We start from the raw sequence: 57,671 nt of genomic DNA, 5'->3' as shown, positions 1-57,671 counted from the left end.
ATTTGTGGTTTCTTGTTCCTAGGCCCGTACAGCATGTGGCATTATTTGACAGAATTTTCCCCGTAAAACTTTCTTATTTTAAAAAAGGAGTAAATACATCATTATCCATTAACGGGTTGGGAGAAATGATTCTTGATCCGGAAATAATAAATACCGTAACCTGCGTAGACAATGAGTTACGTGAAAAGGCCTACGATCAATCCATGTTGGTAAGAGTAAAAATTGAAGGAATAGAAATATTTGAACCGACAGCGCGAAAAAACAATGTGTGGGCTGCGATATTGAATTTTTTCATGGAAACTTTGTTTCCGTTTCACAACCCGTCACGCGGGGTGCTCGAATATAAAATTGCGAGTTGATCCTTTTCTGCTTGCTTCGCCACATCCCTTTTTCAATATCCTACCTTATTCAATTTCCAGTAATTGTCTCGCATAATTTATTGAAGACCACCTTAATAAAGTGAGCATTCTGGTTATTCCAAAGTATTAATACGAGGCAGAATCCGCACGATGCCTCGCAAACAAAATAGTCCAACAAAATTAATTGAAAGTAAATGTCTCGAAAGGCTGTCGATTTACTTTCTGCATAAAATACAATGGTGATTTTCAGAAGTGGAAATTGCCATTTTTCATTTATCGATATCGATAGTTAAATCTGCTACTTAGAGACATTTGTTGTAGGATCAATAAAAGGCATTTTGAACTTCTTTTTATCTGTTCTATTAAGGCTGAATGATAAAAAACATGACATTAGCACTAAAAAGCAGATGACGTGGTAAAGTAATTGTAGTAACATCTTTCAAGTTGGTTGACGAGTTAAAATTAGGGGTAGGTTTTTCGCGTTCGCAGGAAAGGTGGATTTAAAAAAGAGAACCAGGTTGCTTCATTTTTTTAAACTGAAATTACCTGCTGTTCATCTCCTTTAAAGTTGCAAAAAAATAAGAATAATTTCATACGATGTTAGTAACTTTTCGAAATTCTTAACATTAGCCTAAACATCTGATAAACAACGGGTTCAGATATGCGCTTTAAAAAACTTGATTTGAATCATCACTAGCACACATAATAGCAACTTTTGTAAAAGGTAAATATTGAGTAAGAACCGGTCGAAAGTGGCTTTACTTCTGAAATAGAACTGAATACAATATATTTGCTCATTGACAAGTACCTACCAATAACGCTGACCGGACTAATTCATCCGGCTGGTATTTTATCACAAAAAATTTAATGGTTTCTTTAAGTAAGTAGGAAGTATTTGGCCATCAGGTAATAATGATATAGCAAGGCAAATATACCCAGCTTATTTGAGAAGTACATATTTTTTAAATAATCATTGGTTATAATGAAACACCACTTCGCGAGTAATCTGCGGTACTTAAGAAAACGCAAAGGCGTTACGCAAACTGAAATCGCCATCCTGGTTGAAAAAGCGCACACTACAATAGGGAATTGGGAAAAACGAATAGCTCAACCAAATATTGAAGAGTTAGTAATAATCAGCGACTTTTTTCAAATCAGCCTCGACCGCCTGATCGTCGATGATCTCGCTCTTACGAGTTATAATTTTGAACATAGCCAGGCTGTGAAAGAAGAACAGGAGGCTTATTTAGCAAACACGGGCAAACTGATTGATAGCCTTCAATTGAATGTGGACACCCTGAAGCAATTAATGGATGTAAAAGACAAACAAATCGCCGAATTAATGACGGAGAATATGTTTTTGAAGCAGGGATTGGAGGAGAAGTAAGAGACTGAATAACCGAATAACTGAGTAACTGACTAACTGAAGGTTGAATAATTGAATTATTTGATGAAAGATCAACTTTCGAATTCAGTTATTCAATTATTCAATTATTCAGTTATTCAATTATTTCTATTTCAATTCCTCTTTCAGGAACTTCCCGGTGTGGCTCTCTTTTACTTTTATAAGATCTTCAGGTAATCCTTCAAACAATATCTTACCACCGCCATCACCGCCTTCGGGACCAAGATCAATGATGTGATCTGCGACTTTTATAACATCGAGGTTGTGCTCAATTATAAGCACAGTATTGCCACGATCAACCAGCTTGTTCAGCACATCCAGGAGATGTTGAATATCCTGGAAGTGAAGCCCTGTTGTGGGCTCGTCGAGAATGTAGAAAGTTTTGCCAGTATCTTTTTTAGAAAGCTCTGTCGCGAGCTTTACACGTTGCGCTTCACCTCCACTAAGCGTTACGGCACTTTGTCCAAGTGTAACATAACCCAAACCTACTTCCTGCAACACTTTTATTTTGCGATAGAGATATGGCACATTCTGGAAAAACTCAACGGCTTCATCGACTGTCATATCAAGAACGTCGCTGATAGATTTTCCTTTATAACGTATTTCAAGTGTTTCCCTGTTGTACCGTTTTCCATTGCATTTTTCGCAATGCACATATACATCCGGAAGAAAGTTCATTTCGATTACACGCATGCCTCCGCCCTCGCACATATCGCAACGTCCGCCTTTCACGTTGAACGAAAACCTTCCCGCATTATAGCCGCGAATTTTCGCTTCGGGCACGGCAGAGAACAGCGTTCTTATCTCCGTAAAAAATCCACAATAAGTGGCTGGATTACTTCTTGGCGTTCTTCCAATTGGTGACTGATCAATTTCAATTACCTTATCAATGTTCTCCAATCCCTTTATGGAATCATATTCCAGCGGGTACATTTTAGAATCGTAGCAATATTTGGAAAGAATCGGATACAGCGTTTCGTTGATCAACGTCGATTTACCACCACCGCTTACACCCGTTACAACAATCAATTTTCCGAGAGGAAATGTTGCACTCACATTTTTCAGGTTATTTCCTTTCGCACCTTTCAACACCATTGACTTGCCGTTTCCTTTTCTCCTTTCTTTGGGAACAGCAATTCCTTTTTTGCCGTTCAGATATTGGGAGGTTTCGCTCTGGCTCTTTAACACTTCATCAGGAGTGCCTTGTGCCACTATGCTTCCGCCATGCTTGCCTGCTTTAGGCCCAATATCAACAAGATAGTCAGAGGCCATCATGATATCCTTATCATGCTCAACAACTAAAACGCTATTGCCAATGTCGCGAAGATTTTTCAATGCGTCAATCAGTCTGTGGTTATCACGCTGGTGCAAACCAATGCTTGGCTCATCAAGAATATATGTGATACCCTGCAGTTGAGATCCTATTTGCGTAGCGAGACGAATACGCTGCGATTCGCCCCCACTCAATGTTTTGGATGATCTGTTAATTGTGAGATAAGTAAGACCCACGTCCAGCAAAAACTGTAAACGCTCACGAATCTCTTTTAAAATATCCTTAGCAATAGTGTTTTGTTTTGAAGACAATCTTTTTTCAATGCCGGTAAACCAAACCATTAATTTGTCAAGATTCAGTTCGCTTATTTCGGCAATATTTTTTTCATCTACTTTAAACCAAAGACTTTCTTTGCGCAGTCTTGCACCTTTACAGGACGGACATGTTTTCAGATCCATGAATTTTTCTGCCCAATCGCGTATTGCGTCTGAGTTGCTTGCCGCAAACCATCTTTTCAATTGCGGTACAATGCCTTCAAACTCTTCGGTGTACACAGTTCCTTCCGAGGAAACATTTTCAAAATCCATTACCGCTTCATCTTCACCCTCCTCATTACCATACAGCAATAGATTCAGTGATCTTTGCGGAAGATCTTTTACTGGTTTCTTAAGGTCGATCTTATATCTTCTCGCCATCTGCTGCACCTGCTTAAATACAAATGCCTCACGTTCCTCTCCTAGCGGAGCAATGGCACCATCACTTATGCTGATGGTATTGTCGGGAATTATTTTGTCCATGCTCACTTGGTACACTGTTCCCAAGCCTTTACAAACGGGACACGCACCATATGGAGAGTTAAAGGAAAATGAATTGGGAGATGGCTCTTCGTAACTAATACCCGTGTCTTCACACATCAACTGCTTTGAGTAAGATGCTTCTTTGGATGCTGTGTTTTTTGCAGCTTCACTAAGATCAAGAAACATAAGCCCCTTACCGAGATTCAATGCCTGTTGCACACTCTGGCTTATGCGCACGCGAAACTCTTCTTCTACTTTCAATCTGTCGATCACCAATTCTATATCGTGAATCTTATAACGATCCACCTGCATCTTTGGAACAAGATCTTTTATCTCACCATCTACACGCACTTTCACAAAACCCTTTTTGCGAAGGTCCTCAAACAATTCCCTATAATGTCCCTTACGACCACGTACAACCGGGGCAAGGATACTCACCTTCTGATGAAGAAATTTCTTAAAAATATTTTCTACAATTTCTTCTTCACTAAACTTCGTCATTTTCTTTCCAGTGTTGTAGCTGTAGGCTTCACCTATTCTTGCATACAACAATCGCAGAAAGTCATATACCTCTGTAATAGTTCCAACAGTTGATCGTGGATTTTTATTCGTAGTTTTTTGTTCGATAGAAATTACCGGAGAAAGCCCTGTGATCTTATCCACTTCCGGTCTTTCCATATTACCAATAAACTGTCTTGCATATGCACTGAAACTTTCCATGTAGCGGCGCTGACCCTCGTTATAAATTGTATCAAAAGCGAGGGAAGATTTTCCGCTGCCACTAACCCCTGTGAATACAACCAGTTTATTTTTTGGAATGGAGATGTCAATGTTCTTCAGATTGTGCTCCTTCGCACCAAAAACTTCTATTGCACCGTCGTCACTTACAAACCCGTTATTGTTCTTTGCCATACCTTGTTTCCTTATAAGAATAGAAAAGTAAATTTAAGATAAAGTAGTGACATGATAAAACGCTTATCCGGCGTGAATTACACGAATTTCCTACCATCTTACAAGACTATTGGGGCAAAATCTCCTGATTCGTAAAACAGTGTCTTTCGCGTCTACTTAGCAAGCGCCTGCAAAACGCCGAAACCTTTGTATTCGTTAATGTTTTCATAACACAGGCTTCTCAGTTTAAAGGTGCATAACATACAGCAAATCAATGAAAGCCACAGTATCATTGAGTTTCGACAAAAAAGCATTTCCTAAAAAAACGGAGTTATCCACATTTTTATAGAATTGGCACAGTTTTTCTATACTACTAGTCAGAAAACAAATTGATAAAAACAAACCTTTAGTTATGAAAGCACCGAAATTACTTCTGGGAGGCCTGATATTACTGTCAACACAGGGTTTCAGCCAAACTGATACTACAAAAACACCAAAGGATACAACTACGAAAAAAGACATTTCTTTTGTATCTATTCTGGATACAGTTCCCGGAAAAAGAGACACAACCACTAAGAGAGACACATCTAAGTGGATTGCTTATAACGTACTAGATACAGTACCTAAGAAAGACACTTCTGATAAAAAGAAAGATCTCTCTTTTAATTATGTAGCAAAAGGACCTTTTGTAGTAGAAGATGCATACATTGTGTTAGACACTATACCAGGTGATACAGCTAAAAAAACTTCCGCATGGGGTTCTTTAGCTCCAATTCCACAAGCACAGCCATTGTCAGAATTTAAATCTTCTGCGCCGGCTCCGAATGCAGGTAAATATTATGTTGCAGTGCTTGGAACTTATCAACCGGAAAATACAACTACAACAGCGAACGAAACACAGCCATCTGCAACAACTACAACAACAGCTGGCAGCAATGTTACAATAACTGTTGATGAACAAAACCCTGGTAAGATCTGGGTGTCCGGTATAGGTGATGATAAATTTTACGCTTACCTGAAAAGTGATGCAAACATTTATAAAATTCCCGCCCAAAAAGTAAGCGATAAAAAATCAATTTCAGAAGGTATCGTATCTTATAATGAAACTTCAAAAGAAGTGCATATCCGTATCGGCAGCGGCTTTAATGATGCAGATCCTACTGCTTCTTTAAACGGTACACAAGCAACAGCCAGCGCTGAAATGCCTGCTGAGAAACCAATGAAAAAAGGTAAAACTTCTCATGCAGTTGCAAAGGCTCCTGTGAAAAAAGTGATCAGCTTTGATGGTATTAAAACCGATGCAGGTACTGCATCTCTATAATAAAATCCAATTACCATTAAGCCATCCAAAATTCTGATATTCGACCAATATAAAGTCCGGGCAAATTGCCCGGTTTTTTTTGTTTATAGGACTTTTACTCATCCATTGTTTACATGAATTATTTACATTTGCGGCCTCAAACAAAATCCAGCCTATGATCCAATATACAAGTCGCAATTCATTATACGCAACCCAACAACGGGTTAATTCATCTCTTTTACATCGGTATTCTTTTCCCAAATACTTATAGCTGAGGAACAATTTTTTTAACTATTTAGAAATAAAATTTTATTGTAATAAAACCCAAAGTGTATGAAAAAAGTAAAAAGTCTTCTATTTGGTAGCATGGCTCTTTTGATTTTGGCATCAGGATGTAGCACGGTTAACAAAATGAACAAAACAGAAAAAGGTGCAGTGATAGGAACTGCAGGTGGTGCCGCTGCAGGTGCAGTAATTGGCAAAATAGCTGGCAATGCGGGTCTCGGCGCTATCATCGGAGCCGTTGTAGGTGGCGCAGGTGGTGCGATCATTGGCCGCAACATGGATAAACAGGCTGAGCAAATTAAACAAACCATACCTGACGCAAAAGTAGAAAGAGTAGGCGAAGGTATTATGGTCGAGTTCAACAGTGCAGTACTGTTCAAGGTAAATAAATTTGATCTTTCTGATCAATCAAAAGAAAGCCTCAACAAATTGATCACTGTCCTTAATACATATCCAGATACAGATATCGAAGTACAAGGTCACACGGATAGTACGGGAACAAAAGCATACAACCAAACATTGTCCGTAAACCGTGCGATTGCAGTAGCAAACTATTTGCTTGATCATAATATCAACTCATCTCGCGTTACAACAAAAGGTTATGGCCCGGATGTTCCAAAATATCCTAATGCCACACCGGAAGGGCGTACACAAAACCGTCGCGTGGAATTTATAATTTCTGCTAACGAAAAAATGCAGCAGGAAGCCAAAAAACAAGCAGGTCAACAATAGAGCCGCAAAGTACAAGCACGCAGATTATCACGACTATTATGATTAATGATGATTTAATATTTAGAATTTGAATTAGGCATTGCATTAAATCTCAAATGAAAAATCATCATTAATCATAATGATCTTGAAAATCTGCGTTCTTTCTCATTAATCTGCGCTCTTTGTTTATTTAAACAGCCCTTCTAATCCCGGCAATACTTCCTCATCCCAGGAGTGCTTAACCTGCGAATAGCGATTGTAGTTTGCCCCGAAATTATTTATCGTTGCTACCAGCTTTGTACTGTGATCTTCTTCTTCCAGCTTATAAGAAACATGCACATAATTACGAAGTTCATCTTCACTTTCATAGTAGGGGTCGAACAAGGAATATTTCAATTCCTTACAGGGAACAAATTTGATCACCAATCCCTTTTGAAATGCTTCGTAACCTGCATATTTTCCTACCCAAAGCACCATACTTCCCTCCTGCCAATCAGTGATCACCTCGCAATTGAACATGTACTGCCTTGTAAAATCCGGATCTATCAATGCCTGCCAAACATGGTCTTTCGTTGCGGGCAATGACAAAGAACGCTCTATGCTTAATGCGGTTTCCATAAATGGCGTTTGAATTATTTAATGCCGACCAGCACTTCGGTTAAATTGTTTTCCTGTTCTTCAAAATCAACATTCACATACATTTCCCTGCACTCAAGATCGTTTGCCATTTGCATGCCCTGCGAAAACAACCACGGAATTATTTTACCGTAGGTAAGATGCAATTGATCCCAACCACCTTCATGAGTGGCAGCAACGCATTTGAAAGGTGATAAGTGTTTGAATTGATAAGCGCTTGATTGATTAACGTCGCCTTTGATAGGAAGTGCAACCTCAAGAGTAAATTCCGTATCCGGTTTGCCATCGGCGCCAAAATAAAACCAGTATTGAGGCCCGGAAATAAAAAGTTGCAGGCGATTTGCTTCATTTTGCAGCTCTTGCGGAACCTTGCCGATAATATCTTCTAATCCGGCAAAAGTTGTTCTCGTAGTGTAATAAAGAACGGTCATCGGTGGCATTGTTTTGACTTGCATGGTGTGTTAATTTTACACAAAACAACAATGCGGTAGTGACAGCCTTATGTCAGGAAGTTTTTTTGAAAAGAGAAAAAACCTTCGCTTTTGAAGTTTACCACTAAGGTACTAAGGACACAAGATTCACTAAGAGCTTTATAAAATTCAGGCAATTCTTAGTGGTAATTTTTTGATGGTCGACAGTGTTGACTCACACATGATGCCTGTATAACTTCTCGCACATCTCTTTAACCTGGGCTTTAAAGTCAGCTGGAGATTCAATGGTGAGCCCATCAGTGAACATCAGAATCCAGCGGGCAAACATATCGGGATAAGAAGTTAGGAACGTTAGCCTTACGTCGTCTTCACATATTTCTTCAGACACAAATCCGTAATAATATTTTTGCCCGCCGATGTACCTGGCAACATCTTTTCTTATCCTGATGATGATCTCAGAAAGCTGCTTTTCTCTCGCCGTCATCTTGCTGAGATATTCGCTTATGGATGGATGTGAGGAATTATCAAAAACTGTGTCTGTTACGTAAAGCTTTACAATACGGCTCATTTTAAAATCCCTGTAATCTTTTCGCAGCCTGCACCAGGCAATGCAATGCCATGCGTTTCCATAGTAGCACAAGCCGATTGGTTCTACATCACGAGCTTCAACAGTGGTGTCATACGCCTTGCAATATTCCATGTGCACCACTCTTTTTGTGACCATCGCTCTTTGTAGCTCGCTTAAATATTGAGCATTTGCATCTTTGCTCGTATTGTAAGATGACGGGATAACGATGACATTTTCTTCGAGCGTTTCGATTTGCTCTTTGTCTGTGTAACGCAGTACAGATTTGATTTTAAACAATGCGTTTTCAAAATGCTTTTTCACAGCGGGATCAGTAGAAATCTCCGCTAGTTTTCCCGCAAGTAACAGCGAACTGGCTTCTTCATTAGTAAACATTACGGGCGGTAAACGGTAACCTTCCATTACGGAATAACCGATGCCCGATTCACCGATGATCGGCACACCACTCTCCTGCAGGGCTTTTACATCACGATATACGCTTCGCAAACTAATCTCGAAACGCTCAGCAATTTCCTGTGCCGTTACACGTCGCTTGCTTTGCAGATGAATCAAAATGGCACTTAGCCTGTCTATCCGGTTCAATTGTTGTTGTTTGTTGGAGTGACAAAAATACAAGTTGTCGGTTGTTAGTTGATGGTTGTTAGTGTTGCCGCACAAAAAATTTCAAACTTTTTTGTCAACATCTAAATACTTGATAACCAATTAACCCAAAAGCAAAATCATTTTAAATTTTCAACTTTCAATTTTCAATTCCCCAAATTCCATTTGGAAATTTGAAATATGTAACCTTATCTTTGCGCCAGTTCTTTATAGATCACTTATCAAGAAAGGCTGAGGGACATGGCCCTTTGAAGCCTTGGCAACCTGCAATTCGATTCAACTCGAAGAAGTAAGGTGCCAATTCCACCCCGATGGATTTTATTCGGGACAGATAAGTCAGATAATGCTTTACAATTTCTACTTACAATATTTAAAGCGCTTCTGATTTATCGGGAGCGCTTTTTTGTTTTATACACTTGTTGCCAACCTGGTGAAGTATCAAACAAAACAGCATTTCCGGTAATCCTTCTTGCATAAGTTTTCAGACAAAACAATGTTTAATCAATTATCAATCGTTTCGCACAGCGAAGCACAAAAACTGTTTAACAATGCAAGCAACAACAAAACTCATTCACAGCATTCCGGTAGATGAATTAACAGGCGCAATCGCAGTTCCTATTTATCAAACATCCACTTTCGAGCAGGAAGCACCAGGCGTTAACAAAGGATTTGATTACTCCCGCAGCAACAATCCTACACGCAAAACACTGGAAAACTTAGTCGCAGAACTTGAGCACGGTGAGTTTGGTCTTGCCTTCGCCAGTGGCCTTGCAGCTATCGACGCAGTAGTAAAGCTCCTTGAAAGCGGTGATGAAATTGTAGCTGTGGATGACATCTACGGCGGTGCTTTTCGTCTGTTTGAAAAAGTGTATAAGAAGTTTGGCATCAGCGTTACTTATGTTGATACCACAAAAGTGGAGGAAGTTTTCAACGCCATTACTCCAAAAACAAAATTGATCTGGCTTGAAACGCCTACTAATCCTACGCTTAAGATCTCTGATATTACAGCAATAGCAAAGCTTGCTAAGCAACAAAACATCCTGCTTTGCGTAGACAATACGTTTGCAACACCTGTATTGCAGAACCCGCTTGACCTTGGTGCGGATATCGTAGTACACAGTGCTACAAAATATCTGGGTGGTCACAGCGATGTAATAGCCGGTGTTGTAGTAACAAAAACAAAAGAACTGGGTGAACAAATAAAATTCTATCAAAACGCCTGCGGTAATATTCTTGGACCGTTTGATAGCTTCCTTTTGATCAGAGGTATTGAAACTTTGCATTTGCGTGTAAAAGAACATAGCCGCAATGCCTTGGCTGTAGCCACTTTCCTTGAATCGCATCCAGCAGTGGATAAAGTTTTTTATCCTGGATTAAAGAGCCATCCGCAACATGAATTGGCAGCAACACAGCAGAAGGCATTTGGTGGCGTGGTATCATTTACTTTGAAAAATGACACTGAAGAAGCAGCCGCAGCTTTTGTAACTTCTACCAGTTTGTTCAAATTGGCAGAAAGCCTTGGCGGTGTAAAAAGCCTGCTTTGCCACCCTGCACAAATGACCCACAAATCCATCCCTGCAGATAAACGCAGAGCAAACGGTGTGAATGACAGCCTGATAAGATTGAGCGTTGGTTTGGAAGACGCGAATGATTTGATCAATGATTTGAAACAAACATTTGATTCTATTGAAAACAAAAATGTAATCGGTTCGCAAGTATTACAAGCTTGTTAAAAACAATCAAACCCCTTCAAATACAACTTAGATGAGCGCTATAAAAACGTATAAAGATATTGACAGGAATTTACTCGTTGCTATTCCAAACCCTACAAACCAGGCGTATGAAATAAAAACAAAAATTCCCGAGTTCACTTTTCTCGGAGTAAAGGAGCAGCCTGACTTTGCAGTGATCTATCTTACCTTTTATCCGGGCAAAAGCATTATCGAACTCAAGTCCCTGAAGCACTATGTTTTCCAGCTAAGGAACATCGTAGTGAGTTATGAAAGACTGATCAATATTATTTACGAGGATCTTATGGCCGTTTATCAACCTTCAAGGCTAAGGATTGTTATGATTTGTAATCCGCGTGGTGGCATCAGCTCAAAACTGACCATTGATTCCGACTGGAAAATTCGCGGAGGCACAGAAACATTTAACGACTGGAAAATTATAGAAGATGAATGGGAAGTAACGATGTGACAACAAATTCAACAGTAAAAATTCAAAAGTAAAAAATGAGAGAGCGCTTTTGACTTTTGAATTTCTACTTTTTACTTTTAAATTAAAAACAGACTAAGCATAAACAATGGAAACACATAAGCAATTAACGATCGGTCTTTTTGGTTTTGGTGTAGTAGGTGAAGGTTTATATAAGGTTTTACAACAAACTCCGTCTTTAAAAGCCAGTATCAAAAAAGTGTGTATTAAAGATGCGCACAAAAAAAGAAATGCTCCGGCAAGTTTATTTACAACAGACAAGGACGTATTACTGAACGATCCCGAGATCAATGTGATTGTAGAGGTAATCAACGAAGCGGATGCCGCATTTGAAATTGTAAGCACCGCTTTGACCAACGGAAAATCTGTGGTAAGTGCCAGCAAAAAAATGATCGCTGAACACTTGCCGGCTATTTTAAAATTACAACAGACTACAGGACAGTCGTTTCTTTGCGAAGCTGCGGCATGTGCATCGATCCCTGTTATCCGTAACCTGGAAGAATACTATGACAACGACTTGCTGCATTCCATAAAAGCAATCGTAAACGGTTCTACAAACTTTATCCTTACGAAAATGTTTGAGGATAAACTCGATTTCCAGCAAGCACTTATCCTTGCACAGCAACTTGGCTTCGCCGAGTCTGATCCAACTCTTGATGTAGAAGGACATGATGCAGTAAGCAAATGGGCATTCCTGCTCACGCATGCTTACGGTATCCTGATTCACCCCGACGCCATCGTGTTCAATGGCATTCAAAATATTGATGCAACGGACGCAAATGCTGCAAAAGAAAAAAATCTCCAGATAAAACTGGTAGCGCAAGCAAAGAAGTTGAAGAACGGAAAAGTAGCGGCGTTTGTATTGCCACAATTTGTTTCGGCTGACGACCATTTATCATTTGTAAAAAATGAATACAATGGAGTGGTAATCGAAAGTGGTTTTGCCGACAAGCAATTCTTTTACGGAAAAGGTGCCGGAAGCTTCCCTACTGCTTCTGCGGTGCTGAGTGATATCTCATCGCTTCGTTACGATTACAAATACGAGTATAAGAAATTGTATCATCACACGCCGCATGAGCTAAGCGATGATTTTTACATAAGAGTGTACATAAGCTTTACAGATCTGAAAAACATTCCTAAAGAGAAATTCAATTGGATCGAAGAATGGCACTCCTCTGAAAGCAGAAGCTACCTTGTAGGCGTACTCCCTTTTGCGGAGCTTAAAAACGGCAAATGGTGGAAAGAAAACGGCACATCACTTATCGTTGCGCCGGATTCAATTATTGAAGACGTTGAAATAAGAAACATCAAGAAAAAAAGCCTGGAACTCGCAGGCATATTCTAATCAGCTCTCTCATTTTTCATTGTTATAGTTTTTGTCTGGGCCGCACGAGAGTGCGGCTTTTTTTGTGATTAAGTCCCTTCAAGATCGAATAATTGAATGGTTGGGATTAGTTGCTAAAAGAAAAAAATACTCGTTTCGTTTATTTCGTTTATGTACATTTGAGTACCAAATACTTTTTATGCAAACAGTAACCTTCAAACCAACAAAACATGAACAAAAAATAGCAATGGAAGCAATGAACGAAATTCAAAAACTACAGCGACAGTCTAAAAAAAAGAAAGCTGCCACGACAATTGTGACCGTTGGCAAAAACGGAACGGCAATGAGTGTGCCAACTCAGGCATTAAGCCATCTTTATAGCATAGTTGGCAAGATGGCGGAAGGAAAATCCATTACTATTCTCTCATCTGATGAATTAATCTCAACCCAGCAAGCAGCTGACATACTGAATTTTTCCCGACCCTACGTTGTAAAGCTACTGGAAGAAGGAAAAATTCCTTACCAAAAAGTAGGTTCCCATAGGCGTATAAAACTTGCGGATGTGATTGCTTATGAGAAAGAATTTAGAAAACAAAGAAAACGAGCTCTTGATTGGATGACCAGACAGGCGCAGGAACTTAATCTGTGGCATTCATGAATAATCTGAAGACAATTGTGTTGCTTGACGCCAATGCAATCTATTCTGCTCCTTTAAGAGACTTTTTACTTCGATTAGCTGATGCCGATTTGTACGAACCAAAATGGACGAACAAAATTCTCAGCGAATGGATAGAGAATCTGGCGAAAAACAGACCAGATCTAACAATTACAAAGTTGGACAGAACAAAAACTCTAATGGACGACTATTTTCCAGATGCGAAAGTTACCGAATACGAAAAACTGATTGCATTGTTGTCGCTACCCGATAGTAATGACAGACATGTTCTTGCTGCCGCCATCAAAGGTGGCGCGTCTTTGATCTTAACCAATAATCTTAAAGACTTTCCTAAGTCTAAACTGAAGGAGCAAAATATCGAAGCCATTTCTCCAGATGACTTTGTCTTAAGGCTTGTAAGTGAGAACAAAAAAGTAGTCTTGCAAACCTTGGACAAATTGGTTGATTCCTTGAAAAAACCACCTCAAACCAAAAAGCAGGTGTTAAACACTTTAGAAAAATGCGGCTTAGAAAAGTCAGTTTACCTTCTAAGATAACCATACAAATACTTACCTATTTTTCATCCTGCTATCCATTCACTACATCAACAATTTCCTCAATCCCTATGGAAAAGCAATAAAACGCCATCTATTGGGTTATAGTAAAATACTGTCCTACCCCGAAGAAAAACCTCTTCTTTTTTGTTCAAAGCCCTGTAAAACGACCTAAAACCCTGACAATCCCTTCTGATTCGTTAAATGTGATCGGGATTTTCATTTTTTAACTAACTTAAGGTGGATTAGAGGCACAAAACCCTTTTATATGAAAATTAAACCTGGCTTACCGTTTGCACTTATTTGCGCTATTTTTTTCGTAAACCCTTCGTATGCCCAGAAGAAAAAGACAATAACCACAACAAAAACAGCGGTTACATCTGCACCTTCCCGGCCTCAAAAAAAATATTCTAGCCTGCTTTGGGAAATCACGGGTAAAGACATGAAAAAACCTTCTTACCTGTTTGGAACAATGCATGTGAGCAATAAATTAGTTTTCAATCTCAGTGATTCATTTTACAACGCCATAAAAAATGTTGAGGTCGTTGCCCTCGAACAAAATCCCGAAGTGTGGCAACAGGAATGGGCCGACGGCAAAAGCATGAATCCTTATGGCAACAATTATTACAACTCATTTTCAGAAGCAAACGACAGACTTACACAGCAAACTTTTGCAATAGGCAATTACGAATCCAAAATAAAACTGGCTTTATCGTCAGAGGCACGCATGGTCAACGGCATGTTATATCGCAACAATGTGGGCATGGAGGATTTTGAGGAGGAAACCTACCTGGACATGTACATCTACCGCATGGGTCGCAAGCTTAACAAAATTGTGACGGGCGTAGAGGATTATAAAGAATCTAACCGCATTGTAAAAGAAGCTTACGCGGCAATGTACAAAGACAAGAACCGCAAGCAACGCTATGACTATGATAGCTATGGCGGTAGAAAGAGAATGGAAGATGCCTACAGGCGTGGCGATCTGGATGTGCTGGATTCACTGGAAGTCGCAAGTGTTACCTCTGATGCCTTTCAGGAAAAATTTCTGTACAAAAGGAATGAAATACAGGCCAACTCCATTGATACAATCATTCAAAAACACTCTTTGTTTGTTGGCGTTGGCGCAGCTCACCTTCCGGGCGAACGAGGCGTGATTGAAATGCTCCGCAAAAAAGGATATAAACTTCGTCCTGTTTATACTGGTCAACGCGACGGCGAGGAAAAAGAAAAGATTGAAAAAATTAGAGTACCGCTGACCTTCAACACGCAATACTCAGAAGATAGTGTTTTCAAAGTAGATATTCCCGGACCCAAACTCTACAGGTACAATACACTTGGACATATGAATATGCTGCAATATGCAGACATGAGCAACGGCAGCTACTACATGGCAACACGTGTTAAAACCAACGCTTCTTTACTTGGGAATTCTATCGAAACTGTTACCAGAAAAACCGATAGTCTTTTGTATGAAAATATTCCGGGCAAAATACTATCCAAGAAAGCGATCACGCGAAACGGCTACAATGGATTTGATATTGTAAACAAAACCAGGAAAGGCGATGTGCAGCGTTACAACATTTTCATTTTTCCGGATGAGGTTTTGATTTTCAAAATCAGCGGAATTGCTGATTACATTACTGAAGGCAAAGAAGCTGACCAATTTTTTTCATCAATAAATTTCCCTGCAAAAAATACGCAGGCCACTTTGTATCAACCGCCGTACGGTGGTTTTAAAGTTAGTTTTCCTTCCGAGCCGTTTTACATTGCAAATGAAAGAAACGACCGTGACAGAAGCGAATGGTTAAGTAAAGATGCAAACAACAGCGCCTATTTCATTTTCAAAACCACTGTTCAGCAGTATGAGTACATTGAAAAAGACAGTTTCGAACTTCGCTTAATGGAGGAAAGTTTTACCAGCTCCAAAATATTGAAACAAACTGCTGGTGGCAAGCTGGGCAACGTGAACAGATATCCCGTTATTAATGCTAAGTACCAACATGCTGACGGTTCTACGGTAAAAGTTCGTTACCTTATCCAAGGTAATAACTATTACGTGATCGGTGCGAAATACAAACAAAACGAAGCCAAGGCCGACAACTTTATCAACTCATTTGAGATAACTCCTTTTGTGTACAAAGAGAGCAAACTACGCACCGACACTGCGGTTGGCTATACTGTAAACAGTCCCCTTTTCTATAAAACAGAAATTGATAGTTCCGACAATCCATCTCTTGACATATATGCCAATACTGATGACGATAATAAATCTGCGTTGCAGGATGCGTTGAGCAGCTTCTTCATCAAAAATATTGGCAATGACACCACCGGCGAGCATATAAGCGTCACTTCGATTCGTTTTCCGCAATACGTTTATATAAAAGATTCTGCGGCTTTTTTTTCTGACAAGAAATTAATGATGCGCAGTGATTTTAAATACCAGGTTCGTAAAAAACAAGCATATACCGCACCGGGCAACTGGCAATGCAGCTATGTGGAATATGGCGATTCAGGAAGCAGCAGGATACTGATCATGAAGTCGCTGTACCACAATGGCACTACGTTCAACCTCATGTCGCAGGGCGATACCATTTCTGCCAAAAGCGATTTTATCAAAAATGTATTTGAAACGTTTACACCTTCCGACAGCATCAAAAGCTTCAACCCGTTTGTTAAAAAATCGAATAAACTTTTTGAAGATTATTTTAGCAAAGACAGCGCCGTTTCAGCAAAAGCTTTGAGAGCAGTGAGTCCGTCTTTATTTGACTCAACAGATCTTCCTAATGTTATAAAGGCGATTGAGCGCCTTTCATGGAAAGACAAAAATTACCTTGTCGTTAAAAGAAAATGGATAAGCATTGCCGGCAATTTCAGAGACACCGCTACCGTGAACTACTTGTCGAAGTTGTACAAACAGGTAACAGACACTTCTGATTTGCAGAATGAAGTATTGGATGCATTGCTCGACATCAAGACGACTTATTCTTTCAATGCGTTTAAAACCCTTGTAATCGTTGAACCGCCCGCATTGACCAGCACTTCTAATGCCAACAATAATACTTACAATATCCAGGCGCTTGTTGATAATGTAGTTGTATCACGATCATCTGGCAAAAGACTCAAGGCGTATAGTTATTACAGCAATTACAGTTCAAAATGGCAGCCGCTGTTTGATTCGTTGCAATTGTCTGCGCCGCTGCTTCCGGAACTCATGGACCTAATGGTTTTGGAAGATTACAAACCAACCATTACGTCCTTACTGGAAAACGCTATTGACAGCGGTTATGTTAAGCCCGACCAATACAAACAGTATTATAACAAGTTCTTGCTGGAGGCAAAACAGGCGATCAAAAAACAAGCAGCTTATGACAGGAAAAAGGAAATGAGCAAGCTGAATGATAAGGATAAAGACAGCGACAACGACAATTATGATTACAATGACTATAGTTCAAACGACATAAGCAGTTACTCCACTTTATTGATTCCATTTTGGGATCATTCGTCAGAAGTGCCGGCACTGTTTAATAAACTACTGGCGCTGAAAGATAAAAGGACACTGTTTAATACTGCTGTTGTTATGATACGAAATAGCAAACCCGTTCCCGATAGCATCATTACAAAACTCGCTGGGGACGACAAATACAGAGCAGACCTTTACAGCGCCCTGGTTGATTGTAAAAAAGAAAACCTGTTTCCGGAAAAATATAAGACGCAGGACCTGATGGCGAAAAGTATTCTCATTTCTTCCGGTTACACTTCCGGAAATCTTGATTCGCTGATTTTGATTAATAAGCTACAGGTAAACCAACCAAAGTACAAAGGCTGGGTTTATTTCTATGGTTACAAGAAAAATAAAGATGACGATGAATACAAGATCGCCATGTGTGGTTTGCAGCCGCTCGATCTTTCCAAAGTAAACAGCAGCGATGATGGCGATAACGACGACGATGATGACGACAATGAAGATGACGGCAACACGAGGGGTTTTACAAAACTTACACAGGAAACTTACAGGCCTGGTAAAAAAGATGTAGCACCAACCTTGCAAAAATTATTAAAAGAAACTTTGTACGACCTGAGACCAAGCTCATCAAGATTCTTCGGAAACTCATCAGGCGATGATGATGACGATAGCTATATAAACGATGCAGCGAAGTCTTCGAGGTATGAATAACTGATTAACTGAATAACTGAGTGGTTCATATTGAAAACTCCTCGCATCATCAGCAACACTCAGTTATTCAGTCATTCAATTATTAAAAATAAGCTGCTTGAAATTCAAGCGGTTTATTTTTTTTATTCTACCCATGCATGTTTTACTTGCAGCGCAACACGGCTCTTCTTGAAAAAACGGACGCGTTTGCGGCGGGTGATTCTATGAAGTAATTTATCAACGATATAATAAACACAAGGCACTACCACCAACGTTAACAATAACGAACTGGTAAGACCACCGATAATAACCCATGCCATACCATTCTTAACTTCTGCACCGGCACCTGATGCCAATGCAATTGGCAACATACCTACGATCATCGCAATTGTTGTCATAAGGATTGGTCGGAAACGCTCGCGACCAGCATCTATCAATGCTTCTACAAGCGAGGCTCCTTCTGCCTTCCGGTGATTGGTAAAGTCTACGAGTAAGATACCGTTCTTTGCCACAAGCCCCATTAGCATGATGATACCTACCATGGTAAAGATGCTCATGTCCTGCATAGTTAATGCCAGTGCAAGGAATGCTCCGATCATCGCAAGCGGCAATGCGAACAAAACCACCAGTGGATAGATCGCATTTTCATACAACGCCACCATGATCAGGTACACCAGCAAAATTCCAAGACCCAGTGCCCCAAGCAAACTACCAAATGATTTTGACTGATTCTCAAGGTTACCAATGAACTGCCATGTAACTCCTGTTGGCAATTGCATTTTATCGACCTGTGCTTTTATTTCGTTACCAACCGTTCCCGGAGAACGTCCAACAACAGATGCATTGATAGCTACAGAAGGCAATCTGTCCATACGTTCCATTACAGTCTCACCCATTGTTTCAGTGATCTCTGCAAATTGCGACAACTGAAACTGCTTTCCCTGGGAATTTGTAAACTGCAAACGACGAACATCATCAATATTTGTTTTGTCAAATTTATCGTTCTTCACCATGATGTCGTACTCATTACCGTTTGATTTGAATTTAGCATTGTCATTTCCGCTGAATGCATTCGCAATAGCAGTACCAACATCAGATGCATTCAGACCATAAGCGGCAATCTTTTCACGATCAAGTTCGACATCAACCTCAGGTTTTGGATCATCCACAGTGTATTTCACATATTGTGTTCCCGGCGTTTTCGCCACTACATTTTTTATCAGAGCAGCAGTTTTACGCATGTCCGCGCGGTTTGCACCTTTCACGGCCAACTGAACATCCACTTGAGTGTTACCTGTGATGCTCACCGGGCTCACTGTAACTTTCACGCCGGGTATTTGCCCGATCATATTTTTCATGCGGATACCAAACTCATCATCCGATACTTTTCTTTTTTCTTTGTCTACCAGCACAACAGTCAATTCACTCACATTGCTGTTTCCACCGTTTGTAGCGGTAAAACCGGCTGTACTGCTGAAGCCAACATTGGAGAAAACACTAACCACTTCCGGTTGTGCAAACAGCATTTTTTCTGCCTGTTGAACGATCTGGTTATTTTGATAGACAGCTGTTTGCGGCGCCATTTCCAGTTTCATATTCAATTCTCCTCTGTCACTTTTGCTCACAAATGAAAAACCAATGAAGCCTTTTGTTAGCAACATGAAAGAAGCTATAAATATCACGAACGTACCACCTAAAATCCAGCGTTTATGTTTAAGCGCCCAAGTCAAAATACTCGTATAGCCATCTCTCAAATTCGTAATGCGATCTTCGAACCAGATGTTCATTTTACCCCACCATGATTTTGGATTCAAATGAACGATCTTTCCGTAACGCGCCGCCAGCAAAGGTGTAAGCGTAAAACACACCAGCAAGCTCATCAATGTAGAACTAACTACCACCAATGCAAACTCGCGGAGGATATTACCAATAATACCACCGGCCAATGCAACAGGCACGAACACTACAACGTCCACCAATGTAATGGCAATCGCTGTAAAACCAATTTCAGAACGACCGTCAACTGTTGCTTTCACCTTGTTCTTACCCATCTCCATGTGTCGCATGACGTTCTCCAGGATTACAATCGAGTCATCCACCAGAATACCAACGACCAATGAGAGTCCCATCAAGGTCATCAGGTTGAGCGACATGCCAAATACATTCATGAAGATGAACACCGGAATCATGGATGCAGGCAATGCCACCAACACGAACAATGAACTTCTCAAACTGTGCAGGAACAACAACATCACCACTGCCACGATAAACACCGCAAGAATCAGGTCATGAATAACGGCATCTGAAGAAGCCAATGTATAAGTTGACTGATCCGATGCAATGTCAAATTTCAGATCGATGTTTTTGTATTGTGTAGTAAGTTTATCCAAACGTTGCCTTACCAATTCACTTACTTCCACTGCATTCGCATCACTTTGTTTCATTACCTGAACACCCAAAGACGGAACACCGTTAAAGTGGTTAATGGTTGTAACATCTGTTTGCGCATCTACTACTTCAGCTACATCTCTCAGGTATACTTTACCACCATTGGCGCTTTGTTTAATTACCATATTGCGCATGTCTTCCGGATCGGTAAACTTTGCATCAAACTTAATGGAGAACTGATTCTTCGGTGTTTCCACAGTACCCGCAGGAGATGAAAGGCTCGCTGCATTCACCATTTGCGCAACTTGTGTGATGGTTAGTCCATACGCATCAAGTTTATCCTTATCCACGTTTACATTGATCTGGCGCTCATTTCCTCCAATCAAACTAACCTGACCAACACCTTCAATATTTGCAATTTGCGGCTTGATCTGTTTATCAACCAAATCATATAAAGCAGCAGGACTCATCTTTGCCGTAGTTGCCAAACGCAATACAGGAATATCATCAGATGAGAATTTATTCAAAATAGGTTGATCAATACCGTTTGGTAACGCAGCGATGATCTGGTTCACTTTTCTCTGCGCATCATTCAACGCGTAGTTCACATCGGCTCCATCTTTTAACTGAATGGTTACCGTAGAAACGCCTTCACGTGAAGACGAAGTAATCCTGTCTACACCTTCCATCGAAGACACCGCGTCCTCAATATTTCTTGTTACCGCATTTTCAATTTCCTCCGCAGATGCACCGCGATAAGTGGTGATCACAGTCACAACGTTTGCATCAAACTTTGGAAGCAAATTATAATTAAGTTGTTTGAAACTTATTAATCCAAACAATATCAACGCCACGAAAGCTACTACTATCAGTAAGGGACGCTTTATGGCGAGTTCTGTCAGTTTCTTCATTTTAATATGTTTTGAGTAGAGACAAGGCACTGCCTTGTCTTTGTATAACAGGCATCATGCTGTGTTAAAGAAAGACGAGGCACTGCCTTGTCTCTACGTCATTTTTAATCAATCATTTTTACACTAGCGCCTTCGCTCAGGTTGATTTGTCCGTTCACTACTACCTCTTCTCCTACATTAATACCTTCTACTACTTCTACATTGTTACCAATCTCTCTGCCCGGAATAATTTTTCTTACAACTGCTTTTCCATTTTCAACAACATATACATATGGGTTCTTGAAGCTTTCAACCAATGCAGTACGTGGTATCAACAATAAAGGAGCATTGCTTTTGCGTGCAAAATCAACGTATACATAAGTACCAGCTTTTAACGGATGCGCAGATGTGTTGGGTAATTTCACCTGTATTTGATAGTTGTGTGTCGCGTCGCCTTTCTGACTGATGAATGAAATAGTGCCTTTGAATTTCTCACTTGGATATACCTCAGTAGTCACTGTTACAGGCTGACCAACTTTTAAAGTATACGCATCTTTTTCAGTAATCATCACATCGACTTTCAGTGTGCTGATGTCAACGATAGAACCAAGCACAGCACCGGCGCTTACATAAGTACCGGCTTCTAATTTCTTAACAACGATCTGTCCGCTGATTGGCGCTTTGATATTGTTATCAGCTATTTGCTGTTGCAATTGACTGATCTGATTAACTGTGTTATCGTAGTTATATTTTATGTCCTGTACATTTTGTTCTGTGGTCGCATCACCTTCCAAAAGCGTCTTGTTACGTTTGTAGTCGCTTTCATATTTTGATTTCGCCAATTCAGATGCCTCTGTTTTTAATTGCAGCATTTTGTTATCGATTTGAGCAATGGTTGCGCCTTTCGATACGTAGCTGCCCAATTCAAAATTTACAGCCACCAGCTTACCGCCCGCTGTCGCCATAATATCAGACTCGAGGCTAGGAACAAGTGTTCCTGTTTTTATCAACTGATCGTTTACGTCTGCCTTCGCGACTTTGATCACGTTCACCGGGATCACGACATTGCCCGATGCAACTGGCTTTTTCTTTTCATCAATGTGTTGCTTATTGCTTGCGAGTCTCCATCCTATTAATCCAAGCACGCCGAGCACTACAACTATGGGGATTATTCTTTTCATTTCTTTTGGTTTTATTATTTTCTTAGTTGGTTGTTATTGCGAGTTAAAGTTTATTGTAAAAATCTTCCAGCGATCCTTGCGCATTTGCCAAATCAAGTGCTGCAACATAATAGTTGATCATAGATTGCAGGTAGTTGTTTTGTGCTGAGCTCCATGAGCTTTCTGCGTTCAACAGATCACTGAGAGAAGCTGTACCGCCTTTGTACTGCAGGTTTACGTTATCGTACAGATCCTGCGACATTTCCATATTTCTTTTATCACTTAATAATGTTGTACGAGCCTGTTCACGTTTGTTGGTCGCATTTTGAAAAACCATGTTTGAATTGGATTGATTCAGTTTCAGATTTTCCTTTGCAGTACTTATGGCAATCTTTGCCTGTTTGTACTGTGCGTCTTTTTTGAATCCATCAAGTAAAGGAATGGTAAACTTTAAGCCGATGGTGGAGTAGTCAAACTGATTGGAGAAAACATCTCCAGCTGATTTACCAATGCCATTCAATCCATAGCGGCCAAACATAGACACTGTAGGAATGTAACCTGCACGAATGGATTTCGCACTGATCTCATTCAATTCAATTTGCTTTTCCTGTATTTTATAAGCAGTGGTACTTACATAATCGAAAGTACCTGTTGCCGGCGCAGTTGTTACGTTTTGCACCCATCGGGCAGTATCAGTTAAAACAACGTTTGCAGATATATCCATTCCCATCGCATTTTTCAATCTGTTCAATGCGATAGTGTAGTTACTTTCTGCATTGGCAATTTGAGAATTGATATTATTCAAATTCACTTCTATCTGTCTGGCATTGATCTTTTTACCGGTTCCTTGTTGTGCTTGCAAGTTTGTTACGTTGTACAATTTCTCTGTGCGAGCCTTGTTATCTTTCAGCAGTTGAATTTGCTTTTGAATAACCAGCACCTGGAAATAGGAACCCGATACATTATATATGATCTGCTCGTTGGTTTGTTCTCTATTAAGTTTTGAAAGTTCCATATTTGGCTCATTCGCTTTAATACCTAAAAGCAGCGATTGATTGAACAACGGTTGATCCAATTGAGCAGTAACCGTAGAACTATATGGAGACCCCATAGATATTTTGTTCCCGTTAATTTGCATTGTCTGCACCTTCATGTTGTAATCATACTCGCCATTAATATTCATTTGCGGTAAATACGCAGCGAGGGCTTCCCTTCCCTGTTCCTTTGACTTGGCGATATTATTTTCGGCCACTTTTATGGAGCTATGGTTTTGCAGGCCATAGGATATGCATTCTTTAAGAGACAGGTTTTCCTGGGCGAAAATGGCTCCAAAGGGTAATAAAAAAAGGAGCGTTAGAACGTTTCTCATAATACTTAACATTTGGTTGATATATCAATAGTTGATATATCAACATTATATACAAAAAAATTTTATTTGTTTTTTCCTTCCAGTTTATCAGCTATGTCAATAAGTGCGGCAAGAATCGTTTCTTTCTCTTCGACAGAGAAAGCTTTAAGCGCCTCGGCTTCAGCTTCTTTTGCAATATTCTTTAGTTTCACGGTTAAGGCATTACCGTTTTTGGTTGGGATAACATTGTTTCTGCGTTTATCATTCACATCTTGTGAAACGGTTACAAGTCCTTTCTTCACCATGGTTGTGATCGTTCGCATAACAGATGATTTGTCCCGTCCCAGTATATCTGCAACGTCCTGCTGCGAAAGCTCTTTTTTAGCACAAATCACCATCAGTACCGGCAATTGTTCCATTTGTAATGGAACATCCAATTTCTGCATCAGGTGGTTACCATTGCGAAACATAGCCTTTTGAATACGATGGAGCTGAAAATGTAAAGTCCCACGTAAATCGTCGAAAAGAGGACTATCCGATATGTCTTTTGGCATTTTCATAAGGCAAAGTTACAATAGTTGATATGTCAACCAAAATTTATTTTAAAGATTTATTTAGCACACAGATGACACGGATTAGACTGATTTACACCGCTGATTGCCGATGCCTTTTACCGCAAAGAATGCTAAGGTTGCGCAAAGGAAGCAAAGATGAACATTCCTCTTCGCTCTGCGTTTTTACCGAATCAGTTAATTTGAGTGATGCTACTCCGCGATCTTTACTGTAAATAAAATGCCTATCACCGAAAAAAATCCGTGTAAATCTGTCTAATCTGTGTCATCTGTGTGCCAATAAAAAGTTAAGGTGCACCTAGTGAAAGACGCACCTGTTTATGAACATCAGGCTTTAATTATTTTCTTTCTGAGATATTTTCTAATTGGCTCATCAATAAACCTAAGTACCAGGTAGGCAAATGCAAGCAGCAAAATTGTGCCTACAATTATAACGGGTGTCATCTCCTTTATATCAGGTTTTGTTTTCTGCACCCAGCTAAAAAATATCCAAATAAATGGATAGTGCACCATATAAAGTGGATAGGAAATCTCGCCAGAGAATTTACATATTTTTTTAACGCCATTTCTTAAATATGCGCCTGCACCAAGAGACACCATCAATGGCAGATAAATGATAACAATAATAGGATCAACGCTCCACGCATTCTTATCATTGAAAGGAAATAAAAATGCCATCAAAGTCAACACTGCAACAGGAATGAATCCAAGTTTTGACTTGATGATCCAGCCGAAACGATATATTAGCATTCCCATCAAAAATGAAAAGCTAACTCTGGCTGGGCCGCCAATATAATTGTCATCCAATGTTCCCCAGCCTACTGATAAAAGTTTGAATTTATGCGACACATAAACCAACACTGCAGCGGACACAATGGTAAGAATAAGAAGCACTTTTTTACTTAGCTTAACCAATACAAATGCATACACCACATTTATCACATACTCCCAAAACAGCGACCAGGTTGGAGGATTTAAGTGAAACAAGTTTAAATAACGCTCAGGCACTACTGCATAAGGAATCATTAAACAAGAAGTAACAAACATGATGACCATCTTACCCGAATACGAAAGCCACAGATTACTGAATGGATCAAATATAAAACTCAGCAATCCAATAATTGAACCGATGACTACGAGTGGATGTAATCGAATCATTCTCAGTTTAAGGAAAGCAGAGGTTCCTATTTTTTCAAGCCTGTTGTCATAGGCATACGCAATCACAAAACCAGATAAACAGAAAAAGAAATCCACGGCGAGGTATGCGTGGGCTATGAAACACTTATTGTAATCTGGCACAGCAATTTCCATGAAATGAAAGACCACAACTGCAATTGCAGCTACGCCACGCAGGCCATCAAGGATTTCAAAATGTTGTTTTGTTTTAAGAAGATTGATTGAGCTTTTGCTCTCAAGGGTTAATTCCTGCTGCGTCATTGGCTTAGCAATTTTTTAGAAAGGCTCAAATATACTGTAGCAATAATTAATCTTCAGCCTGAATAAGCAAAGACATGCACCATCCGGTAAATCCTACCTGTAAACTGTAAATACAAACCCGTGGTAAGGCCAAATTCTTTCAGGTAGCTGCAACGTTTTGTTATATTTAAGTCTCAATTAAGTCTCAACCTTAAAAAAATGAAAAGAATTATCCCCTCTATCGCAATATTGCTGTTAACCGGCTATACCCTTACTGCTCAAAAAGTCTCTTACGGGTTCAGAGCTGCAGCCAATTTTTCAAAGGTGACCAATGCAGCTTTTTGGGCCGAACAAGAACACAGTGTTATTTCTAATGAATTCCCGACAGTTATAGAAGCCAGCAAAAGCCAGATTCTTCCGGGCTTTCATGGTGGCGCATTTTTCAACATCGAACTTTCGTCACAATTTTCGATTCAACCAGAGGCGAACTTTAATATGTACGGCTCTAAAACTTACTTAAAGTGGCCCGGAACAGGTAATGAGACCACAGAGGAACAAAGATTAAATTACTTTTCTGTTCCTGTTTTATTACAATACCGGCTTTCTAAAGATTTTTTTCTGGAAGCAGGTTTTCAGCTGGATTTTCTGCTGTCGGCTAAACGCTCATATAGAAGCACCAACAGCTCACATGAGACTTTCACTGGTGAAACTACCAATACCGATAGTTACAAAAAGCAAGGTTTTGATATTAATTTTGGTGCAGGCTATCAAATTCCCAAACTACCTGTCGGAGTATTTTTCAGGTATAATTTAGGTGTAACGAATCTGCCAACGATGACATGGGATAAAAAACTGGAAAACAGAACTGCGCAGCTGGGTGTGTTTTTCAAGGTTCCGAATAAAAAGTAGAAAGCGTCTTTATCTGTAAAATCTTATACATAAAAAAAGGAACTGTCAACTAACAGTTCCTTTTTCTTGTCAATCAAAAATTTCTCTCCTACACTACAAAACCCACGCCCACAGTATTGTTGCTGTATTCATCGATTAAAATGAAAGAACCGTTTTGCTTGTTCTCAGCATATTTATCGGCAAATACAGGCTGCGCAGTTTTAATAGAAATAAAACCAATCTCGTTCAAGCCAAGCTTGCTAACATCTTCCACATGATTGAAATCCTGCACGTTGATGCTACTGAACAGGTTGCCTACTTTTGCTTTCACGCGGTTGATGCCATGTTGCAGCAAATAGTTTTTGCCAGGAACCAATGCTTCATGATCTAGCCAGCAAACCTGGGCTGATAATTCTTTTGTAGAATGAAACTGTTGATTTTGCAGCACCAGCATGTCGCCGCGGCTCAGGTCGATTTCATCTTCCAAAGTAATTACAACGCTATCACCTGCTTCCGCATGATCAACAGAAACATCGTAGCGGAAAATATCTTTAATGTTAGATTCTCTCAAAGAAGGGAGAGCAACAACTCTATCGCCTTTTTTCAAAACACCACTTGCCAGCTTTCCGGAGAAACCTCTAAAATCATGATGCTCATTAGATTTCGGACGGATCACATACTGAACGGGGAACCTTGCCGGCAATTCATTTTCTTCTGTGTGCCACTCAAGAGTTTCAAGGTGCTCAAGCAATGCCGGACCTTGATACCATGACATATTTGAAGATATTGAAGCAATATTATCACCAAATAAAGAAGCGATTGGAATGAACTGCAAATGCTGTTGTTTGAAGTTTCCTTTTCCAGACAATGCTTTGAATTCATCTTTGATCTTCTCGAATTGCTCTTGCGAATAATTTACCAGATCCATTTTGTTCACGCACACCACTACATTGGAAATGTGTAAGAGGTTGGTAATATAGAAGTGACGATATGTTTGCTCTGCAATACCATTTCTTGCGTCTACAAGAATGATTGCTACCTGCGCGTTGCTTGCACCGGTAATCATATTTCTTGTGTACTCCACGTGACCCGGCGTATCTGCAATAATGTATTTTCTTTTGGGTGTAGAGAAATAAATGTGCGCTACATCAATCGTGATACCTTGTTCACGCTCTGCAATGAGGCCATCTGTTAAAAGGCTAAGATCAAGATAATCCACACCTCTTCTTTTGCTGGCTTTTTCAATTGCCTCGAGTTTATCTGTTGTAATGCTATTGGTTTCATACAACAATCTTCCGATCAATGTACTTTTACCATCATCTACACTACCTGCTGTTGCAATTCTAAGTACTTCCATAGTTTTACTGTTCGTTAAGAGTTTTAGTGTGTGTACGATGTGGGATGTACCATGTACGAAATTCATTCGTGTGTTATATTCTGAACAATTTCGTACACCGTACATCGTACTTCGTACAACTATCCACCGTTATTATTTTAAAAATTCCAAGGCTGCCATCCACAATATTCTCAAGCTCGATAAACTTACCAAACCGCCTACTGCGAAGAGCATATATTTCATTGGTATTTTACCAACTAATCTCGCTGCTATTGGCGCTGCTATCAAACCACCAATGATAAGACCGGCAATATCTGTCAAAGGCAAACTTTTCAAAAGAATGAAAAAAGTGAGTGTACTTGACAGCACCACAAAAAATTCTGTCAAACAAACTGATCCAACGACGTAACGTGGATTTTTTGCTTTTGATAATAATGTACTCGTTACCAATGAGCCCCAGCCGCCGCCTGCAAAGGCATCCATGAAACCACCTGCGGAAGCGAGCCATCCGGCATGTTTTATCTTACCTTCTTTTCTCCTTTTTGCAAATGCCTTTGTTATGATACGGATGCCCAGGTACAAAGTGTACACTGAAAGTATTGGCCTTACTATGTGTGCAGATTCCTTCGCATATACAGCCAGTACCGCTCCCCCGATCGCTCCAATACACCCCGGTACTACCAATGCCTTGAATAGCTTTTTATTTACATTACCAAACTTACGGTGGCTATATCCTGACACTGCGCTCGAGAACACACGTGCAGAGTGCACTCGGCTACTCACAATAGCCGGATTTACCCCAACAGAAAGCAAAATGCTCGTTGAAATAACGCCATAACCCATACCCAACGCACCATCTACAAACTGAGCCAGAAAGCCCGTTAACAGCATGAGTAAAAACCAACCGTGGTCGATATTTCCAAGCGCTGTTTTACCAAAGTCAGCTATTTCTTTAAATGGTATATAAGAAAGAATGGCATGCCCGATAACCATGAACACAAAAGCAAAAATGCACCAGGTTACAATGCGTTTCCATTTTTTATCGCTTACCATTGGTGGCTGGTCAACTGTAAGCGGCGTTTCAACCGGTGTTTGATTATCTACCAACACTTTGGTGATGTTGTTCAGCTGCTGCACTTTGTTGTGAAAATCACCGTTAAGGCTTTGTCTTATGTGCTGCATGTTGTCCAATACCTGTTCCAATTCATCAGGAAGCATTTCATTGAACACTTCTTTCAATCTTTTTGCAACGGTAGGTGATTTGCCATTTGTGCTTACGGCGATTTTTAAGTGCCCTTTGTTTACAATGCTACTCAAATAAAAATCACATAAATCAGGCGTGTCGGCAACATTGGCAAGTATACCTCTTTCTGCTGCTTCAGCTTTAACTTCTGCATTTAAAGATCTGTCTGCTGTAGCTGCGAAAACAAGGTCCTTACCATCAAGATCAGATGCTTCGAAAGGTTTTTCCAGCAACACGACGTTGTCATTGCCAATTACCATGTTTCTTATATCCGCGCTGATTTCCCTTGCCACGACTGTAACTCTTGCATCCGGAGAGCAGTTCATTACAGAAGTCATTTTCTCTGTACCGACAAAACCTCCACCCACTATCAGTAGGTGAAGGTTCTCCAGTTTCAGAAAAACAGGATATAAATTATTTTCTGTCGTTCGTGTTTCTTGCATAATTAATTCATTGGGTTTATGCGATAAACCCCTACTTGTCTCCCTGGAACAAGCCGTCCACTATGATCGTTGCGTAATACAATCCACCAATTGTCGGGCCGCCTGCATATTGATAATATCTATTGTTAAACAGATCCGCTGCTCCTACTTTAACCGTGCTTCTCAATTTTGGCAAACTGTATGTTACCTGCGCATCAATTGTATTGAATGCATTTACTTTACCGGTTACCAAAGGACTTTCCCAAAGGAACGAATCCTGCCATTTCCACACAATATTAAAGCCAACATTTTCTATTACTTCACGATTACCAAATGATACGTTCGTCGTCCATTTTGGCGTATTAAACCCTGTTACAAAAACGTCGTTCGTAGCATTGGTTTTAATATCGTTATAGCTTACGTTACCAGAGATTGTAAATTTCTTATAAAAATTATAAGTAACCGCCAAAGCTGACCCGTAACTGTGATATTTATTTTTTGCGTTCGTATACACACGATAGCGATCCTGACCCTTGCTCGCTGAGTTGCCACCACTTGCGGTTGTTGCATCGCGGTTGCGGTCAAGCATTGCGATTACTGCAGCATCAGAACCCACTGTTTCTCCCTTAGGTACATATACTTGCACCTGGCCGAGAAAACCTGTGTAAACATTTGAGTATGCGTCGATATCTACGATCACTTTATTTTCAAACAATACTGTTTTGTAACCAACTTCAAATGAGTTGATCTTTTCAGGTGTAGCATTTGGAAGATTTGCCCAAACAAGTAAATTCCTGTTTGCCAATGCCGCTGCATCGGTATTGCCCTGCGCCTTCACTGCTGCGTTAAAGTTGATAACAGATTGTTGTGTATAGCTATTATTCAAATACCCAAGTCCTTCGTTGATATAAGGAAGGCTACCCACACGTTTCACTCGACCATTGTTTACGTAAGACAATGCTTCAAACAATGCCGGGAAACGATAACCCTGTTGATAAGTGAAACGGAAATTATGAATTTTGTTAGCCGTATATACTGCGGCTATGCGCGGTGTGAATTTTCCGGTAAACTCAGGGTTATAATCATATCTTAAAGAACCGAATAATTTCAGTTTCTCGTCGAAGAATGTTTTAGTAACCTGTGCAAAGCCACCGAATTTCTTGTAGTATACATTTGCACCAAAGTTGCTGGAATCGGGCACTTTGCCGTCAACCATTACAGGCTTGTTACGCTGATCGATTGGTCTGCTGAAATCTACGAAGTTGTTGCCGTCAGGAATAATTTCATAGATACGCGTATCTGCACCAATCAAAAGGTTGAAATACTTTACGTGACGTGAAAGATCCCACTGACCTTCTGCATGATACATGCGGCTTTTCTGAATCAAAGCTGCACCGCCCGTTACAGGCGCATCAGGAATAGCAGACGATTTAATATCCCAGTTATTGATGTGGCGAATGGTATTTACCAGATCATTGAATTCTTTTGTGCCCGGCTCTACGCGTCCTGCATCTGCTGCCTGACGAGCGAAGATGGTTGCCTCTGCAAGATTACTGGAGTTCAATGCTCCGCCATGACTGGTACCGTATTGTTGTAAAGCCGTTTTATATTTTGCACTCCACGCAGTCGCGCTTCCACCGCTGTACAGATCAAGGTTGTCTGCAAGAGGTTTCACGTTGTACGAGTCTCCTGTATTTTCAAGAGACACATAAGTGCGTACTAAAAAGTCTTGTCCTTTCAATTCCAACTTGTGATTTTGCACACGCACGTTATCAAGCTGCACTTTGTTACCACGTTGGAAAACACCATCCATTTTACCGAAACGGTAGCTATAGGAGATTTCTGTTTTTGGTGTAAAACGATAGTAAACAGATCCGTCCAATTTCAGGTTGTCAACGGTCGGACTCACCAGGTCTTTTTCCCAATAACCCGTACGAGCCACTGTCAGTGTTTGGTTTGCCTGTCCGTTGATATTTAAACCAGTGATGGAAACCGTGTTACTACCTGCAAGGGCATCATCGCCGTACTTGTTCCAACCATCAAACGCTGCATTTGCATTGTTCAATTCAGGGAACTGAGGGTTAGCAGATTTTAAGTTGTTTGGATTCTGGTCGCTATGATTGTCAGAACGCCAGTCGGTACCACGCAAATAATCTACGTTTAATTTGAAAGCGAATTTATTGTTGAAAGCTTTTGCATAACGCAAAGCTGATTCTGTCAATAAGGAAGGAGAATGATCAATACCATCAACATGATTAAAACCTGTTCTTTGATAGATGCTCAAGCCCTGGTATTGAAAAGGATTTTTTGTAATGAGGTTAGCCATCCCGTTGATCGCGTTCATGCCGTACAATGCAGAAGCTGCACCGGGAGTAATTTCCACTGTTTGGATGTCCAACTCAGTTGGCCCGATCGCATTCCCCAACGGCACACCCAATGTAGCGGCTTGCATATCCACGCCGTCTACTAGCTGCATGAAGCGGAAGTTGTTTGGAATGTTGAAGCCTCTTGTGTTAGGTACTTTAAATGTGAGAGAAGAAGTGGTAAGCTGAACACCTTTTACGTTACCCAATGCATCGTAGAAAGACGGCGCCGGAGTTTCCTTTAATGCGCGGATATCAAGTTTCTCAATTGCAACCGGAGAACGCATTATCTTTTCAGACTGACGGCTCGCAGTTACTACTACTTCGTTTGCATAAAAGGTTTGTGTGAAAAGTTGGACCCTGATTTTATCGCTTAATGATTTTACGTTTACTTCTTTTGGTGCAAAGCCAACGCCTGTGAGCACTAAAACGAATGGAGGTTGTTTTGCTGTAACCAATTTGAAATTACCGAGGCTATCACTTACAGTTCCTGTGTTGGTTCCTTTAATCTGTATAGAAATACCATCCAATGCCAATTGACGGTCGTCGGTTACTTTGCCCGACACCTCAATGGCGCCATTCAACTGGGCCTTCGCATTGGTAAATATTAATGTAGAGACTAAAATGACTATAACAATTTTAATGTTATTGATAAATGACTTTTTCATTGAAGAAAGCGGTTAATTTTTGGAAAATTTTCTATGTAGAATCTTATTACTATGTCTTATCGATGATGTCCGCAGGATGCCGGACGCGGTGGTTTACAAATATTGCCCACAAGGGCAGCATCTCTTAGCTGATAAGATCATATATGTAACATTTTGTTTTTTCATAATTCTACTAAATAGGTAGAGTATTGATGACACAAAAATAAGAGTCTTATTTTATTATCCTACTAATTTAGTAGAATTTATTTTTTATTTTCCAAAACCGCCTTTTCAAAGAACTGGGTAATTAATAATTAATAAAGAATAATTAATAGGGTAAACCGCCGATTTGAAGAGAGCTTCACTGTTTTTCAACCATTTAGCAACTTCGAATTAATCTTGATGATCACCCTATTAATTCTTAATTATTAATTATTAATTTAAAAATACCCGTCTTTCTTCCTCTGCTCCATCGCTGCTTCACTGCGCTGATCGTCCATGCGGGCGCCGCGTTCAGAGATTTTTGCTGCAAGAATTTCGGTAATGATATCGTCGATATTATCTGCTGTAGATGCTACTGCAGCTGTACAGGTCATATCACCTACTGTGCGGAATCGAACTGTATGATTGAACGGAACTTCCTGTTCAGTTGTGTTCAAATATTCAGATTTTGGCCACAACATGCCATCTCTTGTGATCACGCTTCTTTCGTGTGAATAATAGATGGAAGGAATTTGAAGATTTTCTTCTTTTATGTAGGTCCACACATCAAGCTCTGTCCAGTTGCTGATTGGGAACACACGTACGTTTTCTCCACGGTTAATCTTTCCGTTTAGCAAACCAAATAATTCCGGTCTTTGTTTTTTAGGATCCCACTGACCGAAATCATTTCTCACAGAGAAGATTCTTTCTTTTGCACGCGCCTTTTCTTCATCTCTTCTCGCACCACCTATACAAGCATCAAATTTGAATTCTTCAATGGTATCTAACAAGGTAACAGTCTGCAAAGCGTTACGGCTTGCATATTTACCTGTTTCTTCTTTTACTTTTCCTGCATCAATGCTATCCTGTACATAACGCACGATCAGTTCTGCACCGGTTTCTTTCACGAGCCAGTCACGAAAAGCGATTGTTTCAGGAAAGTTGTGACCAGTATCAACATGCACCAATGGAAAAGGAATTTTTCCAGGCCAAAAAGCTTTTTGTGCCAATCTAACGAGTGTAATTGAGTCTTTACCTCCACTAAACAACAACGCAGGACGTTCAAACTGCGCAGCCACTTCCCTTAGTATATAGATGCTTTCATCCTCAAGGCTGCGTGGAAAAGACGGAATACTTTTACTTGACATTCTATTTGGTTTAAGTTAACCAAGCTGACGAAAATCATGAATTGTCGGCTTGGTTTATGATTTTATTTCATTTAAAAAATTCTGTTCGTCAACGGTCAATGTGAAACGTGAATAATAAGCGCCCATTCACGACCGCACTTTCTCTGCTACATTCACGCCATGCAATCCGCACTCTTTTTGAGAGGTTTCCCACCACCATCTTCCGGCTCTGATGTCCTCTCCCGGCTCGATTGCTCTTGTGCAAGGCTGACATCCGATGCTCAAAAATCCTTTGTCGTGCAGTGGATTGTAAGGAATGTTGTTAGCCGCAAGATATTGTAATAACTGTTCAAAAGTCCAGTCAATTAGTGGGTTGATTTTAATCAGGTTTCTCGCTGCATCGTACTCTGCTACCTTCACTTCGTTTCTGTTTGCCGACTGGTCCGCCCGCAAACCGGTGATCCAGATTTTTGCCCCTTGCAATGCTCTGTTCAACGGTTCTACCTTTCTAATGAAGCAACATTCTTTGCGGTTTTCAACAGACTCGTAGAAACTGTTTGTGCCTTTCGCATTTACCATTTCCTCTACACGTGCCGCATTAGGGAAATACACTTTAACAGGCACTTTGTAACGGGCGATCGTTTTATCGATCAACTCATATGTTTCCTGAAAAAGTCTTCCTGTATCCAGCGTGAATATTCCTATCGGAAGTTTTTGCTTTGCAATCATATAAGAGATCGCTTGATCTTCCTGTCCTAAAGATGTTGAGAAAACAACGCCTTCATTATACAAGGAAACTATTTTCTGCAAGCGCTCTTCAGCTGTTAACGGCTCGAGAGCATCGATGATATCCTGCAAAGTCTTTGAAATATTTTCACTCATAGTTTTTAATTTGAGATTTGCCACAGAAGTACAGAGGAACAGAGATTTTATTTTCAGAAACACAATTACTTTAAATTCCTTTTTCCTCCAACTTCCTTTCAGTGCTTCTGTGTCTCTGTGGCAAAAAAGATGCGAAGCATCAACTAAAAAAGTCCGTCGATAGACAAATATCTTTCTCCTGTATCATAGTTAAACGTTAACACTGTGCTGCCTTCCGGAATTTCACCCAATTTTTTCGCTACTGCTGCTAATGCTGCGCCGCTTGAAATACCGATGAACAGACCTTCTTCTTTTGCTGCACGTTGTGCGTAGTCGAAAGATTCTTCTTTACCTACTTCTATAACACCGTCCAATATTTTTGTATCCAAAATTGAAGGAATAAAACCTGCTCCTAAACCTTGCAATGGGTGAGGCCCCGGGCTACCACCGCTTAATACTGGTGACAATTCCGGCTCTACCGCAAATACTTTTGTTTTAGGGAATTTCGCTTTCAACACTTCCGCCACACCTGTGATGTGACCACCTGTACCAACACCTGTAATGATGTAATCAACACCGTTTGGAAAATCTTTCAAAATTTCCTGAGCAGTTGTTTGACGATGCACTTCTGTGTTTGCAGGGTTATCGAATTGTTGCGGCATCCATGCATGTGGAGTTGCTTCAACAAGTTCTTTTGCTTTTTCAATAGCGCCTTTCATACCTTTCTCTCTTGGAGTCAGTTCGAAAGAAGCACCGTACAAACTCATCAATCTTCTGCGTTCGATGCTCATGCTTTCGGGCATTACCAAAATGATTTTGTAACCTTTTACTGCTGCTACCATTGCAAGGCCGATACCAGTGTTACCAGATGTTGGTTCTATGATAACGCTGTCTTTGTGCAACAAGCCTTTCTTCTCTGCATCTTCGATCATTGCCAATGCAATACGATCTTTAATGCTGGCGCCAGGATTGGCTCGCTCCAGTTTTACGTACACTTTATGTTTATCACCAAACAGTCTGTTGATCTTTACGTGGGGTGTATTACCAATTGTTTCTAGAATGTTGTTAGCGATCATTGTTTTTCGTTTTTATTTTTTGGTTGGAGTTAAAGTCAAAAACTCAAAAAGCAAAAGTCAAAATAGCGTGACTATCTGGTTTTGTTTTTCATCTTTCGGAAATATCCATTTTTGACTTTTTACTTTTTAATTTTTATATTTTAAATCACCCAATTCAACGGTTCGTTATAATCTCTCTTATCTTTTACAGTTACCACGGGTTGGTGATAAGCGATGCTGTGCGCCGGAATGCTGTAGGTGACAAAACAGTTTCCTCCTACAATTGAGTCGCGGCCTATCACAGTTTCGCCGCCAAGGATTGTGCTGTTGGCATAAATGATCACGCCATCTTCAATAGTTGGGTGACGCTGACCAGTTGTTTCTTTTTTTACCGCCAATGCGCCCAACGTAACGCCCTGGTATAGTTTCACGTTCTTTCCGATCACCGTTGTTTCTCCAATTACCACACCTGTTCCATGATCAATAATAAAAGGCACTCCAATAGTTGCACCGGGATGAATGTCAATGCCTGTTACTGAATGCGCCCATTCCGTAATGATGCGTGGCACTATCGGCAATTTCAAACTGCAGAGTTTGTTCGCAATTCTGTACGCCGCTACTGCAAGAAATCCGGGATAAGTAATGATCACTTCATCAATGCTTTTTGCAGCCGGATCGAATTCCAACAATGCATTTGCATCAATCACCAACTCTTCTTTTATCTCGTTCAAAGATGAAAAAAACGGATCGCAAATATTTGCTTCATAGTATTTGCTCTTTTCATCAAATGAGTATAGAATATCAAGCAAGCCGTTTTTCAAAGCCTCTGCTTTGCGTTGGTGCTTGTTAAGAAATGCCTGTTCATTTTCCACAATTGGGAAAAGATAATTGATCACATCCTGTGCAAACTTTATTACCGCCTCTTTCTGAGGAATGTTTTTGCTGAGTATATATCCGGGATATTGATTCGCCATATTCGTTTATTAGTTGTTTAGGGTGGACAGATGTTGTTCTATACTGTTTGACACAATTGTCTTTGCCAGTGCATCGCCATTTGCCGCAAACGATTCTGTTATGTTTGTAAAACCTGCTTTCTTCAAAGCTGCTGTTGTGCTCGGGCCAATGGAGAACACCACATTTGCTTTATCAAAATCAAGTTTGTTTTCTGCTAGTAATTTTTCAACTGCATCTACTGCTGATGGACTTGCAAAAGTGATCGCATCGAATTTTGATTGCAATTGCTTCAGTTCGCCTTCATCAAAATCAGGTTCTGTATTTTCATAAGCTGTTACTTGCGTAACAGTTGCTCCAAGTTGGCGCAAGTCTTCTATCCAACCTGTCAAGGCTTTGTTGCTTGTTGGATGCAGCAAATGCAATTCGTAAGGCTGCGGACATTGATGTAACAGATAAAGCGCCATTTGTTGTCCTGTGAAAATATTTGGCGTTACATCGCTGTCAATGCCATAGTGCTTCAATACTGTTCTGGTTTCTTTGCCTACAGTCGCCACTTTGCAATTGTGCAGATAGCGTGCGTCTTTTCCTGCTTTGGCCAGGTGTTTGAAAAAAGCGTGCACACCGGCAACAGATGTAAACGCCAGCCAGTTGTATTGATGCAGATTTGCAATTTCGTTTTGCAATGCTTCGTTCTCTTCTGCAATTTCTATGTCGATCAAAGGAACATGTGTAACCATAGCGCCTTCTGCAACAAGATCAGCATACAAATTTTTCAAAGAGTTGCTGGCATGTGTCAGCAAAATATGTTTGTGTGTGAGCGGCTTGCTTTCGAACCACTCTAAAGGTTTGTGATATTTTACCACTTCACCTACAACGATCAGCGCTGGCATGCCGATTTGTTTTTCAGCTGCAAGGCTTTCAATGTTGTCAAGTGTGCCGGTTACTGTTCTTTGCAGTGGCGTAGTTCCATGCTCGATGATTGCGATGGGTGTATCTGTAGATTTACCGTGAGCAGATAGGTTTTGTACTACCTGCGGTAAATTTTTCACGCCCATGTAAAACACTATCGTTCCGTCGAACGCTGCGAGCAAAGGCCAGTTGATGATTTGTTTATCGGCAGTTTCTTTTTGATGTGCCGTTACAAACAACACTCCTGTCGATGCTTCACGATGTGTGACCGGTATACCCGCATAAGCAGGAACCGCAATACCGGCCGTTACACCGGGAATTATTTCAAAATCAATTCCGTGTTTTATCAAATAATCCGCTTCTTCCGCGCCTCGGCCATATACGAATGGATCACCACCTTTGAGACGAACGACGATATTGCCATCTACAGCGTACTCCAGCAGTTTTTCATGAATGGCGTCTTGCCTGTTTGCACATGCAAAAGGCAATTTGCCTACATAAATCTTGTTTGCTTCCGGTTTGCAAAAGTCAAGCAAGCGACGGTTTACAAGGTTGTCGTACAAAACAACATCGGCTTTTTGTAATACTTCTTTTGCCTTCAACGTCAGCAAGCCTTCATCGCCAGGACCGGCTCCCGTGATGTACACTTTAGATCGTATTTTCTTTGGCGTATTCATATTACAAAAGTCCTATTTTTTTAACTCATTTTCTAATCGAGAGAAACCGTGTACGATGTACGAAGTACGGTGTTCGAAATCCATTTGGATGTACCACTGTGAAGAAATTCGTACATCGTACTCCGTACATCGTACATTATTGCTCACTCTCCATGAAAATCTGTGGTCAAATTCTTATGTTCAATTACTTTTTTTCTTACCAGGAAGTCTCCGAAATGCTCGTCTTTCCCTTTTTCCGCGGCAAACTGGCCGATCAGCGGATCGAGCGTGTTCAAGATCTCTTCTTCGCTTAATGATTCTTTGTAAAGAACGTTCATCCTGTCACCTTCGAAAGATGCACCGAGGTAAAGGTTGTATTTTCCAGGAGCTCTTCCTACAAAGCCAATTTCACCTAAGTAGGGACGACCGCAACCGTTAGGGCAACCGGTCATACGAATGGTGATCGGCTCGTTTTGGAGTTTATGTTTTCCAAGCAAACCTTCGATTTTGTCTACCAGTTCTGGGAGGTATCTTTCACCTTCGGCATTTGCCAGCGGACAAACATTCAGCGCTACGCAAGCCATAGAATGCAGTCTCAAAGGCGTTTTATCCTGCTCAGGTAAAATATTGTACTGCTTTAAAAGCTTGTCGATCTCTGGTTTCTTCCTATCGCTGATGTTTCCAAGCACTACGTTTTGGTTACCAGTGAGGCGGAAATCACCATCGCTGATTTTTGCGATCTCACGAAGACCGGTACGAAGCGGATATTTCTCCGTGTCTTTTACGCGGCCGCCTTCTACAAACAGCGTGATGAACCATTTACCATTGGCGCCTTTCACCCAACCATAACTATCGCCGTTAGTAGTGAATTTGAATGGTCTTGCCGGTTCGATATCGTAGCCTAATCTTTTATTGAGTTCCACTGTAAAGAAGTCCAAACCAATTCTTTCAATGGTATATTTCATTCTCGATAAACGACGATTTTCCCTGTTGCCGTAGTCGCGTTGAATGGTCAATATTTTTTCGCACACGTCAACAACCTTGTCGGTTGGTGCAAAACCAATTACATTGCCAAGACGAGGATGCGTTGTGTTGTCACCGAAAGTCATTCCCATACCGCCACCAACGCTGATATTGAAGCCGAGCAGTTTTTTGTCTTTTTCTATTGCGATCAAACCAAGGTCATGCGCAAAAACGTCTGTATCGTTGTACGGAGGAATTGCGAGTGTGATCTTGAATTTTCTTGGCAGATATACTTTTCCGTAGATCGGTTCTTCTATTTCTTCTGTTAAACCATTGCCCGCAACCACTTCATCATTCAACCATATTTTATAGTAAGAAGAAGTTCTTGGGTTCAGGTGATCGCTGATTTGTCTTGCAACATCCTGCACATCATCGTGAATGTAGCTGGTGTTTGGATTCACTGTGTTCATCACGTTTCTGTTCACATCACCGCAGGCTGCGATGGTGCTCAACAATGAATCATTGATCTCTTTGATCGTATTTTTCAGGTTATGCTTTAGAATGCTGTGCAACTCGAAAGCCTGTCTTGTTGTGAGTTTCAGCGTAGGCATGCCGTATTTATCAGCAATATTGTCGAGGTCGATCCATTGTTTTGGCGTAGCCACACCACCCGGTACACGCACACGGATCATGAACGAATACAAGGGCTCCAGCTTTTGCGCCTTGCGCTCTTTGTCTAACTCACGGTCGCTCTGTACATATGAACCGTGAAATTTTATGAGTTGCTGATCCTGCGCAAACAAGTTACCAGACACCTGGTCGTCCAGGCTCTCAGGCAATGTACCACGCAGGTATTGACTTCTCTCTTTTATATGCTCTACTTCGGAAAGTTTGCTTTTATCTTCGTTCATAACAAGTTGATGGTTAGAAAGGAACGCTGATTTTCATGATTCTCAAGATTTATCAAGATTTAAAATCAGCTTCCTGTTAAGATTACTTTTAGATTTCTTGTTTAAAAGATCAGCGCAAATCATGACAATCTGCGTCATCTGTGTTCCTTTTCTTAGTAGACGTCTTCTTGTAAGCGTCCAGCCTTAATCAATTCTTTCACAAAATGCACGGCTTCTTCGTGGCTGATGGCTGCTTGTTTTTCTACGATGTCGATCAATGTGTTTCGCACGTCCCTCGCCATTTGTTTGGCGTCACCGCAGATGTAGAAGTGAGCGCCTTCTTTCAGCCATTTATATATTTCCACCGCATTTTGTTGCAAGCGATGTTGTACATAAATTTTTTTATCGGTGTCGCGGGAGAACGCTGTATTCATTTGCGTAAGCGCTCCGCTTTTCAGGTGACGCTGCCATTCAAGCTGGTAAAGGAAGTCGGTGGTGAAATTGCGATCACCAAAGAACAACCAGTTTTTTCCCTTTGCTCCTGTCGCCGCTCTTTCTTCAACGAAAGCTCTGAAAGGCGCGATACCAGTGCCAGGGCCAACCATAATCACCGGCGTATTTTCATTTTCCGGTAAACGGAAAGATTCGTTTTTTTCTATGAAAACATCTACAGAATCGCCAACATTCAACAACTCCGCAATGTGGTTCGAGCAAACACCTTTGCGTGCCCTTCCGCAGGTTTCAAACAATACCTGCCCGATGGTTAAATGCACTTCCTCTTCATGCTCTTTGATGGAAGATGCGATAGAATACAGTCTCGCTTGTAATGGCAATGCAAGGTTGATGAACTCTTCTGCAGTGATGCCGTGGGCATAATCAAGAACGATGTCAAGCACATCTTTTCCGTAAAGAAAAGCAACCAATTCTTTTTTGTTGTCGAGAATGGTTTTTAATGCCGCCGCATCTTTTTCATTTTTCTTTTGCTCCGCATAGTGCAACAATTTCTCCAGCAATACACCGGAAACTGTTGTTAACTCTACATGACTTGTAAGAATTTCTTCGAGAGAAAGTAAGTGATCTTTGTAAACGAGTGTAGAAGCGCCATCCCATTTGGTTTGTGCCAACACTTCGCTTACCAGTGTGGAATTATTTTTTGCAAAAATACCAACAGTGTCACCTGGCAAATATGTCAAGCCGCTGCCTTCGAGTGACAGCTCCAAATGATATGTTTTCTTTTGCGAACCGCGACCGTTCAATTGCACTTTCTCAAGAACGGTTGCTGCAAAAGGATTTTTTCTATTGTAAACAACTTTCTTCACTGCAGGCGCTGCTACTGTTGCTACAGTTGATTTTGCCACAACGGAAGTACCGTTTGTATGATTAAGCTGTGCTAGTAATTTGGTAGTAACATTTTCGATCCATTGTTCAGCGGCTTCTTCAAAGTCCACATCAGCATCTACCCTGTCGGCAATTCTATCGCCGCCCAGTTCTGCCAAACGTTTGTCAAAGTCTTTCCCAGTCTGGCAGAAGTTAACATAACTCTGATCGCCCAGTGCAAGTACTGCATATTTTGCGCCACCAAGTTTAGGTGCTTTACGGTTGTGGATAAACGCATGTAGATCTTCAGCTGCCGGAGGAGGATCTCCTTCACCGTGGGTACTAACGATAACGAGCAGGTATTTTTCGTCTTTCAACTTTGTGGCATTGTACTGGTTCATGTCCTGAAGGGAAACAGATAAACCCCTTGCCACCAATTTTTCATGTAAAGATTTCGCTACACTCTTGCTGTTGCCGGATTTGGAACCAAACAAAACGGTCACTGGTGTGGCCGAAACATTTGCAACCTCAGCCGGCGCGACCGTCTCCTGCACGTTAGGGAACTGGTTTAGAAGGTCAAGTATTTGCTTGTTTGCCTGGTTCAATCCGGTTAAATATCCGGCAAGCCATTGCAGTTGCTGCGGTTCAAAACTCTTTAATAATTGTTGCACCTGCTGCTTCTCGTTAGCAGTAAATAATGGTGATGTTATCGTGAACTGTTCGTTACTCATGGCTGATTTTTAATAAAAAGCCCTCCGTTAAGAAGGGCAATGTAAAAACGTACATAAATGTTCGGCCCCCCGGCAAGCTACCGTGAACAACAACATTTAATATGTGACATGTTTAATACCATATTCGATTAGTGGTACGAAAATAAAGAGTATTCCCTATATCTCCTATAATTTTTATAGGAATTATTAGAAAATTTTTTATCCAATTGATTATCAAATAGAAAAATCAGATGGAAAATTTACATCTTTATTTATTAGATCGCGTAATGACTTCCCACCCAGTACTTTTAAGGTTACATCGCGCACCTCTAAAAAGGCACCTCTGATGGGACATTTCGGCTCCGGGTAGGGACAAATGCGACAAGGCTCATAAAATACTTTACTCACACACGGCAGGAGTGCCACTGGACCGTCCATTGCCCGCATGATCTGCACCAGCATGATTTCTTCTGGTGCTTTGGTTAGATAATAGCCGCCGCCCTTTCCGGTGCGACTTCCCAAAATGCCAGCTTTTCTCAATTCCAATAAAATGGCCTCAAGAAACTTATAGGGAATCTTCCTTTCTTCCGCGATTTGATTGATCGGTATATATCCTTGCTGATATCGCTCACCCAAATACGTTAATGCATGGATGGCGTACTGCGCTTTGTTTGATAGCATAGGTGGTAAAATTAACTTTTTTGGTGAAACGAGGAAGTTCAATTAAGAATTAAGAATTGGAGGTCACCGTAAGTGTTGCCAATGTCGATAGTGAAAGACCGCTTGTCATTACGAGGAACGAGGGATGGCAAGAAAGCGGCTTTTTATTTCTCGAACAGTCAATCAATTCTTAATTCTTTTCTAAATGTCACAAGCGGTATTATGAAACTTTAGCTATTTCATATCTTACTCACTACACCATAAAACCCTCCAACCATGAAAGCACTGATTGCTATTATTATTCTATTATCCACGAACATTTTCATTGCCTGTAGCAATGACCGCACATCTCCGCCTTCAACAAGGACAAAATCAAAAGTCAGGATGAAGTTATAAATCAATTAGGAAATGGATCGCCGTGAGCGTTGTGGCCACAAATAATGAATGACAAGCAACACAAAGGCTCCAGTAATTTACATTGTAGCATCGAGCTGCTATCCAAATTATAAGAGCCTTCGTCTGCCGGATTCCTAATTCTTAATAAGGTGAAAAAGCCACCCGGGTTTAGGAGGGGCGGCTTTAGGGTTAAACCGATTTTTTCGTTTTAACTACGATTACAATTGAGAAAGCTCAAAATTATTGTCAACCTTACAATTTATCAATAAGCCCTTCTACTCCATTATAAAATTGGGTAGTTACACCTATATTTTCAATGCAAGTTTATATCGTACTTTATCATATGTAAGGCTCTCCTGTAAAGACAATTAACCATTACTAATGTAGATGACAAACCTGTTTTGCAGGCTCAGGAAGAAATGCTTCTCCTCGTGCCAAAATATTTTTCTTTTACTGTTCATTTTTTTCGCGTTTTGTACAACTTCAGCGCAAGCAAATGGAGATGAAAATTTCGAGAACATTGGCGAAAACGATACAACTGCCATTCTTTCATTGATACACAAAGGAGAGGATCTTTCTGTACCTTCAACAGCCTTTCAGAATCTTTCAACCGCTCTCGATGAGAGTTATAAACTTCACTACAGCAAAGGGATTGCTTTTGCGCTTGCCGGACTCGGCAACTGGTATTTTGGCAACGATATCAACAGAGCCGTTTATTATGGCAACCTCGCCCAAAACATTTACGACAAATACAATTTAAACGACGTAAAACTTAAAGCGAAAATCCATTTACTGCTTGGCACTTCATTGCAGGAAAAAGGCATTCGCGATTCCGCAGGATATTATTTTTTCTTTCTGGCAGATGATATAAAAAACCCTGAGATCAATGATCCGGTGTTCGAGATCAATGCTTATGTAAAACTTACTGCCTTTCTGATAGATATCAATTACAACGCCACACATCTTCAGCGGATAGGAAAAGAATATATTGACAAGGCCCGTTCTGCAATATATCGTACGAAAGATACAGCCGAGGCGCGTCTTAAACTTTGCTTTCTGGAAGGCATGTATTACCATGGCATCAAGCAATACGATTCTGCGCGATACTATTATTTACAAATACTTGACAAAAAGAGTTTAAAGAACATCAACACTGCCAGAGTAATCGCCATCTACCTCAATCTTTCGTCCATATATCTCCAGGAAAAGAATGCAGACAAGGCAATGATGTATGTGCAGAAGATCATCGACATCAGCAAACAACCCGGCAACCAGCAATACCTCTTGTACTACATGTCTATCACAAACATCATGCACGCAAGGGTGTTGTTCCTTCAAAAAGAATATGAGCAGGCGCTTTCCTTGATTAACTATACGCTGGATAAACTCAGGAAAAATGACAATGTGCTGAATAACGAAATTATTATCGGGTACGAAACCGCGGCAGAATGTTATGAGGCTCTTGGGAAATTTAATGAAGCGCTGGCGTATAAAGACAAGTACACAAAACTGCACGACAGCCTGATGCAGAAAGATAAGCTGGACATGATCAGCCAGCTTGAGATGCGCTACAGCATTTCTGAAAAAGACAAGGAGATTGCTAAACAACAACTTACCAAAACTGAAACGGAAAGCAGGATTCGGAAGAAGAATTTTTGGATCGGCGTTATTGTGCTGATCACAATTGGCCTCATGATTATTTTCCTGTTATGGCAGCGCAACAATCTTCACAAACAAAAATTACAACAGGAAAAAATTAACAGCTTCAACAAACAGATTGAAATTGAAAAACTGAATGCGGCCATTAGTGGAGAAGAAAGAGAACGAACGCGTATTGCGCGTGACCTTCACGATGGCATTGGGGGAATGCTGGCTGTTTCCAAAATGAATTTTGAGATCTCAAGGCAAAATGTAGAAGCTCAACATAGAGAGGATTTTCAGGATGGTATTAAACTACTGGAGCAGGCAGCCTCTGAACTAAGAAAAACCGCCCATAACATGATGCCCCAGATCCTTCTGGAGGAAGGCCTTGTGGATGCAGTGAAATACTTCTGTGATGGTGTAGCCAAATCCAACGCGCCGGACATCAGCTTTCAGATTTTCGGAACACCAAAAAAATTCGCTCCGGAATTTGAGCTGGCCATTTACCGTATCGTTCAGGAACTTATACATAACGTTATTAGACACGCCGACGCAAAAAACGCCATTGTGCAATTCAATTTCCATGAAACCAGCTTTACAGTTACAGTTGAGGACGATGGCATTGGGATGTCAACTGAAGAAGGCATTAAAGGAATGGGAATGCGAAGCATACAAGATAGAATCACAACAAACCACGGAACAATTAGCATTGAAAGCAGGAAAAATGAGGGAACTAGTGTATATTTAGAATTCGAATCACAACCCGAAACTATACAACTGATATGATAAATGTGGCAATAGCGGATGACCATTCTATTGTATTAAATGGCTTGCAAAAAATCCTCGCTTTACACCCTGATATAAACGTGACCGACGTCTACCTTAATGGCGACAGTCTTCTCGAAGGCTTGGAAGTCAAACAACCTGATGTTTTATTACTTGATATTCAAATGCCCGGTAAAAATGGTATCGAAGTCGCCGGTATCATCAGCAAGAAATTTCCTGATGTAAAAATGATCGCTCTCACTAATGTTGATATACTTATCCAGGTAAAAAAAATGTTGCAAAAAGGCTGTCTGGGTTATCTGTTAAAAGATGCCAGCCCGGAGATATTGGTGGAGGCGATAAAGACCGTACATACGGGTGAACAATTTTTATATGAGCCGCTTTCAAGGCAACTTGTCAATAATTTCTTCTCACAAAATTCCAAACAGCTTACCCGCCGCGAAAAAGAAATCCTGCAACTTATTACTGAAGAACACACAAACCAGGAAATTGCAGATAAACTTTTCCTTAGCCTTCGCACTGTAGAGAACCACCGCAATAATCTTTTACAAAAATTAGATGTAAAGAATACTGCAGGATTAGTGAAGATTGCGATACAGGAAGGATTGGTGAAATAGTTAGGAGTTAGAAATCAGGAATTCAATGTCGTTTAGTTAAGCAACTTTTCAATTACTTGGTTGCTATATCCAGGAACGAAAGGCCGCTTGTCATCCCGACGAAGGAGGGATCTGCGTGATTGTTTACGCATAGTATTCGTTAGTGTTAGCCCCAGATCCCTCGTTCCTCGGGATGACAAGCGAGATGCTTTTGTTTTTTCAAACAGCTTAACTAAACGACATTGAATCAGGAATTAGAAAATAGAATCTGGTGAGCTCGTTCGCTTTGTAGTTTGGACCGTTATAAAAAAAACCAGACCCGAACTCTGTTAAAAAGCCGGATCTGGTTGATTGGTTTTCCTATTTATCTTTATTTCAACCTAATTGAAATACACTTCTACCCTTCTGTTCACCCACTGCTGCTCTTTGCTTAGATTGCCAATAATATATTTAGTTTTACCAAAAGCCTCTGTTTTAATTCGGTTTGGATCTATGCTATGTGATATCAAGTAATCTCTACATATTTCAGCTCTGGCTGTTGATAACTTCATGTTATAATCATTACTTCCCCTCAAGTCAGTAAATCCGCTCAATGTCACATTCACCTTAGGGTCAGCCTTCATCGTATTCGCTATCTGATCAAGTTTGGTATAAGACTCTCCTTCTAAATAAGAGTGATCGAAACTGAAATAAATAATATACTTATCATACTTAATCATGTTGTTAAAGTCGTTGTCTACATCAGTATTTCCCTGACCGTTTCCACCTCTACCAGCGTTCGCTCTACTTACGTCATCCAATTTCCTAGTTATCAGGTCAAGCTTGTTTTGAACATCCTGTATGGCCAAATTTTCACCGGTACCTTGTTGCTCACCATTATCAGCCGACGTTGACGATGAATTCTGTTTATTTCCGCCATTCTTCGTAGCCATCGAGTTTTCACTTTTACTATTTTTCGAACTGTAATAGTAGTTGTAATAATAGTTGTTAATAGTGCTGCCGCTGTGGGAAGTCGAAGATTTATGGTTTTTGCCCAACGCAAAATTCAATGAAAGCATAATGGAACTGTAGCGGTCATTTTTGTTAGGGTTAGCAGCTTTGCTGAAACCATCAAGATAATCGGTAAAAGTAATACGATTGATCCATTCAAGTTTCAGTGCAACCTTGTCAGATACATCATATTTCAACCCTACACCCACAGGAAGAATAGGAGCAAAGAAGGAGTGGCTTTTAGCAGAATCCTCTGACGCACGTTGCTGGAGGTTTTCGCCAGCAAAATAATTGAAATCGGATTTGCTCCAATCATTTTTAACCTTCAGGTAACTAACTCCCGCACCACCTAATAAATAAGGATTTAAACGCCAGTTGGCTTTTGCAAAAGGCGTCCATTGAGCCATTGCAGTAAGTTCTGCAAATGACGTCGTAAAATTATACTTGCGGTAGTCACGGTAAGCTTCTTTGTAAGAAGACTTTGTATCATCGGCAGTGAACTTTCCAACAGCCCCACCTATACGTAGAGCAAAAGATGGTGAAAATATCCTTGTTATATTGGCTTGCAAACCCGGTGAAATACAACGATATGCGCCCCAAACAGTCGGAGCCAAATCTCCCTGGTAAACAACTATCCCTCCGCCAATGCCAAATTCATATTTTTTAGTTTTAGGTTCTTCTGACACTGAGTCTGTAACAGCCTTTTTACTGGAAAACGTCATGTTTTGTGTGTCCTGACAGTTGGCTGTCGCTGCAAAAAACAGCCCCGATGCCAAAAGAATACTGATCTTTTTGTTAAACTTTTTCATAGTAATTTAATAAGGGCCGGTTTATCAAACAGCACATGAGTTTGTTTTTCCGGGACTGCAAAAATTCAACTAATCGCTAAGAAGCTCTATCGAAAAGAGCCAAAGAAATTGTCTGTTATGCCAAATTTTAGCACAAACAACCTTGTCCAATTATTATTCAACCAGTCGTTCGCAAAACAATTTGATCTGGTGAAGCGAAGTTTTAATTGACAGAAGCGAACCTAAAAGCTGCGCACGAAGCAAGAAGTGAACTTAAGTAACTGATATTTTGTATATATATCTGCAATAAACACCGCTTATGAATATACTGGCCAAACTCACAACGGCACTTTTATTACTAAGTGCATTGCCTTCTTTCTCGCAAAAAATAAAAATTACGGGTAAAGTCACCGACGCTTCTACTAATGAAATTATGCAGGGAGTTTCGGTGAGAGCAAAATCCTCTGGTGCCGGTACTTCCACTAATGCACAGGGTGTTTATTCAATTGATGCCGCCAGCAATGATGTACTTGAATTTACATATACAGGTTATGCCCCTGAAGCTGTTTCTGTTAAGGGAAAGTCTACAATAAACGTTTCCATGAAAACAGCCGTTACCGATCTTAACCAGGTCGTAGTGGTGGGCTCACGCAGTGGGGGTCGCATCCGGACGGAAACGCCGGTTCCGGTTGATGTGATCAGTGTAAACAACGCGACACAGGTTTCCGCAAAAACTGATCTTACTTCTCTTTTAAATGTTCTCGCCCCTTCTTTCAACTATAACAAACAAAGTGGTAGCGACGGTGCAGACGCTATTGATCTTGCAACTTTGCGCGGCCTTGGACCCGATCAAACCTTGGTACTTATAAACGGTAAGCGAAGACACCAGACAGCTTTTGTGGCATTGTTTGGCACAAGGGGCCGCGGCAATTCCGGTACCGATCTAAATGCTATTCCGGAAGCGGCTATCGACCGTGTCGAGATCCTGCGCGACGGAGCATCTGCCCAGTATGGCTCTGATGCCATAGCGGGTGTAATTAATATCATTCTGAAAAAAGACGTCAAACATCTTAATGTGAGCGCAGGCTGGGCAGGGTATGATGATCACAAATACAATTCGTTGAATGTTATTACGCCTAATGAATATGTAACCGGCCACCAAATTGACGGCGGTGCATTTAAACTTGGGCTTGATTACGGCATACCCATAGGAAAGAACAATGGCTATCTGGACCTGGGCGCTAATTTCCTTACGCAGGGCAAAACATTCAGACAAGTGCCTGACACGAATGTTACCACAAACGACAAAGCTCTTCCGGTAAATACTGGTCGCCGGGCAAATGGTGATGCTTCCGTACAAAGCGGAGGACTTCTATTGAATGCAGAAATCCCAATCGCTCATACCAAAACGACCGCTTATTTTTTTGGAGGATATAATTACAAAGAATCTAACGCATATGCCTACTCCAGAAACTTTTCCGCACGGCCGGACCGTTTTCCAACCGATGCGAATGGCAACCTTGCATTTGTACCGGATATTATGCACAAGGTAAATCCGGGCGACCCGAACAGTGAGATCTTTTTCAATCCATTGATCGATGTACATATTACCGACGCTTCTTTTTCCGGAGGAGTTAAAGGTATACTGGGAAAAGGCTGGGATTGGGACTTGAGTAATACCATTGGTGAAAATGATTTTCACTACTACGGTCAAAAAACATTCAATGCATCGCTAAATGCCGAAGGAAAAAACCGGAATCGTTTTAACGATGGCGGCTTTTCATTTTTGCAAAACACGTTCAATATTGACATCAGCAAACATTTCCCTTCAATACTGAATGGTTTTACATTTAGCTTCGGTGGTGAATACCGTTATGAACAATACAAGATTTATGCAGGAGAAGAAGCGTCTTATAAAAACTTCGATCCTGATAAAACGGTCATCAATGCAGACGGTGATGAGTTTACTGTTGCCGCCGGCTCTCAAGGGTTTCCGGGCTTCCAACCGGGAGATGAAGTAAAGGCGCACCGCAACAACCTCGGCCTTTATGTGGATGGAGAACTGGACGTTACAAACAAATGGTTGGTTGGCGGCGCCATCAGGTATGAAAATTACAGCGATTTTGGGTCTCTCGCCACTTTCAAATTTGATACCCGCTATAAAGTTGCCAGCAACTTTAATTTGCGCGGTTCGGTGAGCACAGGTTACCGCGCACCATCATTACAACAAATTAATTTTAGCAACACCTTTACCAATGTGCAGGGAGGAAAAATATTTGAAGTAAAAATTGCCCCCAACTATAGCCCGATCACAAAAGCTGCGGGCATACCAAATTTAAATCAGGAAAAATCGCTCAATGCAAGCCTCGGTTTTTCATGGAAGCCAGCGAAAAATTTTACCATAACTGTTGACGGTTATTTGGTAAAGATCAAGGACCGCGTGGTGCTTACCGGACAGTTTGATACATCGGTAGCGGCAATAGCGCCGATTCTCGAAGAACTAAATGTAGCGCAGGCGCAATTCTATGCCAATGCGGTGAACACGACAAACTACGGCTTGGATGTTGTAGTGAATTATGATAAAACATTTAAAAAGAACAGCCTGAAAATTGTGCTTGCTGGTAACTTCCAGCACATGACGATCGACAACATCAATATTCCAACAGCATTGAACGATACATATGAGCACCAACAGGCGTTCTTCAGCGATCGCGAGCAGAAGTATGTGCTGGCTTCCGCGCCGCCCGTAAAACTTGGATTTAATCTTGAGTACGGCAACAGGTTCCGGGTTGGTACCTATCAAACCTATTTTGGCAAAGTAGAGATACTTGGCTATGGTTACGAAAACACCTATCCGCCACTGGTAGCGCTAGACAAAACAGGGGAACTTGTGCCTGAGCAATTCAACTATAATGGCAAACTTGTAAGCGACCTCTACGTAACATATAAATTCACAAAAGTTATTTCGGGTTCTCTAGGCTGCGACAACATCTTCAACGTTCACCCCGATCTGGGCATTGTAAAAGGAGCTAACATGTCCGCTTATGATGGAGAAGCCGGCGGCCCCTGGGATCCGGTTCAGATGGGCTTTAACGGAAGAAGACTATACGCAAAAATGTATTTTAAATTCTAGCAGAATGTAACGGGTCACCACTTGCCGGCAAAGTACCGGCTACGGCACTGCCTGCTAACGACAATCGACCATTAATCCGCAATCAAAAATCTCTGTTTTCAACATTCAGTTGTTCAATTTTCAACTGCAAACAACTCTTATATTTGGCGAAATAACCCTCTGTTGAAGACAGCCGTATACACCCTGAAACAATTTGTTATCTATTTCATTCTTTGTATTGGAACATTTCTAATGCTTAAAATGATCAGCGAACACTTTACGCTAAAAGATGACGTTGGCTTTCTTAAGCAAAAACGGGATTACCTTCATATTAAGGTGTGGCGAGCCGCGTTTTACATTCACGTTTTCTCCAGCATTTTCACGTTAATGTCGGGCTTCACCCAATTTTCGAATTATGTTCTACAATACCACAAAAGCTTTCACAAGATCATTGGAAGGATTTACGCTTTTGATATACTCTTTATAAATTTTCCTGCAGGCATGGTCATGGCATATTACGCAAATGGTCATCTGCCTTCTAAAATAGCATTTACCATTCTCGATGTACTTTGGTTCACGTTTACACTTACTGCATTGTTGGCTATACAAAATGGCGATATTAACAAGCACCGGAACTTTATGATAAGAAGCTATGCGCTTACTTTTTCTGCCATTACCCTTAGAACATGGAAGATCGTTTTTACTCACACCATACATATTGATCCGGCACACATCTACATGATAGATGCATGGATGGGCTTTGTGCCAAATTTATTATTTGCCGAGTTTCTTATTTGGAACAGGAGCAGCAAGAGACTTCTATTATCTGCCAAATGAAAGCGCAACAAAAAACAATATTATATATGTTACAAGCAGAATAAGAACAAAAAACACAACGCACCAAAAAAAACGCTTATCGCAAAAGCGCGACTGTGGCCATTCGCAAACAGTTTCTTTGATCTATGTTTAGGATGAGGTTTATGTTTTAAAAAAACAAAGCCGATTTCTATCTTTCAAACGGAAAACTGAGCAGTATAATGATACCTCCTCCTATAAGAATTACTACAAAAGCTAAAAAGCCCACAACTATACTGATTTCTGTGGCATAGCTGTTTTCGTTTGCCATGAGCTTTTTTTTGAGACTGCCGACAAGAAGATATGATACAATAAAATCAGTCAGCAAAAGAAATAATGCAAGAATGATCTGCATGTGAATTTGTTTGGGGTTAAAGATTTATAGAGAAGCTCCTGGTATTATCTTTCCAGGCGAATATTGTACAACGTTAAAGCAATTACGGCACCTAAAAGAATTGAAAAATAATTAAGCCAACTAACATACGTGTACTCTTTTATTTAGAAATTTAGATTTGTTTCTTAAAATAGAATTTAGTTACGAAACATCAAAGCATGTACCGCTACCGGACAAAATTCAACCGCATCAATGTCCTTTTTCTAAATAAAAACATCCTATTACTAAATTTTTATGACTGATTCGGAAAAAGAAATGACAACCTCTGCCATACATTTGCTTTAGCAATCCCCTAAGCTATCATAATGCACCCACAGATGAAAAGTTGTATGTATAACTAACCTATACTGACTATCCATACAACTGTTGTCGATTAATAAATACCATTTTAAAATATTAATGGTTATCAATTGAATTCATTTATGAAAGTGCAGTTTACTAAGAAAGAAATCGGCCGCCAGTGGCTCGTAGACCTTGTGAATGACATGAACACAAAGTTGTCATCAAACATCTCAATTGTTAATGACAGGGTTGTATTTCCTGAAAGTATAGCATCGGGTACATGCTCCTATCATCAGGTGGGGCCCGATGTTGAAATAACTATATTCAATCTCACATTTAATGTAGCGCTTACTGTAGAGCGACTTGCCCATACGGAAGATAATTTTTACTGCATGCACATTAATTGCAGCCCATCAGAAGTTACACACGTTATAAACAAAAAAGCGCAAAAAATCGGTGGGCCTTTAAACTCCAGCTTACTCTGGTGCGCTTCGGATACAACTTCTTCATTTCAGCTTGAAGCCGGAGCACCGTTTCAGGCGATTGTCATTTCAATGTCGAAAGAATACATACAAAATTTCCTTTGGGACGATCCCTCGTCTTCTCATTCATGCGTACTGAGAACTCCGGATACCGAAACATGCCACCTCGCGCCAGAGGGCAATCACAAATGCGATCTAAACAGCAATGGTTCCGGCAAATGCAGCATTGACCAGCGATACATCATTTCCCGCAGTCTGAAAAGCAACATAGGAAAACTTAAATACGAGCTGGTACAGGAAATCGTCAACTTCGATAAAAACTCTTCCATTCCGGAGAAGCTTTTCCTGAAAGGTAATATTCTAAAAATTCTTGCGCTGTTTGTGAACCGTATTGCTCAAAAAAAGGAAAGGGCAAAGGGAAATACACGCTTAAATGATGTTGCCAAAATTCTGGAAATAAAAAGGATAATTGATAATAATGCAGACGCTCAGCATCTTTCCCTTGCAGCGCTCGCCAAGTCCGCTGCTTTTAGTAAAAGCAAGCTCAAATCAAAGTTCAAGGAAGTAATTGGCAAAACAACTTACCAATATTACCTTGATGTAAAAATGGAAAAGGCAAGATCTATTCTGCAAGACAATACAGTGTCAATTACCCATCTTGCGTTTGAACTGGGTTTCAAATCAACCAGCCATTTTTCACAATCATTTAAAAAACATTTTGGGGTAAGCCCAAAGTTTATGTTGGAAGACGGTTTGAGACGAACGAAGTAAAAAAATTATCAAAGACCGCGATTATTTGATTCTTCAGAAAAAATTACTGACATGGCGGGTAGTCAACACTAAAAAGATGGCTCTCTATCAACTCCTCAAAATAGAAAAGTTGTGAGCAAATGCAGGTCACATTTTTGTGATCAAATTTGTCAGAAAATATAAGAACACTTAGATCAAAAACCAGTTGTGCAATAAAACAAACACTCCTTAGAAAAAGAGTGTTTATATCCCTAAGCCATATCATAACTGGCACTTTTGACGTTTGTCAGGAACATAGATTTAAACCCACAATAATTGGTTGCATTACTAAAGTATTTTGTCCGATTTTATAAACCCAAATTGCCAAATAATGTCTGGCATAAACATTTCAGATCGATGCAGTTTTTATATGCCTGAAGGTTACCAAGCATATTTGCCATAATAAACATCTTTCAAATTAAATTAATTGTAATAAATCCCGGAAAAAAACGTTATACCCGTTATTCCAATATCGACCCATGAAAACACATTTCTACATTTTACTACTTGTTGTCGTTTGCTATTCCTGTAGTTCCACGAACAGCATGTCGTTAAGCGTAAAGATTCCCGCACCAGTTACAATTCGCCCGGAAGTCCGAACAGTTGCCATCGTGGACAGAACCGAAGCAGCTACCGAATCCAAGGTGATTGATATTCTTCATAAAGGTGCATCATTGGAGACAAAAGGGTTACAGGCAGCCGGAGCGCAGTCCAGCTTGCAGGGCCTATACGATGAACTCACACACAACGGACGATTCAACAACATCAAACGATTGGACTATAAACTCACTTCATTTGGTGCCGGTATTTTTCCCAATGCGCTGGCCTGGGATTCTGTGGAAAAAATATGCAGACAATCCAACACTGATATTTTGATTTCGCTGGAATTATTCGATGCACAAACGCAAATAGCCTATTCCGGCAACCCAACGAATATTAAACTCGGTATGACTAGTCTTCCCGTATTAAATCACAACGTGAACATTGCAACCAATTTAAAAAGCGGATGGAGAATTTATGATCCTGCGACTAAATCTATTCTTGATGAGTACGTCGTTGGCAGGTCGCTGAATTTTGCCGGCTCAGGCATAAATCCACTTGAAGCGGCATCTGCTCTTGCGGGGCGAAAAGAAGCGGTGAAAGACGCAGGCAATAAAGGTGGCGCTATTTACGCAAACCGAGTTGTTCCATATTGGCTAAGAGTGTACCGCGATTACTTTGTAAGAGGCAATGAAAATTTCAAGATAGCAAAAAGAAAGGCACAATCCGGTAATTGGGATGGCGCCGCTGACATCTGGAAAAAAGAAAGCGCCAGCAGTGACCGTAAGGCAGCTGGGCGTGCCTGTTATAACATGGCCATTATCTGTGAGATCAACGGTTATTTAGATGATGCCATTGAATGGACACAGAAATCTTACGAAGATTATAATGTTAAGATCGCATTAAAGTATCTTAATATTCTACGCTCCAGGAAAAGAGAGGAAGATCTGTTGAACTACCAGCTTACGAGTGCCAAATAAACAGCCTTTCGAAAAGAGCATATTTGTAAGATTAAGAATCATAATGACTGATCGCCCCGCTTCTTGAAGACCTGGAAATATGAGCGTTTTGATCATAATCGATTTATTTTAATCAACATTAAGATTGTTCGTTTCTATTTCAAAATCATCGACTTATTGCTTATTTGAGTAGGAATCATCACGACATTTAATTTTTTTTAACGATCGCTATACAACGCCTAAATTCTCAGCTCCATCTTTAAATATCATATAAAACCACTCTCAACACGATTGTGCAGAAGACTATTTGTGGTTTAATCTCCTACAGGTCGCTCTTCGGCATACCAGAGCTTTAACTTCACCCAAACCTGCTATTAACACGGGATTAGATAATACCCCAATATATAATTTAATTAAATTAAATTTTTATATTATGGCTTACTCATTCACGCTCAAAAAACGAGAAAAGAAGCACTTTAAATTACTTCCAAAAATTTCACGTAAGGTAAAAGCAAGTGCCAATAGTATTTTAACGGGTTTTAAATTCTTTACGCATTCAATAAATATTAACAATCTTATTTCCCAGCAAGACAGAACTGTCTTGAAGATATTATTCAACGCCTGGGAACAGCGCCTCAATAACCACATCGAAAATATATTAACAAAAACGAACAGCTCATTTTTTTCAACTGGTAACAACAAGCTTGTGGGCACACTTTACGAAACCTGTTTCTTTGATTATCACAAAGTCATCGAAATGCTTAAAAGTAAAAACAGTTTTAGCAACGCTATTAATAGAGTTCTGCTTGATACAATCAGAATAACTTTCCAGAAATTAAATATCTCTTATGAACAACATTGGTATCCTGATTATAAAGACCTTGAAGAAGACAAGATAGGTTACTTCAAAAATCTTTATCATTTTGAGGATCGTATTCAAAATTTGGAGAAGGAGGAAGTTGAGCGTATCTATTTTAAAGTAGTAGATAAACCTTGTAGTCCGCTCGGTTTGTCATCTCCGGAGTGGGATACCAGCAAACTACGTTTGAAGTTAGACGTTGTAAGTGATTTGCTGTCTAACCAAAATCAATTTTTGCACTCATTATCACAAGACCTTTCATAGATTCTCTAAACTTCCGTAGTCAGTTTAGCGCAGACCAACGGAAGTATGCTTTGCAACAATTCGCTTAGTTCATCTGTGAAAGTAACTTTTAAAATTTAAAAAAAATATTATGGTTATTCAAATCAACGACAATCTTAGTTTAATCGATTTACAGCTTGAGTTCAGCAGGAAATTTCCCTTTTTGAAAATTGAGTTTTTTAAGCGCCAGGACTTAGACGATAAATCTACAAAAAACTACATTGTCGAAACGGAAAGTAAGTGTGTTTGCGATGTACGTCAGTCACATGAAGAGGGTGTATTGAGGGTCAATTCCGGTATGACTGTCGAACAGTTTGAGTCTTCACTGATTAGAAAATTTAACCTTCCAGTGAAGGTATTTCGCAAAATGGGTAGAATGTGGCGGGAGACCAGAATAACTAGTAACTGGTCACTTCAGTTGCAAAATGAACATGGCAAACGGAGCGATGATCGTCTCGAACTTTTTTGGTAATCGGCTATCAATTTCCCATGTAATATTATCGGACCACGCTATTCGACATGTTCCGCAGGACATGTCGAATAAAGACAACAAGGGATTTCTTAATCCCTAAATCAACCGCTTGTTTGATAGTGTCGCTATCCTACTCAGCAAAAAATTATTGACAACCTGATTTTAGAATTTTTATAGGGTTTGTATAGTTGTATAGTCCTAAAATAAGTTGACAGATTTTTAAATTGTCCCGGTTGCCTCAGGTGACCGGGATTTTTGTTTGATATACCTGTTCGGGTGTTTGCATGTGTAA

General features: G+C 40.4%; 41 protein-coding genes and 1 riboswitch (1 of these 42 running past the window's edge). Of the genes, 19 read left to right on the top strand and 22 right to left on the bottom strand.

What is annotated here, in order from left to right:
* Together QJ048_RS22730 and QJ048_RS22725 are read left to right on the top strand one after the other, a co-directional pair.
* Positions 1–359, top strand: partial view of a hypothetical protein gene (locus QJ048_RS22730; protein ID WP_282336758.1) — the 3' portion only. The gene continues 133 nt to the left of window position 1, outside the view; only the last 359 of its 492 coding nucleotides appear in the window; the start codon falls outside the window, past its left edge; its stop codon occupies positions 357–359.
* Between the two features lie 982 nt (positions 360–1,341).
* A complete protein-coding gene (locus QJ048_RS22725) occupies positions 1,342–1,746 on the top strand; it encodes a helix-turn-helix transcriptional regulator (protein WP_282336757.1) in 405 nt (134 codons plus the stop codon).
* A 126-nt stretch (positions 1,747–1,872) separates the two neighbouring features.
* On the opposite strand, the gene uvrA is transcribed toward QJ048_RS22725, so the two are convergent.
* Positions 1,873–4,746: an excinuclease ABC subunit UvrA gene (gene uvrA / locus QJ048_RS22720; RefSeq protein ID WP_282336756.1), complete on the bottom strand. Its 2,874-nt coding sequence runs from the start codon at positions 4,744–4,746 to the stop codon at positions 1,873–1,875.
* Positions 4,747–5,137: 391 nt separating this feature from the next.
* Between uvrA and QJ048_RS22715 the strand changes: the two genes are divergently transcribed.
* Positions 5,138–6,046: a hypothetical protein gene (locus tag QJ048_RS22715; protein WP_282336755.1), complete on the top strand. Its 909-nt coding sequence runs from the start codon at positions 5,138–5,140 to the stop codon at positions 6,044–6,046.
* A gap of 312 nt (positions 6,047–6,358) precedes the next feature.
* Positions 6,359–7,042 carry a YiaD family glycine zipper/OmpA-like lipoprotein gene (locus QJ048_RS22710; protein WP_282336754.1) on the top strand — a complete coding sequence of 228 codons (684 nt, stop codon included), beginning with the start codon at positions 6,359–6,361 and terminating at the stop codon, positions 7,040–7,042.
* Positions 7,043–7,207: 165 nt separating this feature from the next.
* Here the strand turns inward: QJ048_RS22710 and QJ048_RS22705 are convergent, their stop codons facing one another.
* The 3 genes from QJ048_RS22705 to QJ048_RS22695 all read right to left on the bottom strand — a co-directional run bounded on the left by QJ048_RS22705 (position 7,208) and on the right by QJ048_RS22695 (position 9,256).
* On the bottom strand, positions 7,208–7,639 hold the full coding sequence (locus QJ048_RS22705; RefSeq protein ID WP_282336753.1) for an SRPBCC domain-containing protein: 432 nt from the start codon (positions 7,637–7,639) through the stop codon (positions 7,208–7,210).
* Positions 7,640–7,653: 14 nt separating this feature from the next.
* Positions 7,654–8,112, bottom strand: a complete 459-nt coding sequence (locus QJ048_RS22700; protein WP_282336752.1) for a GyrI-like domain-containing protein — start codon at positions 8,110–8,112, stop codon at positions 7,654–7,656.
* Positions 8,113–8,302: 190 nt separating this feature from the next.
* The gene (locus QJ048_RS22695) at positions 8,303–9,256 is read right to left on the bottom strand and encodes a helix-turn-helix transcriptional regulator (protein WP_282336751.1); all 954 of its coding nucleotides are present in this window, start codon (positions 9,254–9,256) and stop codon (positions 8,303–8,305) included.
* 233 nt (positions 9,257–9,489) lie between these two features.
* Positions 9,490–9,612: riboswitch (SAM riboswitch) on the top strand.
* Between the two features lie 210 nt (positions 9,613–9,822).
* Here QJ048_RS22695 and QJ048_RS22690 point away from each other — a divergent pair.
* The 6 genes from QJ048_RS22690 (at position 9,823) to QJ048_RS22665 (ending at position 18,201) form a co-directional block, all read left to right on the top strand.
* A complete protein-coding gene (locus QJ048_RS22690) occupies positions 9,823–11,007 on the top strand; it encodes a trans-sulfuration enzyme family protein (RefSeq protein ID WP_282336750.1) in 1,185 nt (394 codons plus the stop codon).
* Between the two features lie 31 nt (positions 11,008–11,038).
* Positions 11,039–11,473, top strand: coding sequence for a preQ(1) synthase (queF, locus tag QJ048_RS22685; RefSeq protein ID WP_282336749.1), 435 nt, complete (start codon positions 11,039–11,041; stop codon positions 11,471–11,473).
* A gap of 106 nt (positions 11,474–11,579) precedes the next feature.
* Entirely contained in the window at positions 11,580–12,836 is a 1,257-nt protein-coding gene (locus tag QJ048_RS22680) for a homoserine dehydrogenase (protein ID WP_282336748.1), read from the top strand.
* Between the two features lie 178 nt (positions 12,837–13,014).
* Entirely contained in the window at positions 13,015–13,473 is a 459-nt protein-coding gene (locus QJ048_RS22675; protein ID WP_282336747.1) for a helix-turn-helix domain-containing protein, read from the top strand.
* A complete protein-coding gene (locus tag QJ048_RS22670) occupies positions 13,470–14,027 on the top strand; it encodes a PIN domain-containing protein (protein WP_282336746.1) in 558 nt (185 codons plus the stop codon). The genes QJ048_RS22675 and QJ048_RS22670 overlap by 4 nt, the downstream gene beginning before the upstream one ends.
* Positions 14,028–14,292: 265 nt before the next feature.
* Entirely contained in the window at positions 14,293–18,201 is a 3,909-nt protein-coding gene (locus tag QJ048_RS22665) for a TraB/GumN family protein (protein WP_282336745.1), read from the top strand.
* A 122-nt stretch (positions 18,202–18,323) separates the two neighbouring features.
* Here the strand turns inward: QJ048_RS22665 and QJ048_RS22660 are convergent, their stop codons facing one another.
* From QJ048_RS22660 to QJ048_RS22640, 5 genes are all read right to left on the bottom strand, one after another.
* Entirely contained in the window at positions 18,324–21,479 is a 3,156-nt protein-coding gene (locus tag QJ048_RS22660) for an efflux RND transporter permease subunit (protein ID WP_282336744.1), read from the bottom strand.
* Positions 21,480–21,583: 104 nt separating this feature from the next.
* On the bottom strand, positions 21,584–22,639 hold the full coding sequence (locus QJ048_RS22655; RefSeq protein ID WP_282336743.1) for an efflux RND transporter periplasmic adaptor subunit: 1,056 nt from the start codon (positions 22,637–22,639) through the stop codon (positions 21,584–21,586).
* Positions 22,640–22,682: 43 nt separating this feature from the next.
* Positions 22,683–23,987, bottom strand: a complete 1,305-nt coding sequence (locus tag QJ048_RS22650) for a TolC family protein (RefSeq protein ID WP_282336742.1) — start codon at positions 23,985–23,987, stop codon at positions 22,683–22,685.
* 62 nt (positions 23,988–24,049) lie between these two features.
* Positions 24,050–24,526: a MarR family winged helix-turn-helix transcriptional regulator gene (locus tag QJ048_RS22645; RefSeq protein ID WP_282336739.1), complete on the bottom strand. Its 477-nt coding sequence runs from the start codon at positions 24,524–24,526 to the stop codon at positions 24,050–24,052.
* Between the two features lie 339 nt (positions 24,527–24,865).
* A complete protein-coding gene (locus tag QJ048_RS22640) occupies positions 24,866–25,975 on the bottom strand; it encodes an acyltransferase family protein (RefSeq protein ID WP_282336738.1) in 1,110 nt (369 codons plus the stop codon).
* A 198-nt stretch (positions 25,976–26,173) separates the two neighbouring features.
* On the opposite strand from QJ048_RS22640, the gene QJ048_RS22635 reads away from it, so the two are divergent.
* A complete protein-coding gene (locus QJ048_RS22635; protein WP_282336737.1) occupies positions 26,174–26,863 on the top strand; it encodes a porin family protein in 690 nt (229 codons plus the stop codon).
* Between the two features lie 88 nt (positions 26,864–26,951).
* Here the strand turns inward: QJ048_RS22635 and QJ048_RS22630 are convergent, their stop codons facing one another.
* The 11 genes from QJ048_RS22630 to QJ048_RS22580 all read right to left on the bottom strand — a co-directional run bounded on the left by QJ048_RS22630 (position 26,952) and on the right by QJ048_RS22580 (position 43,177).
* Positions 26,952–28,199, bottom strand: a complete 1,248-nt coding sequence (locus tag QJ048_RS22630; protein ID WP_282336736.1) for a sulfate adenylyltransferase subunit 1 — start codon at positions 28,197–28,199, stop codon at positions 26,952–26,954.
* 132 nt (positions 28,200–28,331) lie between these two features.
* Positions 28,332–29,864, bottom strand: coding sequence for a TSUP family transporter (locus tag QJ048_RS22625; RefSeq protein ID WP_282336735.1), 1,533 nt, complete (start codon positions 29,862–29,864; stop codon positions 28,332–28,334).
* A gap of 31 nt (positions 29,865–29,895) precedes the next feature.
* Positions 29,896–32,874: a TonB-dependent receptor gene (locus QJ048_RS22620; protein WP_282336733.1), complete on the bottom strand. Its 2,979-nt coding sequence runs from the start codon at positions 32,872–32,874 to the stop codon at positions 29,896–29,898.
* 419 nt (positions 32,875–33,293) lie between these two features.
* A complete protein-coding gene (gene cysD / locus QJ048_RS22615) occupies positions 33,294–34,202 on the bottom strand; it encodes a sulfate adenylyltransferase subunit CysD (RefSeq protein ID WP_282336732.1) in 909 nt (302 codons plus the stop codon).
* A gap of 126 nt (positions 34,203–34,328) precedes the next feature.
* Positions 34,329–35,063 carry a phosphoadenylyl-sulfate reductase gene (locus tag QJ048_RS22610; protein WP_282336731.1) on the bottom strand — a complete coding sequence of 245 codons (735 nt, stop codon included), beginning with the start codon at positions 35,061–35,063 and terminating at the stop codon, positions 34,329–34,331.
* Positions 35,064–35,206: 143 nt separating this feature from the next.
* Positions 35,207–36,118, bottom strand: coding sequence for a cysteine synthase A (gene cysK, locus QJ048_RS22605; RefSeq protein WP_282336730.1), 912 nt, complete (start codon positions 36,116–36,118; stop codon positions 35,207–35,209).
* Between the two features lie 140 nt (positions 36,119–36,258).
* Positions 36,259–37,071 (bottom strand): serine O-acetyltransferase EpsC, encoded by an 813-nt coding sequence (gene epsC / locus QJ048_RS22600; protein WP_282336729.1) that lies wholly within the window; start codon positions 37,069–37,071, stop codon positions 36,259–36,261.
* 9 nt (positions 37,072–37,080) lie between these two features.
* Complete coding sequence (gene cobA, locus QJ048_RS22595) at positions 37,081–38,637, bottom strand: uroporphyrinogen-III C-methyltransferase (RefSeq protein WP_282336728.1); 1,557 nt, start codon at positions 38,635–38,637, stop codon at positions 37,081–37,083.
* Positions 38,638–38,780: 143 nt separating this feature from the next.
* The gene (locus QJ048_RS22590) at positions 38,781–40,490 is read right to left on the bottom strand and encodes an NADPH-dependent assimilatory sulfite reductase hemoprotein subunit (RefSeq protein WP_282336726.1); all 1,710 of its coding nucleotides are present in this window, start codon (positions 40,488–40,490) and stop codon (positions 38,781–38,783) included.
* A 152-nt stretch (positions 40,491–40,642) separates the two neighbouring features.
* Positions 40,643–42,517 carry an assimilatory sulfite reductase (NADPH) flavoprotein subunit gene (locus QJ048_RS22585; protein WP_282336725.1) on the bottom strand — a complete coding sequence of 625 codons (1,875 nt, stop codon included), beginning with the start codon at positions 42,515–42,517 and terminating at the stop codon, positions 40,643–40,645.
* 213 nt (positions 42,518–42,730) lie between these two features.
* A complete protein-coding gene (locus QJ048_RS22580; protein ID WP_282336724.1) occupies positions 42,731–43,177 on the bottom strand; it encodes an RrF2 family transcriptional regulator in 447 nt (148 codons plus the stop codon).
* 762 nt (positions 43,178–43,939) lie between these two features.
* On the opposite strand from QJ048_RS22580, the gene QJ048_RS22575 reads away from it, so the two are divergent.
* On the top strand, positions 43,940–45,979 hold the full coding sequence (locus QJ048_RS22575) for a tetratricopeptide repeat-containing sensor histidine kinase (protein WP_282336723.1): 2,040 nt from the start codon (positions 43,940–43,942) through the stop codon (positions 45,977–45,979).
* Positions 45,976–46,596, top strand: coding sequence for a response regulator (locus QJ048_RS22570; RefSeq protein WP_282336722.1), 621 nt, complete (start codon positions 45,976–45,978; stop codon positions 46,594–46,596). The genes QJ048_RS22575 and QJ048_RS22570 overlap by 4 nt, the downstream gene beginning before the upstream one ends.
* 359 nt (positions 46,597–46,955) lie before the next feature.
* On the opposite strand, the gene QJ048_RS22565 is transcribed toward QJ048_RS22570, so the two are convergent.
* Entirely contained in the window at positions 46,956–48,374 is a 1,419-nt protein-coding gene (locus QJ048_RS22565; RefSeq protein WP_282336721.1) for a DUF6089 family protein, read from the bottom strand.
* A gap of 298 nt (positions 48,375–48,672) precedes the next feature.
* Between QJ048_RS22565 and QJ048_RS22560 the strand changes: the two genes are divergently transcribed.
* Positions 48,673–51,486: a TonB-dependent receptor gene (locus tag QJ048_RS22560; RefSeq protein ID WP_282336720.1), complete on the top strand. Its 2,814-nt coding sequence runs from the start codon at positions 48,673–48,675 to the stop codon at positions 51,484–51,486.
* Between the two features lie 162 nt (positions 51,487–51,648).
* Positions 51,649–52,302: a DUF2306 domain-containing protein gene (locus tag QJ048_RS22555; RefSeq protein ID WP_282336719.1), complete on the top strand. Its 654-nt coding sequence runs from the start codon at positions 51,649–51,651 to the stop codon at positions 52,300–52,302.
* Positions 52,303–52,471: 169 nt separating this feature from the next.
* Here QJ048_RS22555 and QJ048_RS22550 read toward each other — a convergent pair whose 3' ends face one another.
* On the bottom strand, positions 52,472–52,675 hold the full coding sequence (locus tag QJ048_RS22550; RefSeq protein WP_282336718.1) for a hypothetical protein: 204 nt from the start codon (positions 52,673–52,675) through the stop codon (positions 52,472–52,474).
* A 461-nt stretch (positions 52,676–53,136) separates the two neighbouring features.
* Here QJ048_RS22550 and QJ048_RS22545 point away from each other — a divergent pair, with 461 nt between their 5' ends.
* The 4 genes from QJ048_RS22545 (at position 53,137) to QJ048_RS22530 (ending at position 57,379) form a co-directional block, all read left to right on the top strand.
* Positions 53,137–54,249, top strand: coding sequence for a helix-turn-helix transcriptional regulator (locus QJ048_RS22545; RefSeq protein WP_282336717.1), 1,113 nt, complete (start codon positions 53,137–53,139; stop codon positions 54,247–54,249).
* Positions 54,250–54,746: 497 nt separating this feature from the next.
* A complete protein-coding gene (locus tag QJ048_RS22540) occupies positions 54,747–55,787 on the top strand; it encodes a DUF6340 family protein (RefSeq protein ID WP_282336716.1) in 1,041 nt (346 codons plus the stop codon).
* Positions 55,788–56,199: 412 nt separating this feature from the next.
* Positions 56,200–56,889, top strand: coding sequence for a hypothetical protein (locus QJ048_RS22535; RefSeq protein WP_282336715.1), 690 nt, complete (start codon positions 56,200–56,202; stop codon positions 56,887–56,889).
* A 109-nt stretch (positions 56,890–56,998) separates the two neighbouring features.
* Complete coding sequence (locus QJ048_RS22530; RefSeq protein ID WP_282336714.1) at positions 56,999–57,379, top strand: hypothetical protein; 381 nt, start codon at positions 56,999–57,001, stop codon at positions 57,377–57,379.
* Positions 57,380–57,671: the final 292 nt, after the last annotated feature.

This window comes from Pinibacter soli (genome assembly GCF_029961145.1).
In the GTDB taxonomy this organism is placed as follows: domain Bacteria; phylum Bacteroidota; class Bacteroidia; order Chitinophagales; family Chitinophagaceae; genus Pinibacter; species Pinibacter soli.
This window is presented reverse-complemented; position numbering and strand designations above follow the sequence as displayed.

Bases quoted from the DNA above. Each gene is read 5' to 3' on its own strand.
- QJ048_RS22725 (WP_282336757.1), top strand. From the start codon at position 1,342: ATGAAACACCACTTCGCGAGTAATCTGCGGTACTTAAGAAAACGCAAA.
- uvrA (WP_282336756.1), bottom strand. From the start codon at position 4,746: ATGGCAAAGAACAATAACGGGTTTGTAAGTGACGACGGTGCAATAGAA.
- QJ048_RS22715 (WP_282336755.1), top strand. From the start codon at position 5,138: ATGAAAGCACCGAAATTACTTCTGGGAGGCCTGATATTACTGTCAACA.
- QJ048_RS22710 (WP_282336754.1), top strand. From the start codon at position 6,359: ATGAAAAAAGTAAAAAGTCTTCTATTTGGTAGCATGGCTCTTTTGATT.
- QJ048_RS22705 (WP_282336753.1), bottom strand. From the start codon at position 7,639: ATGGAAACCGCATTAAGCATAGAGCGTTCTTTGTCATTGCCCGCAACG.
- QJ048_RS22700 (WP_282336752.1), bottom strand. From the start codon at position 8,112: ATGCAAGTCAAAACAATGCCACCGATGACCGTTCTTTATTACACTACG.
- QJ048_RS22690 (WP_282336750.1), top strand. From the start codon at position 9,823: ATGCAAGCAACAACAAAACTCATTCACAGCATTCCGGTAGATGAATTA.
- queF (WP_282336749.1), top strand. From the start codon at position 11,039: ATGAGCGCTATAAAAACGTATAAAGATATTGACAGGAATTTACTCGTT.
- QJ048_RS22680 (WP_282336748.1), top strand. From the start codon at position 11,580: ATGGAAACACATAAGCAATTAACGATCGGTCTTTTTGGTTTTGGTGTA.
- QJ048_RS22675 (WP_282336747.1), top strand. From the start codon at position 13,015: ATGCAAACAGTAACCTTCAAACCAACAAAACATGAACAAAAAATAGCA.
- QJ048_RS22670 (WP_282336746.1), top strand. From the start codon at position 13,470: ATGAATAATCTGAAGACAATTGTGTTGCTTGACGCCAATGCAATCTAT.
- QJ048_RS22665 (WP_282336745.1), top strand. From the start codon at position 14,293: ATGAAAATTAAACCTGGCTTACCGTTTGCACTTATTTGCGCTATTTTT.
- QJ048_RS22660 (WP_282336744.1), bottom strand. From the start codon at position 21,479: ATGAAGAAACTGACAGAACTCGCCATAAAGCGTCCCTTACTGATAGTA.
- QJ048_RS22655 (WP_282336743.1), bottom strand. From the start codon at position 22,639: ATGAAAAGAATAATCCCCATAGTTGTAGTGCTCGGCGTGCTTGGATTA.
- QJ048_RS22650 (WP_282336742.1), bottom strand. From the start codon at position 23,987: ATGAGAAACGTTCTAACGCTCCTTTTTTTATTACCCTTTGGAGCCATT.
- QJ048_RS22645 (WP_282336739.1), bottom strand. From the start codon at position 24,526: ATGAAAATGCCAAAAGACATATCGGATAGTCCTCTTTTCGACGATTTA.
- QJ048_RS22640 (WP_282336738.1), bottom strand. From the start codon at position 25,975: ATGACGCAGCAGGAATTAACCCTTGAGAGCAAAAGCTCAATCAATCTT.
- QJ048_RS22635 (WP_282336737.1), top strand. From the start codon at position 26,174: ATGAAAAGAATTATCCCCTCTATCGCAATATTGCTGTTAACCGGCTAT.
- QJ048_RS22630 (WP_282336736.1), bottom strand. From the start codon at position 28,199: ATGGAAGTACTTAGAATTGCAACAGCAGGTAGTGTAGATGATGGTAAA.
- QJ048_RS22625 (WP_282336735.1), bottom strand. From the start codon at position 29,864: ATGCAAGAAACACGAACGACAGAAAATAATTTATATCCTGTTTTTCTG.
- QJ048_RS22620 (WP_282336733.1), bottom strand. From the start codon at position 32,874: ATGAAAAAGTCATTTATCAATAACATTAAAATTGTTATAGTCATTTTA.
- cysD (WP_282336732.1), bottom strand. From the start codon at position 34,202: ATGTCAAGTAAAAGTATTCCGTCTTTTCCACGCAGCCTTGAGGATGAA.
- QJ048_RS22610 (WP_282336731.1), bottom strand. From the start codon at position 35,063: ATGAGTGAAAATATTTCAAAGACTTTGCAGGATATCATCGATGCTCTC.
- cysK (WP_282336730.1), bottom strand. From the start codon at position 36,118: ATGATCGCTAACAACATTCTAGAAACAATTGGTAATACACCCCACGTA.
- epsC (WP_282336729.1), bottom strand. From the start codon at position 37,071: ATGGCGAATCAATATCCCGGATATATACTCAGCAAAAACATTCCTCAG.
- cobA (WP_282336728.1), bottom strand. From the start codon at position 38,637: ATGAATACGCCAAAGAAAATACGATCTAAAGTGTACATCACGGGAGCC.
- QJ048_RS22590 (WP_282336726.1), bottom strand. From the start codon at position 40,490: ATGAACGAAGATAAAAGCAAACTTTCCGAAGTAGAGCATATAAAAGAG.
- QJ048_RS22585 (WP_282336725.1), bottom strand. From the start codon at position 42,517: ATGAGTAACGAACAGTTCACGATAACATCACCATTATTTACTGCTAAC.
- QJ048_RS22580 (WP_282336724.1), bottom strand. From the start codon at position 43,177: ATGCTATCAAACAAAGCGCAGTACGCCATCCATGCATTAACGTATTTG.
- QJ048_RS22575 (WP_282336723.1), top strand. From the start codon at position 43,940: ATGACAAACCTGTTTTGCAGGCTCAGGAAGAAATGCTTCTCCTCGTGC.
- QJ048_RS22570 (WP_282336722.1), top strand. From the start codon at position 45,976: ATGATAAATGTGGCAATAGCGGATGACCATTCTATTGTATTAAATGGC.
- QJ048_RS22565 (WP_282336721.1), bottom strand. From the start codon at position 48,374: ATGAAAAAGTTTAACAAAAAGATCAGTATTCTTTTGGCATCGGGGCTG.
- QJ048_RS22560 (WP_282336720.1), top strand. From the start codon at position 48,673: ATGAATATACTGGCCAAACTCACAACGGCACTTTTATTACTAAGTGCA.
- QJ048_RS22550 (WP_282336718.1), bottom strand. From the start codon at position 52,675: ATGCAGATCATTCTTGCATTATTTCTTTTGCTGACTGATTTTATTGTA.
- QJ048_RS22545 (WP_282336717.1), top strand. From the start codon at position 53,137: ATGAAAGTGCAGTTTACTAAGAAAGAAATCGGCCGCCAGTGGCTCGTA.
- QJ048_RS22540 (WP_282336716.1), top strand. From the start codon at position 54,747: ATGAAAACACATTTCTACATTTTACTACTTGTTGTCGTTTGCTATTCC.
- QJ048_RS22535 (WP_282336715.1), top strand. From the start codon at position 56,200: ATGGCTTACTCATTCACGCTCAAAAAACGAGAAAAGAAGCACTTTAAA.
- QJ048_RS22530 (WP_282336714.1), top strand. From the start codon at position 56,999: ATGGTTATTCAAATCAACGACAATCTTAGTTTAATCGATTTACAGCTT.